The organism is Streptomyces typhae (genome assembly GCF_009755605.1).
GTDB classification, from domain to species: domain Bacteria; phylum Actinomycetota; class Actinomycetes; order Streptomycetales; family Streptomycetaceae; genus Streptomyces; species Streptomyces typhae.
In genome coordinates this window covers 1-57,671 of the sequence record NZ_WPNZ01000038.1, presented here as the reverse complement: position 1 = coordinate 57,671, position 57,671 = coordinate 1, and the positions used below count along the sequence as shown (strand labels likewise).

At 68.0% G+C, this 57,671-nt stretch carries 37 protein-coding genes and 2 pseudogenes (1 of these 39 running past the window's edge); 16 read left to right on the top strand and 23 right to left on the bottom strand.

From position 1 onward, the window contains the following. On the top strand, window positions 1-549 hold the 3' portion of the coding sequence (locus GPA10_RS40140) for a peroxidase family protein (RefSeq protein ID WP_157169723.1). Its footprint begins 2,361 nt before the window's first position; 549 of the gene's 2,910 nt are visible here — the last part of the coding sequence; its start codon lies beyond the left edge, outside the window; its stop codon occupies window positions 547-549. 151 nt (window positions 550-700) lie between these two features. Here GPA10_RS40140 and GPA10_RS40135 read toward each other — a convergent pair whose 3' ends face one another. Beyond that, the gene (locus tag GPA10_RS40135; RefSeq protein WP_157169722.1) at window positions 701-2,317 is read right to left on the bottom strand and encodes an acetolactate synthase large subunit; all 1,617 of its coding nucleotides are present in this window, start codon (window positions 2,315-2,317) and stop codon (window positions 701-703) included. Window positions 2,318-2,402: 85 nt separating this feature from the next. Beyond that, window positions 2,403-2,996: pseudogene (locus tag GPA10_RS40130) on the bottom strand (XRE family transcriptional regulator); the annotation flags it as partial. Window positions 2,997-3,602: 606 nt separating this feature from the next. Between GPA10_RS40130 and GPA10_RS40125 the strand changes: the two are divergent. Then, the gene (locus GPA10_RS40125) at window positions 3,603-3,818 is read left to right on the top strand and encodes a hypothetical protein (RefSeq protein WP_157169721.1); all 216 of its coding nucleotides are present in this window, start codon (window positions 3,603-3,605) and stop codon (window positions 3,816-3,818) included. Window positions 3,819-4,755: 937 nt separating this feature from the next. Here GPA10_RS40125 and GPA10_RS40120 read toward each other — a convergent pair. Continuing rightward, window positions 4,756-6,264, bottom strand: a complete 1,509-nt coding sequence (locus tag GPA10_RS40120; RefSeq protein ID WP_157169720.1) for a serine/threonine-protein kinase — start codon at window positions 6,262-6,264, stop codon at window positions 4,756-4,758. Between the two features lie 134 nt (window positions 6,265-6,398). On the opposite strand from GPA10_RS40120, the gene GPA10_RS40115 reads away from it, so the two are divergent. After that, complete coding sequence (locus GPA10_RS40115) at window positions 6,399-8,552, top strand: AIPR family protein (protein WP_343041860.1); 2,154 nt, start codon at window positions 6,399-6,401, stop codon at window positions 8,550-8,552. A 185-nt stretch (window positions 8,553-8,737) separates the two neighbouring features. Here GPA10_RS40115 and GPA10_RS40110 read toward each other — a convergent pair whose 3' ends face one another. The 4 genes from GPA10_RS40110 to GPA10_RS40095 all read right to left on the bottom strand — a co-directional run bounded on the left by GPA10_RS40110 (window position 8,738) and on the right by GPA10_RS40095 (window position 17,666). After that, window positions 8,738-12,034 carry a type I restriction endonuclease subunit R gene (locus tag GPA10_RS40110; protein WP_343041859.1) on the bottom strand — a complete coding sequence of 1,099 codons (3,297 nt, stop codon included), beginning with the start codon at window positions 12,032-12,034 and terminating at the stop codon, window positions 8,738-8,740. Then, window positions 12,031-13,347 (bottom strand): restriction endonuclease subunit S, encoded by a 1,317-nt coding sequence (locus GPA10_RS40105; protein WP_198351854.1) that lies wholly within the window; start codon window positions 13,345-13,347, stop codon window positions 12,031-12,033. The genes GPA10_RS40110 and GPA10_RS40105 overlap by 4 nt, the downstream gene beginning before the upstream one ends. Further along, window positions 13,344-15,362, bottom strand: a complete 2,019-nt coding sequence (locus tag GPA10_RS40100; protein ID WP_343041858.1) for a type I restriction-modification system subunit M — start codon at window positions 15,360-15,362, stop codon at window positions 13,344-13,346. The genes GPA10_RS40105 and GPA10_RS40100 overlap by 4 nt, the downstream gene beginning before the upstream one ends. A gap of 93 nt (window positions 15,363-15,455) precedes the next feature. After that, window positions 15,456-17,666 carry an N-6 DNA methylase gene (locus GPA10_RS40095; protein ID WP_157169718.1) on the bottom strand — a complete coding sequence of 737 codons (2,211 nt, stop codon included), beginning with the start codon at window positions 17,664-17,666 and terminating at the stop codon, window positions 15,456-15,458. A 228-nt stretch (window positions 17,667-17,894) separates the two neighbouring features. Between GPA10_RS40095 and GPA10_RS43560 the strand changes: the two genes are divergently transcribed. The 9 genes from GPA10_RS43560 to GPA10_RS40050 all read left to right on the top strand — a co-directional run bounded on the left by GPA10_RS43560 (window position 17,895) and on the right by GPA10_RS40050 (window position 32,387). Then, a complete protein-coding gene (locus GPA10_RS43560) occupies window positions 17,895-19,562 on the top strand; it encodes a PD-(D/E)XK nuclease family protein (RefSeq protein WP_157169717.1) in 1,668 nt (555 codons plus the stop codon). Then, entirely contained in the window at window positions 19,549-20,748 is a 1,200-nt protein-coding gene (locus GPA10_RS40085; RefSeq protein WP_198351853.1) for a pPIWI_RE_Y domain-containing protein, read from the top strand. Before GPA10_RS43560 ends, GPA10_RS40085 begins: the two co-directional genes overlap by 14 nt. Continuing rightward, on the top strand, window positions 20,741-24,280 hold the full coding sequence (locus tag GPA10_RS40080; protein ID WP_157169716.1) for a pPIWI_RE_Z domain-containing protein: 3,540 nt from the start codon (window positions 20,741-20,743) through the stop codon (window positions 24,278-24,280). Before GPA10_RS40085 ends, GPA10_RS40080 begins: the two co-directional genes overlap by 8 nt. Window positions 24,281-24,383: 103 nt before the next feature. Continuing rightward, window positions 24,384-27,152, top strand: coding sequence for a pPIWI_RE module domain-containing protein (locus GPA10_RS40075; RefSeq protein WP_157169715.1), 2,769 nt, complete (start codon window positions 24,384-24,386; stop codon window positions 27,150-27,152). A 287-nt stretch (window positions 27,153-27,439) separates the two neighbouring features. Continuing rightward, entirely contained in the window at window positions 27,440-27,766 is a 327-nt protein-coding gene (locus GPA10_RS40070) for a hypothetical protein (protein ID WP_157169714.1), read from the top strand. Continuing rightward, complete coding sequence (locus GPA10_RS40065) at window positions 27,763-29,040, top strand: lanthionine synthetase C family protein (protein WP_157169713.1); 1,278 nt, start codon at window positions 27,763-27,765, stop codon at window positions 29,038-29,040. Before GPA10_RS40070 ends, GPA10_RS40065 begins: the two co-directional genes overlap by 4 nt. 100 nt (window positions 29,041-29,140) lie before the next feature. Continuing rightward, window positions 29,141-30,493, top strand: a complete 1,353-nt coding sequence (locus GPA10_RS42020; protein ID WP_198351852.1) for a methyltransferase, FxLD system — start codon at window positions 29,141-29,143, stop codon at window positions 30,491-30,493. A gap of 120 nt (window positions 30,494-30,613) precedes the next feature. Then, on the top strand, window positions 30,614-31,123 hold the full coding sequence (locus GPA10_RS42015) for a class I SAM-dependent methyltransferase (RefSeq protein WP_198351851.1): 510 nt from the start codon (window positions 30,614-30,616) through the stop codon (window positions 31,121-31,123). 178 nt (window positions 31,124-31,301) lie between these two features. Then, entirely contained in the window at window positions 31,302-32,387 is a 1,086-nt protein-coding gene (locus tag GPA10_RS40050) for a hypothetical protein (protein WP_157169712.1), read from the top strand. 35 nt (window positions 32,388-32,422) lie between these two features. Here GPA10_RS40050 and GPA10_RS40045 read toward each other — a convergent pair whose 3' ends face one another. The 8 genes from GPA10_RS40045 to GPA10_RS40010 form a co-directional block, all read right to left on the bottom strand. Beyond that, on the bottom strand, window positions 32,423-32,791 hold the full coding sequence (locus GPA10_RS40045; RefSeq protein ID WP_343041857.1) for a hypothetical protein: 369 nt from the start codon (window positions 32,789-32,791) through the stop codon (window positions 32,423-32,425). Between the two features lie 169 nt (window positions 32,792-32,960). Next, a complete protein-coding gene (locus tag GPA10_RS40040; protein ID WP_157169711.1) occupies window positions 32,961-34,376 on the bottom strand; it encodes a DUF6177 family protein in 1,416 nt (471 codons plus the stop codon). A 181-nt stretch (window positions 34,377-34,557) separates the two neighbouring features. Further along, a complete protein-coding gene (locus GPA10_RS40035) occupies window positions 34,558-34,890 on the bottom strand; it encodes a YwqJ-related putative deaminase (RefSeq protein ID WP_343041856.1) in 333 nt (110 codons plus the stop codon). A gap of 46 nt (window positions 34,891-34,936) precedes the next feature. Further along, window positions 34,937-35,413, bottom strand: a complete 477-nt coding sequence (locus tag GPA10_RS40030) for an SUKH-3 domain-containing protein (protein WP_343041855.1) — start codon at window positions 35,411-35,413, stop codon at window positions 34,937-34,939. Window positions 35,414-35,436: 23 nt separating this feature from the next. After that, window positions 35,437-37,821, bottom strand: a complete 2,385-nt coding sequence (locus tag GPA10_RS40025) for a YwqJ-related putative deaminase (protein WP_343041854.1) — start codon at window positions 37,819-37,821, stop codon at window positions 35,437-35,439. Next, window positions 37,818-38,216, bottom strand: a complete 399-nt coding sequence (locus GPA10_RS40020) for a DUF6507 family protein (protein ID WP_157169710.1) — start codon at window positions 38,214-38,216, stop codon at window positions 37,818-37,820. The genes GPA10_RS40025 and GPA10_RS40020 overlap by 4 nt, the downstream gene beginning before the upstream one ends. 78 nt (window positions 38,217-38,294) lie before the next feature. After that, window positions 38,295-38,606 carry a pore-forming ESAT-6 family protein gene (locus GPA10_RS40015; protein WP_157169709.1) on the bottom strand — a complete coding sequence of 104 codons (312 nt, stop codon included), beginning with the start codon at window positions 38,604-38,606 and terminating at the stop codon, window positions 38,295-38,297. A gap of 86 nt (window positions 38,607-38,692) precedes the next feature. Beyond that, window positions 38,693-39,022 carry a hypothetical protein gene (locus GPA10_RS40010; protein WP_343041863.1) on the bottom strand — a complete coding sequence of 110 codons (330 nt, stop codon included), beginning with the start codon at window positions 39,020-39,022 and terminating at the stop codon, window positions 38,693-38,695. Between the two features lie 1,275 nt (window positions 39,023-40,297). On the opposite strand from GPA10_RS40010, the gene GPA10_RS40005 reads away from it, so the two are divergent. Then, window positions 40,298-40,795 (top strand): ATP-binding protein, encoded by a 498-nt coding sequence (locus GPA10_RS40005; protein ID WP_157169707.1) that lies wholly within the window; start codon window positions 40,298-40,300, stop codon window positions 40,793-40,795. A gap of 414 nt (window positions 40,796-41,209) precedes the next feature. Here GPA10_RS40005 and GPA10_RS40000 read toward each other — a convergent pair whose 3' ends face one another. From GPA10_RS40000 to GPA10_RS43905, 7 genes are all read right to left on the bottom strand, one after another. Next, the gene (locus GPA10_RS40000; protein ID WP_157169706.1) at window positions 41,210-42,382 is read right to left on the bottom strand and encodes a pentapeptide repeat-containing protein; all 1,173 of its coding nucleotides are present in this window, start codon (window positions 42,380-42,382) and stop codon (window positions 41,210-41,212) included. Between the two features lie 881 nt (window positions 42,383-43,263). After that, window positions 43,264-43,638 (bottom strand): DUF6415 family natural product biosynthesis protein, encoded by a 375-nt coding sequence (locus GPA10_RS39995; RefSeq protein WP_157169705.1) that lies wholly within the window; start codon window positions 43,636-43,638, stop codon window positions 43,264-43,266. Window positions 43,639-44,446: 808 nt separating this feature from the next. Next, the gene (locus tag GPA10_RS39990; RefSeq protein WP_157169704.1) at window positions 44,447-44,914 is read right to left on the bottom strand and encodes a PPC domain-containing DNA-binding protein; all 468 of its coding nucleotides are present in this window, start codon (window positions 44,912-44,914) and stop codon (window positions 44,447-44,449) included. Window positions 44,915-44,949: 35 nt separating this feature from the next. Next, entirely contained in the window at window positions 44,950-45,939 is a 990-nt protein-coding gene (locus GPA10_RS39985; protein ID WP_343041862.1) for an asparaginase, read from the bottom strand. A 108-nt stretch (window positions 45,940-46,047) separates the two neighbouring features. Continuing rightward, complete coding sequence (locus tag GPA10_RS39980; RefSeq protein ID WP_157169703.1) at window positions 46,048-47,580, bottom strand: helix-turn-helix domain-containing protein; 1,533 nt, start codon at window positions 47,578-47,580, stop codon at window positions 46,048-46,050. 391 nt (window positions 47,581-47,971) lie between these two features. Then, complete coding sequence (locus GPA10_RS39975) at window positions 47,972-50,620, bottom strand: hypothetical protein (protein ID WP_157169702.1); 2,649 nt, start codon at window positions 50,618-50,620, stop codon at window positions 47,972-47,974. Window positions 50,621-50,787: 167 nt separating this feature from the next. Continuing rightward, window positions 50,788-54,588: an AAA family ATPase gene (locus GPA10_RS43905; protein ID WP_343041853.1), complete on the bottom strand. Its 3,801-nt coding sequence runs from the start codon at window positions 54,586-54,588 to the stop codon at window positions 50,788-50,790. Between the two features lie 991 nt (window positions 54,589-55,579). On the opposite strand from GPA10_RS43905, the gene GPA10_RS39965 reads away from it, so the two are divergent. From GPA10_RS39965 to GPA10_RS39955, 3 genes are all read left to right on the top strand, one after another. Further along, window positions 55,580-55,999, top strand: coding sequence for a hypothetical protein (locus tag GPA10_RS39965; protein WP_343041852.1), 420 nt, complete (start codon window positions 55,580-55,582; stop codon window positions 55,997-55,999). A 475-nt stretch (window positions 56,000-56,474) separates the two neighbouring features. Further along, window positions 56,475-56,855 (top strand): hypothetical protein, encoded by a 381-nt coding sequence (locus GPA10_RS39960; protein ID WP_246260607.1) that lies wholly within the window; start codon window positions 56,475-56,477, stop codon window positions 56,853-56,855. Window positions 56,856-56,946: 91 nt separating this feature from the next. Beyond that, window positions 56,947-57,612, top strand: a complete 666-nt coding sequence (locus GPA10_RS39955; protein ID WP_157169701.1) for an SAF domain-containing protein — start codon at window positions 56,947-56,949, stop codon at window positions 57,610-57,612. Here GPA10_RS39955 and GPA10_RS39950 read toward each other — a convergent pair. After that, a pseudogene (locus GPA10_RS39950) lies at window positions 57,567-57,671 on the bottom strand (IS5/IS1182 family transposase); the annotation flags it as partial. The gene GPA10_RS39955 and the pseudogene GPA10_RS39950 overlap by 46 nt on opposite strands.

The following is a 57,671-nucleotide window of genomic DNA, read 5'->3' as shown; positions in this document are numbered from 1 at the left end:
TCCTTCGGGATCGCCCACCCCGGCGCGATCACGCTGCACAACTTCCCGCGCGCGCTGCAGAAGTTCGAGCGCGAGGGCGAGATCATCGACCTGTCCGTCGTCGACCTCGTCCGCACCCGCCGCCGCGGCGTGCCCCGCTACAACGACTTCCGCGCGGGCCTGCACAAGGAGCGCATCCGCGACTTCGAGGACCTCACGGAGAACCCCGAGACCCTCGCCCGCCTGAAGGACGTCTACAGCTCGGTCGACGAGATCGACACCATGGTCGGCCTCTTCGCCGAGAACCCGCCCACCGGCTTCGGCTTCAGCGACACCGCGTTCCGCATCTTCATCCTGATGGCGACCCGCCGCCTCCAGAGCGACCGCTTCCTCACCGTCGACTTCCGCCCGGAGATCTACACTCCGCTCGGCATCGACTGGGTCCAGAAGGGCGGCATGAACTCGGTGATCCTGCGCCACTGCCCCGAACTGGCGTCCCTGATCCCGCGCTCGGGCACCGCGTTCGCGCCCTGGCGCCAGGTCCACCCGACGAGCAACGGCAGTACGTGAGGCGGGTACGGCCCCGCGGCCAGGGCCTGTCGTCGAACTCCGCAGGGCCGCCTGCCGGACGACGGGGGGAGATCGCAGGGCCGCCCTCCGGGCGACGGAGGGAGATTGCAGGGCCGTTCTCCAGGCGACGGAGGGAGTTCGACGACTGGCCCTAGGAGTCCGTCCCGGCCGGTCCGCCGCGCGCGGGCCGGCCGATCGCGGGCACCACACACTCCACCAGGAAGGGCCCCGGCTCCCGCAGGCCCCGCCCGACGAGGGCGGAGAACTCCGCCACCGTCGCGGCCCGCCCCGCGTCGACGCCCATGCCGCGCGCCAGGGCGACGAAGTCGAGCGCGGGCCGGTCCAGGTCGAAGAGCTCCCGCCCCGCCGCGCCGACACCCGCCCCGCCGAGCATCATCTGCTCCAGCTCCAGAATGGCGTACGCGCGGTTGCTGAAGACGACGACGGTGACGTCGAGGCCCTCCCGCGCGAGCGTCCACAGCGCCTGCGGCGTGTACATCGCGGCCCCGTCGGCGACCAGGGCGACGACGGGCCGCCCGGGGCAGGCGACGGCCGCCCCCACCGCGAGGGGCAGGCCCTGCCCGAGCGCCCCGCCGGTCAGCGTCAGCCAGTCGTGCGGCGGCGCCCCGGCGGTGGCCCCCGGCAGCCAGATCCCGGAGGTGTTGGCCTCGTCGACGACGACGGCGCCCTCGGGGAGCAGCGCGCCGAGCACGGCGGCGGCGCTCTCACCGGTGAGCGCACCGTCCGGAACGACCGGCCGCACCGCCTCCTGCGCCGGGGGAGCGGACACCGGCCCGCGGCCCCCCACCACGTCGGCCACCGCACTCAGCCCCGCGACCACGTCCCCGCTCCCACCGCCCCCGAGGGCCCGCACCTCGCACCCCCCGGGGACGACGGTGTCGTCCTGCCCCGGATAAGCGAAGAAGGGCACCGGCACCGACGCCCCGGCGAGCACGAGGTGGCGTACGCCGGAGAGCAGGGCGGCCGCGTCGGCGGCACGGTAGCCGAGGCGTTCCACGGGCGGCAGCCCGGCGCCGCGCTCCAGGCGCGCGGGGAACGTCTCGCACAGCAGCCGCGCCCCGGTGGCGGCGGCGACGCGTGCGGCGGCCCGGAGGCCGGGCCCGTGGGTGGCGGCGCCACCGAGGAGCAGCGCGGCGGGCGCACCGGAGCGCAGCGCCGCGGCCACCCCGGCGACCTCGACCTCGGACACGAGCCCCCGAGCCGCGACGCCCCGCGGCATCCCGGGCGCCCCGACCGCGTCCCCCGCGTCCGCCCACGCCACATCGGCGGGAACGATCAGGGTGGCGACGGCGCGGGGCGGCCCGGCGGCCGCGGCGACGGCCTCGGCGGCGTCGCCGACGAGGTCCGCCGCGTCGAAGGCGCGCCGGGTCCAGGCGGACACCGTGCCGGCGAGGGCGCCGATGTCCGACTCCAGCGGCGCGTCGAGACGCTTGTGGCGCAGCGCGTGATCACCGATCACATTGACGATCGGCGTTCCCGCCCGCCGCGCGTTGTGCAGATTGGGCAGCCCGCCGGCGAGCCCGGGACCGAGGTGCAACAGCGTGCAGCCAGGCTCCCCGGCCATCCGCCCGTACCCGTCCGCAGCCCCCGTCGCCACCCCTTCGAAGAGACACAGCACCCGCCGCATCCCCGGCACGTCGTCGAGCGCGGCCACCAGATGCAGCTCGGAGGTCCCCGGGTTGGCGAAGCACACCCGCACCCCCGCCTCGAAAAGGCCGCTGACGACGCGCTGAGCACCATTCGGCATGGCGGCAAGTGTCGTCGGCCCGCCCGTGCGGGGGGCAGGCGCATTCCGGCCACAGGACGAACGCGGAAACCCACGTTGCCAACGTCTACTCAGGAGGGCGGCTGCACCGCTCCAGTGTGGCCTTGCTCGTGGACGGGTCCATCAGGCGCAGCTCCCAGGGACCGGTGTTGACGTCGAAGTCCTTGCCGAACCCGACCCACTTCCCGGCCATGCGACGCCCCGTCGGCTCCACCAGCATCTGAATCGCTCCGTGATAGCGAGCGCCTTGGTAGTAGCCGTCGGAAGCGGTCTGCTCCGTCCACGTGCCCGTCACCACCGACCGATCGAGGGTGAGGTCAAGGGACAGAGGGCTGTCGGGGTTGCCGCTCGCTCCGGGCAGGCTCCGGGCCGTGAGGTGGTTGCCGGTCTGAACGATCACTACGTAGTGCTTGCCGTCATAGGCGCTGTCGCGGCCCGACGAGAAGTACTCGTATCGGGAGAGCCACACCCCGCCGTACTGTCCTGCGGACTCCGTGGCCGTTCCCACGTCTCCCGCCGCGACAGCCACACCTTCGGATGCCGACTCCATGTCGTGTCCCCCTGCTCCGTCGTCGTGCACGCGTGCCATGACAGACAGTGTGAACCCGAGGTCTTCGGCACGTCGTCCCGTGACATGCTCCAGGGCTCGAGGGTGCCCCGGCCCGTACGGGCCGGGGCGCTTCGTTGATTCGTTAGAGCAGCGTCAGGAACGGGTTGCCGGTGTTGAGCGGTTCCGGCCCTTTCATCGGCAGCGGTTCGGGGACGTGCTCGGGGGCCGGGCGGTAGCCGTTCATCGAGACAACAGCGGCCCCATTTCCATTACGGTCCGTTTCTGTCCGCTTCGCCTGCTGGGGCCTCATGGTGGACGGAGCGTCACAGGAACTGTCGTCGTCGAGCGTGAACACGATGGCCGGACGGCCGACCCCGTTCCGTTCCTGCGTGACGACGATGCCGGGCAGTTCCTTGACCTCAGCGGCAGGCCGCGACCCTGGAGCGTCTGCTCTGCGGTCCGCTCGATGAACACGGCCCACCCCTCGGGCAGGGTCTCGCCAAGGATGCGGGCGTACCGACGCACGATCCGCCACAACGGCCGAGCACCTTCCCCGAACGTGATCGCACGCGCCCGAGCGGTCGCCCACCCGTAGGCCTCAGACAGTTCGCGTCCGTCGACCTTGGGCAGACGCGCGCGGTCGTCATCGAGCAAGGGCACAAAGCCGAGCAGGAAGGGCAGGATGCGGCTGCCCGCTGGCGCACAGCCCGTGCGCGGATGAAACTGCCGGACGGCTTCCGGCTGCACGACTGGCGGGCGTCGAAGATCACAAACGATCTCGACAGCCACGAGAACCCGGTGGAGGTCTCCGCCAACGCCCGGCACCACTCGCCGGGCTACACCATGACGCGCTACGGCAGGCGTCGCGCCGAGGGAGCCAAGAAGCTGGCCGCGTCCAGTGCGGCCCGAATCGGCCTGTCATCCCTGGTCTGACCAGGGAACTCTCTGGGCCATTGGTCACATGGTTGGTCACGCCACTGCCCAGAAATGAAGAAAGCCCCTCGTGAGGGGCTGTTCCTGCTGGTTGCTGGTGTCCGAGGGGGGACTTGCACCGGGAGCCCACGGATCACGCCGCTCAGCTCCGAATTGGAGCTGGCTCTGACGTAGCCGCCGACCGGTGTCTGGGCGAGTGGAAATGTTGGTCGTGCGTCCGCGCAGGTGCGAATCCCTGGCGGGGGACCCAGGACATGGGAACCAGGGAAGTCGCCGGTCGGGGGCGGGCACCTGGTGATCCAGATGGTCGTCCAGTTGAATCGGTAGACCGGTGGCGCTTGACCACAGGTTCGAGCCCGGGAGCCACAAAACATGGCCGGTCGTGTCAGGGGCGCTGACCTGCGCATTCATGCCACGGTGAGGGTTGAGGGACGGTCGCGGCTGGTGTCGATCCCGCCGCGGGCGGTCTCGGCAGCTGCTGAACCCTCGCGCATGGTGACGAAGACGACCGTCCCGCGCTGAAGCCTTCGATGAGTCGGCAAGGGGCACGGCAAGAAGCCCTGTTCCAGGGCCCACGGCCTAGCACAGCTCTGGGGCCAAGGGGTATGGACACAGGGAATTCTGAGGGCATGTCACCCCTGCTAGCGTCTATCGCGCAATCACATCAGCGGACTCAAGCTCCTCACCTTCACCAAGGGCCTGGTGGGCAGCAACGCCGGCAGTCGGCGCCGGTACATCTCGGAAGTGCGGTCGAGCGTGCTGATGCCGTCTCGGACACATCGGGTCCTGCCCGGGCGAGCCGAGAGGGAGAACGGCAAACAGCGTGACCGAACTCCCTGGACGACCGCGGCGTCTGGCGGTCCCTGATCAGGAATCTGGGCCCGTAGATGGCGCCCTCGAGGCCCGGTGCACCCTGGTAAGTAGACTCGCCAGCTCCTTATCCGGTGGCTCCTCCCGCGAGTTGGATGCGCTTGAGCAGCTCGCGGGAGCGCACCGCGGAGGGATGTTCCGGAGGAAGTTCGCTGACAAGGCTTCGCAGCAAGTCGGCCGCCTCGTCCGCGCGATGCAGCGCCAACAGAAGATCGGCGATCTTCTGCCGAAGCACGATGGTCTCGGTGTCCGGCGCTTCTGGCAGCAGAGAGCGGTACTCCTCCAGTGCCTGTTCGTGCTCGCCGAGGGTCGCCAGGCACAGCGCGATGTGCTGGCGGTATTCACGGAGGTCTCTGCCGTTCTTCGCTTCGGCTGCCAAATACTTGAACGCGCCGAGAGCACGGCGGAAATCCTCTCCTGCGAGCAGCACGCCCGCGTGGATGCGCCGGGTCTCTGCCAACCGCGGGTCGAGCGGGTCGGCTTGGTCGAGCAACTCGTCCAGCACATGAGCGGCCTGCGTGAAGCGCCCCTCCTCAAACAGCCGTACCGCTTTCTCCTCCCCCTCCTGGACGAGCGCGTCGGACAGAGCGGGCGGTGCGGGACGCGCCGGTCCAGGCTCGGTGCGTAGGCCCAGGCGGCTCTTGGGAGCGAGGGGTGCGCGATAGGGGCGAGTCGGATCTGCCAGGCCAGACGGGCCTCGCGGTGCGGTGCCGGGCGACGGGAGGTGTGGGACGAGTCGGTCGTGGACGGCATGCGCATCAGCGGGGCGGTCGTCGGGGTTCTTCTCCAGGAGGTCCAGTACGAGCCGTTCCAGCTCAACGGGGACGTCGGGCCGCAGGGAGCGCAGTGGTTCGGGGCTGCCGTGGACGTGCCGCAGTGCGGCATCGCCGGTTCCGCACAACACTTTGCGCCCCGCGAGCATCTCGTGTAGGACGCAGCCCAGCCCGTAGAGGTCACTGCGGGGGCTGACGCCGACGCCAAGGAACTGCTCGGGAGCCATGTAGTCGCGGGTGCCGACCGGGCGGCCGGTTTCGGTCAGCTGGGCTGTGTCGGCCCCGAAGACAGAGGCCACACCGAAGTCGAGGACCTTCACGGCCCCGCTGCCGTCGATCATGATGTTGCTCGGTTTCAGATCCCGATGAACAACGGGTACAGCGTGCGCGTACGACAGCACGGAGCAGATCTGCGCGGCTACGGCGACCGCCCACTCGACAGGCAGAGGGCCCTGCTCGGCGACGAGGTCCCGCAAGTCCATGCCCCGGATCAGCTGCATCACTACATACAGTTCGGCGGCGTCATCGGGCGATTCGGCGCTCTGGTCAATGGCCGCGTCGTAGACCGCCGGCACGCCCGGGTGCTCGATCCGTGCCGTTACACGGGCCTCCCGCCGGAACCGGCCCACCAGCACGGCGAGTTCGGCGGGTGTGCGGGCCTTCTCGACGCGGATTTGCTTAATGGCGACGGGCCGGTCGAGGACGATGTCATATCCCTCGCAGACCAGACCCATGCCGCCGGGCATCGGCAGCGCGCTCAGCTCGTAGCGATCGGCGATACGTCTGGTCCGGCCGATGGTCATGTGGTGGCGACCTCCCGATGTATGGGGCATCCCGGTCTTCGAGTGAGCGTACGTCAGGTCCACACGGACAAGGTGCCGGGCTACGCTGGCCCGGCGTGCACAAACGGGGTGGCAATGAGGAGCCGAGGAGAAGCGTGAGCGGTACGGGGCGGGGGCCGTCGAGGACGACGCGTCAGGAACTGCACCAGATCGAGGAGGGACTCAAGCGGGGCTATCGGGGACTCATCGACGAAAGCGGTTTGGAACAGAAGTCGGGTCGCGACCTGGAGCGCGCATGGCTGTCGCGGGCAGTGGCAGCGACAGCGCTGCGCCGCAAGACCGGCCTGGACCACGAGACCTGCGCGAAGGCTGTCATCGACGGGTATGAGGACGGCGGGCTCGACGCGGTCGCGGTCACCGACGGAGCCCAGGTGTGGCTCGTCCAGGCCAAGTGGAACGACAAGGGGAACGCGGGCTTTAACCAGAATGCGGCCCTCGCTCTGGTCGACGGGCTCAGCCTCTTGGAGCAGCGTAGGTTCGAGGTGTTCAACGACAAGCTGCAGCCGTTCACCGCGCAACTGAACTCCGCGTTGGCGGACGCCCGCCTGAAGATCCACCTGGTCATAGCGCTCGTCGGGGACGACCCGCTTAGCAAGCACGCCACGGACGTCCTGGACCGCGCTGTCGAGGACCATCGTGGGCACGGCCCCATGCTCGGCTATGAACTACTGGGCGCGGGTGAGCTGTTGGAGCAGCTCAAGGATGACCGGTCGCCCGCCCCGGTGGACGTCACCGTGCGGATGCAGAAGTGGATCAAGCGCGATACGCCGTTCACCGCCTTCCAGGGCACGGTAGCGGCTGGCGAGGTGGCCGGGTGGTATGACGGGCACGGTCCGCGCCTGTTTTCCCAGAACATCCGGAACTCCCTCGGCCTGACCACGATCAACTCCGGCATCCAGAAGACACTGGCAGAAGAGCCCGACAACTTCTGGTACTTCAACAACGGCATTACGGTGCTGTGCGACAGCATCGAAGAGCGCTGGATCGGCCGCCGTCGCCCCGACGAGCCGGTAGAGCTCATCTTGGGGAACGTCAGCGTCGTCAACGGCGCCCAGACCGTCACCTCGATACACGAGGCACGGAACCTGACACCGGACACCGTCGAAGATGCGGATGTCAGCGTCCGAGTGATCGCCCTGGGCGACCTCGGCGACGAGCGGGTCACCTATGCGAAACGCATCACACAGACCACCAACACCCAGAACGACGTATCGCTACGGGACTTCATCGCCCTGGATGACACCCAGGCGCGCATCCGCGAGGATTTCGACCTGTCCCTCGGTAAGCAGTATGTGTACAAGCGTGGCGAGGCCGATCCGGCCCCGGAGGCGGGCTGCTCGGTGGCGCATGCCGCCGTCGCGCTGGCCTGTGCGCACCGCACGCCGGAACTGGCGGTTCGCGCCAAGAGGTCGACAGACCTGCTCTGGGAGAGTGGTCGGCTGGGCAACTACGCGCGGCTGTTCGGCGAGGAGCCGAGTGCCCTGCGTATCTGGCGCTGTGTCCTGGTCCACCGTGAGGTCGGCGAGGCGCTGGAGCGGCTGCACGAGCAGGTGCGCGGCCGGGCAGCCGACACGACGCTCCGCGGTGATCTGCTCGTCAGCCACCTGGTCTTCCAGCTCCTCGCCCCCGACATGGAGGACGTCGACGACCCACAGTTCGATCTCGTGCCCCTCCTCGCTCGCGTCCCGGACCTGGTCAGACCAGTCGTGGAGTGGCTTATCCACCAGATCGACACGGTCTACGGACCGCAGTCCTTTCTCACCAGCACGTTCACTAACGAGGACCGCTGCAAGGAACTCGTCGGCCTTGTCCTACCGATGGTGCGGGCCGGGCAGTCCGTCCCGGAGGTCCCCGACACTTACCAGCCGCCCACCCCGCAGCCCCGCCGCCCACGCCGCCCGAACGCGGTGCCAACCTTGGTGACCGCCCGGCTTCTGGCAGAGGGCACTCCCGTCCGGTACGTCCCGATGAACACTACGGAAGAGAAGGCGGTACGGGACTGGCTGACCGCCGACCCCCGCAGGGAGCAGGCGAGTTGGACGAACGACCGCTCCAAGCCACTGGTGTGGGCCTACGACGGCACCCCCTACTCGGCGAGCGGCCTCGTCAACCGCATCTGGGAGCTGGCCGGCTGGGATCAGGCGCCGACCGCTGTGCAGGGACCGGCACGATGGATCGTCGGTGACAAGAAGTCCCTGTACGACATGGCCATGGAGTGGCTGGCCACCGAGGAGGAGACGGAGGGCTGACAGCCACCACCATCCTGGGGGAAGCCTGGCACACATCGAGCTCCGCACACCGTCTCGCCGACGGTGTGCGCCGGATACGTGGCCCCGGTTGGGTACCGAAGGGCGCGAACAGTACGGGTGGAAGGGGGCGGCTCCTGGTGGGCGTCATCTGGTAGCCGCCCCTTCGCCATACGCCCGCAGTGGGCTCAGTGGGTGTCGGGGAGGTTGTGGCGGCGCCGGATCAGACGGTACGCGGCCGTACGGGCCTCCTGGAGGAGCTGCCCCTGAAATTCGGCATCGGAGAAGTAGCGTTCGGTGAACTTGGTGTCCGCCTCGGCCCGTTCGATCATGATGTCACGGAACCTCTTGTTGAAGGGGTGCTCGAAGTCTCCCTCGTTGCGGGCGGCGACGGCGGCATCCTCCAGGTCCGGATCTTCCGCGGCGGCGACGATGCGCTCCTCGTACATCACACGGTCAGCTTCGCTCAGCCCAAGGCCGTAGCGGACGTTGAACTCCTCGATGAGCTCGGAAAGGAGGATCTTGTCCGGGTCTCGGTGGCCGCCCACGCCTTCGGCACCGTAGGGGGCGAGGTCCTCGACGTCGTCGTCGGTGAGGCTGATGTCGTAGTCGCCGACCTTGGTAACCCGCATGTGCGTGAGGTCCATCTCCCCTATGTCGAGGGAGGGGTCGTACGGGGGCGGGGGCAGGATGTTGGCGAGGTGTTTGCCGTAGAGGTAGAGGCGTTCGAGGCCGATGTCGACGCGCGGCATGAGCTGGGACAGGAAGCCGTATTGGCGTAGGAAGCCGCGCAGGTCGGCGCGGAATTCCTCGGCGGCGTCCCAGTCCTGTTCCTGGCGCTCCACGAAGCGAGCACGGGCGGCGTCGGTGTGGCGGTAGAGGGCTGCGTGGGCCTTCTCCCAGCGGCGGGCGCCGGGCTCACCGATGGTGGCGGCCCCGTTGGCGGACTGCGCGGTGGCCAGGGCCCGGACGAAGGCGTTCATCTCGTCCTCGTACAGCAACTGGTGGTTCATCACCTTGCGCTGGGAAGCGTAGAGGAGGTTGACGTCGGCGGGTTCGGTGCGGGCCTCCTTGAAGTAGGGGGCGTACTCCTTCTTAATGTCCGCGGGGTCGTTGACGAAGTCCAGGACGAACAGATCCTCCTGGCTCTTGCGCGGGTGGGTGCGGTTGAGGCGGGAGAGGGTCTGGACGGCGGCGACGTCGGTCAGCGGCTTCTCGATGTACATGTGGGTGAGGAGCGGCTGGTCGAAGCCAGTCTGGTACTTCTCCGCGACGACGAGGATGCGGTACTCGGTGCGCAAGGGCGCGCCGCCCGGTTTTCCGGTGCGCAGGGCGGCGTAGCGGTCATCGGCGCGGGTGTAGGCGAAGGCGTCGGGGAGTTCCTTCTCGGAGACACCGTTGAGCTCGGACTCAGTGACCTTGACCCTGGTGACGACTCCGTCGATCTCTTTCTCCACCTCCAGCTCGCCGGAGAACGCGACGAGGACGCCGAGGTCCGCGCAGTCCAGGTCCTTGGTGGCCTGCACCAGATGTTCGTACATCTTGTACGCCGCCTGCCGGGACCGGGTGACGACCATCGCCTTGGCCCGCCCGCCGAGCCTGCGGCGCCCGTGCACGGCGAAGTGCTCGACGATGATCTCGGCATGCTGGGCGAGGGTGGTCGGGTTGAGATAGACGAACTTGGCGAGCTCGCCCTTTGCCTTGCCCTCGTCCACCTCGATCTGCTCGGCACCGTCCTTGGCGACCCGCCAATGGGTCGTGTAACGGGTGTAGTTGCGCAGGGGGTCGAGGATGAAGCCCTCCTCGATGGCCTGCTTCATGGAATAGAGGTGGAACCCGCGCTTGAGCTTGGTGTCCGGGTCGGTGACACCGAAGAGGTTGAGCGTCTTCTTTTTGGGCGTCGCGGTGAAGGCGAAGTACGACAGCATCGGGTGCATCTGGCGTGCGGCAGCGGAGGAGGTCAGGAACTCCTCCTCGTCCTTGCCGGCCTGGTCCTTCGCTCCGAGTCCGCGCAGCACCTTGCGCATCTTGGGCACAGAGCTGCCGGTCTGGCCGGAGTGGGCCTCGTCCACGATGATCGCGATTCGCTTGTCCTGCAGGCCGGTGACGCCTTCGAGGATGTGAGGGAAGGTCTGCGCCGTGACGATTATGATCTTCGTGCCGGTGTCGCCGAGGGCTTGGGCGACCTGCTGAGACTTGGCGCCTTCGGTCCCTTTTACCCGGCGGACCACGCCCGGCGTGTGGTCGAACTGGTAGATGGTGTCCTGGAGCTGGTCGTTCAGGACGGTCCGGTCCGTGACAACCACGATCTTGTGGAAGACAGGCTTGTCGGCCTCGATACGCTCTTCGGCGACCGCCTTCGGATCGAGCGCGCCCGGCTCGGCGGAGCCGTGCAGCACGGAGAGGTGGTGAGCGAGCCAGCCGATGGTGTTGGACTTGCCGGAACCGGCGGAGTGCTCGACGAGGTAGTTCTGGCCCGAGCCGTGGTACGCGGCGTGAATGGTGAGACGGCGGACGGCGTCCCACTGATGGTAGCGGGGGAAGATCAGGGTCCGGTTGTGCACGGACACGCGACGCGGCCGCCCGCTCTTCGCAGCGCCCTTCTTGTTCCTTGGGTCCTCGACATGCAGGAACCGCTTGACGATCGCCATCCAGTTGTCCGGCTGCCAGACCTCCTCCCAGAGGTAGGCGGTGCGGTAGGCCGGTCCGTTCTCACTGTCGGGAAGGGGCGGGTTGCCTGCGCCTCCAGGATTACCGGGTCCCTTCGACCCCTGGTTGAAGGGGAGGAAGAGCGTCTTCTCGCCCTGAAGGCGGGTGGTGAGGAAGACGAGCATCTCGTCGACCGCGAAGTGCACAAGGGCCCGCTTGGCGAAGATCAGGTCTTTCGGGTCACGAGTGGTGCGGTACTGGCGCTTCGCATCCTCGACGTTCTGGGGGTTTTGGGACGCTGAGCTCTTAAGTTCGGCCGTCGCGAGGGGAAGCCCGTTGAGGAACAGGACTAGGTCGAGTTCCCGGGTGTGGTCGGGCGCGTAGCGCAGGCGGGGGGTCACCGTCAGGCGGTTGCTCCGGTAGTTACGGAACGCGTCCTCGGCGATGGCGTGCGCAGGCCGGAAGTAGGCGAGTTCGATGTGCAGGCCGCGGTCCTTGACGCCGTTGCGCAGCACGTCGAGCGTGCCGCGCGCGTCGATTTCGCGGGCGACCAGCTTGCCGAACTCACGCATGGCGATGCCGGCGGCTTCGGGGCTCCCCGCCTCGGCGGTGAACTCCTTGAGTCGCTCCAGGACGGCGGGTTGCGTGGCGCCAAGGAAGATCCACAACTGGGCCGTGTCGAGACCGAGCTCGGGGTTGTAGGCGCCCTCCCCCCGCTCGCCTTCGTGCCAATCGGAGGCAGTGAGGGCTTCGACGATGGTCCGTTCGAAGGCGTACTCGGAGTCCGGGCGGGGTTGTACGGGAGCGGTGGCAGCGGGGGCGTTGTTGCGGGTCACGGGGCCTCCACTCCTCGGGCGGTGGTGACGTCGAGTCGGCCGGTTACTGCTGCGGTGATCAGGGCCTGGCGGCGTTCAGCGAGCACGTCGAGTTGATGCTGGAGAAGGTCTTTAACCTCACGGTCGGTCTGTGCTGCCGCGTCGAGCTTCTCAACGAGCTTTCGCTGAGTGGCTGGGTCAGGGAACGGAAAGCGCTGCGGGCGGAGTTGCTCGCGGGTGAGGTGGGTCATCGTGCTCGCATTGCCTTGCACGGCGAACACGCGGAGCCGTTCGGCAACCAGCAGGCAGTAATACAGCCAGCGTGGAAGATCAGTCCCACGAGGGCGGATCCGGTGCAGTGCCTTCTGGTAGTACATCTCGAGACCCTGACTGTCCCAGACAGCAGCTCGGCCCGGCCAACTACCGCCTTCACACACGAGTACGTCACCCTCGCGCAGACGATAGCGCCGCCTCTCATGCGGGGGGAAATTCATCTGCGCCAATTCCTCCACGTCCACGTGATCCCACTGCACGTTGGCGACACGGAGATAAGGGCGCAGGTGTTGCCCCTTTGCCCGCTCCTCATTGAGCATCTTCCCGAGCTCGACCTCAAAGTGATGCGAGACGGCGGCGACCCGCCATGAGGCGGGGACCGTTCCGATCCAAGAAAGCTTACTGTCCTTGCGGGGACCATCCACGAACTCTCCGCGCACGGCGGCATATGCGCGCGAAATGGCACCTTCATCGACCATGTTCATCTGCTGCTTACGGAGTTCGTGGACCTGGTCGAAACGCGCCGTCTCGGTGTCGAGGAAATCGGCGATGCGCTGTTGTACGTCTAGCGAGGGCAACGGCACTCTCAACTGTTCAACGTCTGGCATATAGATCGTCTTGTGCGTGGAACCGGCTGCGATCCGCTTGAGGTCCGGAGCCATAGCTCGCAGTGCATGCAACAGAAAGCGGGGATCGAGTCGCGGCCCGCAAGTCCAAGTTGCGAAGTCCTGACTTGTGGCCATATCTCGTCCCATTATCGCCGAGAAGCCAACTGACGCGGTACGGGAGAGAATTACCGTGCCCGCAGGATGCCTGACCGCAGCAGAGTTCGCCTCGCCGAGTTTACTGATCTTCTCCTTCGTCTCCGTGATGAAATCAACTTGGTTGCTGCGCAACTGCCAAACGTCAGCCAAGGTAATCCACGGAATGGTGCAGTCTCGCCAGTACTCGGGGTTGCTTCGGCTCGGTGTATGGCCGGATCCCAGTCGCGCGACAAGTCGGATTGGTACCGTAGGCCACTGTGAGTCAGCAAGCCATGGAGCGACCTGAGTTAGGCTCACTCTGCCACCTTCCCCAACAACCCCTGAATCCGCTTCTCCAGTCCCTTCAGCTCCGCGTCGATCTCCGCCAGCGGGCGCGGCGGCTCGTACACGTAGAAGTGGCGGGTGAATGGGATTTCGTAGCCAATCTTCGTCTTCTCGTGGTCGATCCATGCGTCGGGCACGTGCGGCAGCACCTCGTCCTTGAGGTACTGATTCACGTCCTGGTCCAATGGCACGTTCTCGTAGTCGCGCAACTCAGGGTCTGGTTCCGGCTCACCATTCTTCATTTGCACCTCCCCCTCCGGGTCGCGCACGCCGATGACCTCACGCAGCGCCTTCTGGAAGGAGGTGTTGCGGCTCCACGGAATGCGGGCCTCGGCGAGGGCCGCGTTGACCGCCGCCCAAGCGAGCTTCTTCCCCGGCCACGTCTTCCCGAGAAGCGGCTTCAGAGCGTCCGCGAAGTACTCGACGCCCGCCTCCCCGAAGTGCTTGATCATGCCCTTGGACTCGCGGGCCTCCTCCAGCGTCTCCTCGGTCACCTCGAAGCGCAGCTTCAGCGGGCGTTCGACGGTAATGCGCTGGTAGCCGAAGTCGTCGTTGTCGAAGAGCTTGACCTTGCCGTGGAACGCGTGAGACTCGTTCTCAGCGATCTCCAGGCCGTCGGCGTAGAGCTTCATCACATGCGTGATCTGCTCCTCGCTGATCACCTTCCGCTTGTCCCCGAGGGACTTTCGCATCTTGACCCACTGGTCGCGGGCGTCGACCAGCATGACCTTGCCCTTGTGGGCGGAGGCCTTGCGGTTGGTGAGGATCCAGAAGTACGTGGAAATACCGGTGTTGTAGAAGAGCTGGTCGGGGAGCGCGACCACAGCCTCCAGCCAGTCCTTCGTGAGGATCCAGCGGCGAATCTCGGACTCGCCGGACCCCGCCGCTCCGCTGAAGAGCGGCGAGCCGTTGAAGACGATGCCGATGCGACTGCCGCCCTCCTCCACAGGTCGCATCTTGAAGATCATATGTTGGAGGAACAGCAGCGAGCCGTCGCTGATGCGTGGAGTACCCGCGCCGAAGCGGCCTCGGTATCCCAGGTTGTCCCGCTCGTCCTCGACCTCCTTCTGTACCTTCTTCCACGCCACACCGAACGGCGGGTTGGAGAGCATGTAGTCGAAGCGGAGGTCCTCGAACTTGTCATTGCTGAGGGTGTTGCCGAGCTGAATACGCTCGATGTCCTGATTCTTGATCATCATGTCGGAGCGACAGATCGCCCAGGACTCGGGGTTGAGTTCCTGCCCGAACACATACACGTCGGCGTCTGTGTTGTGCTCGTGGATCACATCCTGACCCGCGTTGAGCATGCCGCCCGTGCCAGCCGTCGGGTCGTAGATGGTGCGCGTGGGTCTGCCGACCTTGAGTTCCCCGAGGTCCGGGGTGATGAGGAGGCGGGTGATCAGCTGGATGACCTCGCGCGGTGTGAAGTGCTCACCGGCGGTTTCGTTGGACTCCTCGGAGAACTTCCGGATGAGTTCCTCGAAGGCGTACCCCATGACGTGGTTGGAGATCGCCGTGGGGTGAAGGTTGTAACCTGCGAAAGCGGCCATGACCTTGTGGAGGAGCTTCGTGTCGACAAGGTGCTGGATCTGCTCCTCGAAGCGGAACTTCAGGAACACGTCGTAGGCATCCGGTGAGAATCCCTGGACGTACCGCGGCAGATTGGCTTTCTCCTCCTCATGGCCGCCCACGATAGAGGCGAGCGTGAGGCGCGTCGTGTTGTAGAAGGAATGGCCGGACTTGGCCGGCAGGAACGGGTGAGGGTTCCTCCCCAGACCCGTCAGACGCCTGAACTCGGCGGCCACCTCGTTTCGCGTCGGCGCCAGCACGCATTCAAGGCGCCGCAGCACAGTGAACGGCAGGATCACCTTGCCGTAGTCCGAGCGCTTGTACTCGCCCCGCAACAAGTCCGCCACCTCCCAGATGAGGTTCGCGAGCTTCGTCGCCTGTGCGTACTCCGCGGCGGCTTGGGCCTTCGGATCGGTCACCACGTCCGTACGTCCTTACACTTCTTGGGAGTTGGGGTCAGGGGAACTCGGGGGCACCGGGAAAGCCGGGCCGGTGGCGGCAAGAGCGGGGATTCACCGAGCAACGTCGGCCCGTGCACCCGCCGGCGCGTCGTGGGCCTCCGCACCGCCCCGGCCGCGCAGTGCCCCCGCCACTGCCTCCGTGGCATCCCTGGCCAGATCCTGCCCCATGTCGTGCACCGTGCGCAGGAGGCGGCTGAAGTCGGCCACGGCGCGGAACGCCGCCCCGTACGCGCGCTGCCGGTCAATGGGGAACAGTGGGACACGGACACGGCGCGGGTCCAGGCGGGTGTGGGAACCGAGACTGCTGGCGGTGGAGGCGGCCTGGTGCGCGCCTTCCACGCTGGAGAGGAAGCCGGCCAGGTACCAGGGATCCAGGATGTCGGTGTTGGCCACGCGGATGTGGTGCAGGGTGGCCGCCGGGTAGGCGTCCGCATCCTCGGCGGTGGCGACGCGGGCTACGACGCTGCGGGCGGTTACGGGCAGCAAGACGTCACCGACGCGCACCGGCTGGTGCTGGACGATGTCGTCGGGGGCTGGACCGACCTCGGACGGCCGCCGACCGGTCACAACGTCTCGCGCGGTGAGAAAGAGAGCCTCCCCGGGGCCAGGGGTGGGGGGCGGAGCAGAGCCGGTCTGCCCACGGTGGGCATCGGCAGCCGGACGTTGGCGCTCCGTGTGGGCGGGGCGGCGCAGCACCACAACGCCGCTCTTGGCCAGCTCGGCGAGGGTGGCGATGCGGACGCCCGCGCGCGCTGCCTCCGTCAGGTCCGGCAGGTCAGGGAGCGCGCCGACGGTGGGCAGCGCGGACCTGAGCACGCGCAGGGTCTCGTCCACGGCGGTGCGGCCCGCGTCCAGAGTTTCGGCACTCACGCCGAGTGTGGCGGACTGGGGCAGATGGCGGCGAGGGGTCAGGTCCACGTCGTCGTCGAGGAGATCCATCACGGGGACCAGTCGAGCCACGCCGGGGCGTTCCGGGAACGAGAAGGCATCGCCATCGGCCGCCGCCACGTACCGAGCCCAGAGATCCTGGATCAGCATGCGCGGGTCCTGCTCCTCCCCGCTGTCTGCCAACAGGACGCGGGCAGGAGGAAGTTCACCCGGTTCAGGGCGGCGCAGAACCCAGATCTGCAAGGCGAGTGCGTAATGGGCCGCGTACCCGGCGGGAAGGGAAATCACCGCGCGTAGCGCTCCACGGCGCAGAAGTTCCTGGCGGATGCGGCGACCGGACGTACGGAAGGCGACCGCCGGGGGCAAGAGGAGGACCACGGGCGCACCCGGAGCAGCATGGGCCAGGGCCTGCTGGATCCAGGCCAGTTCCGACTCGCCGCGCGGTGGGATGCCGTACTCCCAGCCCACATGGTCGACGAGTTCTTCGTGGCCCCAGTTGCGGTCGGCGAACGGTGGGTGACCGACGACGGCCGTCGCGCGCCCGGGGCGGAACGCGGGGCGACGCAGGAAATCGCCGGTGTGCACGTCGAAGGAGACGGCCGTCGCTGCCGGATCGGTGTTGCGGAAGGCCAGCCGGAGGGCGGCGAGGAGGGCGAGGGAGTGGCTGAGCTCCTGGCCCCGAACGGGGGTTGCACCCAGTTCAGCGGCGGCGAGGAGGAACGTTCCGCTACCGCAGGAGGCGTCGAGAACCGGACCCTCAGTGGGCGGCCCGGCGAGGGTAACCATTAGGTCGGCGAGCCCACGGGGGGTGGCGGCGAGGCCGGAGCGGGGGCCCTGGTGCAGGAAGCGGGCGCACAGGTCGTCGAAAGTGGCGCGCGCGCCGTCGGCTGCCGCGGCCTCGGCGGCGGTGGCCAGGAGGGCCAGCAGCCGAGTGCCGAGCTCGTACTGAAGGGAGCTGAGGAGTTCACCGAGACTACCGACCGTGCCGCCGGGAGCCTCGGCGAAGGTGTGCTCGGCGCGCTCCATCATCCGGACCAGGTCCGCCTTGTCCCGCGGGCTCTGTGCACCGGGGTAGCGGTGGAGATGGAACAAAAGCAGGCCGGTGAGGGCCAGGGCGTCCTCGGCAGCACTGCCGGCCCTTGCGGACTCGAAGCTCTGCCACAGCCGCTCGGCCACCGCGATACGCCGGGCCTTGCCCTGGCGCCCGAGCCACTCCTCGACCTCGGCGAGGTCGAATCGGGGGCTGCGGTCGGTGCCGCCCACGGGCTGGGGGAAGTCGTCGTGCCGCTTGCGCCAGTTGCTGACGGCAGTCGGTTTCACCTCGGCGAACCGGGCGATGTCCGCCGCGGTCACCTCCACTCGGCCTGTCGTCATACTCCTCGGCTCCTCGTCTTCCGGCAGCTCGGGGGGGTGGTGCGCGGTCGACCCTACGTGAATTCGAGTGCGATGGCCAGGATCACAATAGAAGGGACTCTAGATCACATGTCTTGGTTGGCTATGTTCACGCTCTCGGATGGTACGGTCTCACCACGGTCGCCTCAGGGGGCCGCAGCGACGGGTGGGGTGTGCCGTAGGCACCGCAGTTGCCAAGGGAGACGGACCGTGCAGGACAGTGGCAGGGGCGGGGCGGCGGTGCCGGAGTGGCCGCCCCCGGAGGGGATGACCGGCAGCGGCGCGCTGATTCGGGTGCAGGCTTCGCACGCGACGGACGGCCAGTACACCTGCCTGCGCTTCGCGGAGGGCAAAACGCGGCCGAACGCCTGGCCTGGCCGCCGCATCGAGCGGCCGAAGCCGTATCTGGAGAACTTCGTCCTCGGCCTCGTCCTGGCCGCTGTGCGACGCGTCGAGTGCGAGGGCATGGCCCCACAAGACGCCGTGCGGCAGGCCGAAGACTCTGCCGGGCGTTCCCTCCACCGGGCCCAGCACCGCTTCCTACGGCACGCCGTAGAGCGATGGCTCGAACGCGACCGGCCCAAGGAGGCGCCTCCTGTGATTCCCGCTGCCGGCCCGTGGGTGCGGATGCGGGAGGTAGACGGGCGGACGTGGGAGCTGACCGGCTGGGGGGCCTGCCACCACAACCCGGGACGGCGGCTTCGCGAGTTCTCCTTCCTCTGCTACGGCAGCGCCGACCCCCGATCCGTCCCGAAGGACCGCATCGCGATCGCCGCCCTCGCCGCCGCCCTCGGGGAACCCGCACGGCAGGGCGCCAAGCCCTGGCACCCGTATCGGCTGCTCGGTGCCGAGCCCGTCGACCACGTGCGTGTGGCCCTCACCGGGCTGCACGACGGCTCGTACCGGCTCCTCTTCGAGGGCGGGCCCGACCAGGTCCGCGCCTACTACAAACAGCATGCCGAAGCGCGCGTCAAGGAGATCGTGGGCGGCGGCCCCGCAACGCCCGGCGGCAGCTGCGCGGGCTGCCGCCGGCTGGAGACCTGTGACGCTCCGGTTCGTTTGCCCGGCCTGCTCGGCATCCCCGCCGGCCGAGGCCCCTTCCCGCTGCGGGAGCTGTCCGCCAGCCACCTGCGCTACTACCGCAAGTGTCCGCAGATGTACTTCTCCTACGCTCAGCACCTCCCCCGCACCCGCGAGTACTCCCCGGAGAACCAGCTCGGCAAGGCCATCCACGCCCATCTGGAGGCCAACCACAGCAGCGGTCTCCTGACGCCGTGTGGGGGCGCGGACATGCCCTGGAGCGACACCGCCTGGGGTGACGGGGAGCTGCGCATGACCGGCGAGTGGGCTCGCATCGGGTCCAGGATGCTCGCCCAGCACATCGACATGTGCCCGTTCCTCAACGACGGCGTCACGACCGTGCTACCCGAGCCCCGCCGCGCCTTCTACGATCCGCACGCCCATGCCGTCCTGATCGTGAAACCGGACCTGCTCTACCTGGAGCATGGCTCATGGGTGTGGCGCGAGACCAAGACGACTCAGAGCCCGGATGCTTGGATGAGCCGGGACCCCTTCACCACCGACCCGCAACTCGCCCTCGCCGCCGTCCTTCTTGCCGACGGGGCCTTCGGCGGCACCCCAACGGGCTCACGAGTCGAGCTGGAGGTGCTGCGGCCGGACAGTGGCGACCCTTCGTACATCGAGCCGTGCAACGAGCCCAAGCGCGTCGAAGCTGCCCGTCGGCTTGTGCGGGAGTACGTCGATGCGTGGCGCGGTGACGAGGTCTTCACGCCCAGGCCCGGCGCCCACTGCCGCACCTGCCCCGTTACCGAGTGGTGCGCGAGCGCCCCCGAGGAGGTGCGTCGTGGCCGCCGTTGAACCCTCGGATGTCGCAGGTGCCGAGTCCGAGCGACTACTGAGGCTGGTCGCCACCGCCTTGGTACGCCTGTCCCAGTTGCGCACGCCCGCCGATCCCGTCTACCCCGATGTCGTGCAGGCCGCCTACAACCATCTCGTACTCGTCTGTCTGCGCACCGGGCGTCCGGCCCCCGGCAGTGTGCCGCAGCTCGCCCGGTGGGCGGCTGCGCGCCCACTGGCAGACTGGTGGCCGTATCTCCTCGAAGACCAGCACATCGGTGACCTGCGGCTGGTCGACGCGGACACCGGTGCACCCGCCCAGGAGTGCCTGGAGTGGGCCGTCTTCGCACCCGATCCGGCTGCCGAGCAGATCGAGAACGCACTGCTCAAGGAGGCACTCACCCTGTGCCGGGCGGCCAAAGCCCCCGACTCCTACACCGCCTTCCGTAGGCTGCTCATCGAGCGCCCCGTCCTGACCGGTGTCGAACTCGCCCTGCTCAGCGCCTACTTAGACCTGTCACCGCTGCTCGACACCGTGAAGCGGTGCTACGAGCCGGTCACCGCCGCCTATGTCAGCCATGGGCAGTGCACGCTGTGCGACGGTTGCGGATGTCTGCTGGTGCCCTTGCGGGACGACGGATACGCCTGCACGCTCGACCGTTGCCGCAGGAGGCCCGTAGCCGTCGGAGAACGCCTCAAACCCGGGGCCGACGGCGGTCTGTACCTCCTCACCAGGCCGCTTCGCGTCTTTATCACCGGCCCCGGACTGGCCGAGACCGACCTGGAACGACGGCTTGTCGCACTCGGCCTTGACGTCTCGATGTGGCCCAACTTCGACGCGTACGACCTCCGTGTCGTCTTTCCTGACGGCCGGGCATGGGGCATCGACGTCAAGGACCGAGCCAACCCCGCGCTGCTGGGCGGGACCACCACCGCCCTGCGCGGCGAACCGCCCTACGACCGGGGACTGCTCGTCGTGCCCTCCTACAGGTTCAACGAGAGGGACGGCTACCGCGAAGTCTTCCACCACCATCTGCCCGAGGGAGTCGAAGGCCACGTCAGCCTACTCACGGACGAGGAGGTCGTGCGGCAGGCGAAAAGCACCCTGGCCCGCAGCGTGCGGCGCACCGAGCCCGAAACCGCCCGGCCGGCGCGGAGGATACATCGAACGACACCGAAACCCCAGGAAGGAGAGCTCGATGCGTGACCGCAGCGGTTGGCACCGCGGGCTGACCGCCCCCTTGAAAGACGCATGGAAGGACGGACCCCGCTCCTTCAACCCCGGCGATCTCCTCGATGTGGAACTCGGCCTGTACCTCCTGGAGTCGGTCATGCCGGGCCGAGCCGCCGTCGACACGTGGACACTCGTCAGTGGCTACCCGTTCGGGGAGGCGTTCGGCGACATCACCACCGACGCGCAGCGACTGCGCGTCCGGCGAGCTCGGCACTACCTGCTGCCCCTGCGCAGGCGCCGGGAATGGCTGCTCGCTCTCGAGTCCTACCTCGCCGTTCCCCAGGAACTGCGCGGATACGATCTCGCATCCGCGGAGTCCGTGCCCGTGCGTCGCTCGCCCGCGCGGGCCGCACGCCGCTTCGAGCGCTACGAGAAGGTGCTCGGCGAGCCACCCCCGTACGCGCGCCACCGACTGCCGCACGCTCAGGCCGGAGACTACGTCTTCCCCGTCCGCGACCGCCGGTACGCCGTCACCTTCACCGAGGACCTGCTTCCGGACGGACCGACGGCCGCACATGACCTCGATGCGCCGCTGCCCGGCAAGGGTGAGCCGATCACCGTCGAGTGGCGTGAGCTGGAGGCCGCCGCACGCCGCATGGACGCGATCGAGTCACAGGCCCCGGACACCGCGCGTGGCCACTGGCTGCAGCGCCTGAGGCGCGTCGAGCTGTTTGTACGCGACGAAGGACGGGGCAAGTTCGAGCAGAGCGACACCCTGCGTATCGACCGGCTTCTCCACCTCGTCGGCATGGTCGGCGCCGGCAAGAGCACCCTGCGCGACATCCTCACCTTCTGGGCCGTCACCGAACGCGGGCTGCGGATCACCGTCGTCGTCGGCGATGTCGCCGAAGCTCTGTCCCTCACCGGACTCCTGGACCGCCTAGGCGTGCCGACCGCACCCGTACTCGGCCACTCCACGCGTGAGCGCCATATCCAGCGACTCCACCGACGCATCGCGTCGAGCGGCGCCCCGAGCCTCCTCACCCACTGGCACGACGGCTTCGACCACGTCAATAGCGCCTGCCCACTCGACGCCCTGCGCGGCATGGAGGCGGAGCGACCGCTGCGCGTCGGTGAAGCGCCATGCGGAAACCTCTATGAGGTGCGCCGGACACCCACGGAGGCGGCGGACCCGCGAGAAGGGCTGTTCGCCAGGGAGGGTTCCGAGACAGACCCTGATGACGATGGTGAGGCTCTCGACGGGGCAGCGGCCGCCGAACCCGCTGCGAGTGCCGCGTCCACGGACGACGAACGCCCGCAGCGTCACGGCTGCCCCCTGTGGTCCCGCTGCCCTCGCCATCACTCGGCCCGTCAACTCGTCGACGCCCGGGTATGGGTGGCCACTCCCGCGAGTCTCGTCCACACTGCTGTGCCCGAACAGCTTCAGCAGCAGCGGCTACGTTACCTCGAACTCGCCTGCCGGATGAGCGACTTGGTCATCGTGGACGAGGCGGACCGGGTGCAGATGCAGCTCGACACAGCGTTCGCTCCCGCCACCACTCTCGCCGGACGCGCCCCGAACTCGTGGATCGACGAGGTCGCTGCCCACGCCCTTGCCGAACTCGCCGGTCAGGCGCGACTCCAGCTCTCGGCGCGGGACATCGACGACTGGACGAACGCTACTCACACCGTGCGCCACGCCACCGACCGGCTGTACTCGCGCCTCATCCAGAACCGTGCGCTGCGCCACTGGATCACCCAGGACTACTTCAGCGCGGTCACCCTCCACCAGTGGCTCATCAACGCCTGGTTCCCCGACCTCAAGGATGTGGACGAAAGCACCGTGTCCGAGGGGATGCCCGAGGCCCAGCGCCTTGCGCAGCGCGAGCGGATCGACGGCGTACTCAACCGTTTCCGTGACGACCCGCTCCAGCCCCGTACCTCCGATACCGAACCCGAGGGGGACCCGGCGGGGACCGCGCTCGTCAACGAGCTCGTCCATCTCACCCTCGGTCTGCTGCACGCCCCTCACGGCTCAGACACCCGCACCCAGGTGCGGCCCGTGCTGGAGCGGCTCCTCAACGGTGCCGTACGACTCGACGACGGACCCGACCCCCACGTGCCCCGGTTCGAACTCACCTTGGTCCTCGCCGCCCTGCACCACCGGCTCAACTTCATGACCGGGCTCTGGCAACGCGTCGAGGCGGCCCTCAATCTGGAGTCCGCCTCCAACGTGCTCTCCCGTCGCCCGCCCCGCGACTACGAGCCCGTAATGCCCGAGTCCCCCATGGGCAACGTCCTCGGCTTCCAGTTCCAGCTGGACGAGAGGAGAAGAGAGGGCGAGCAGAGCGGCGAATTGCGCTTCTTCCGCTGCAACGGTGTGGGACGCGAACTCCTGCTCGGCCTGCCCGACCTGCCGACGGTTGACGGCCGGCCTGGCCCGCACCTGATGCTGATGTCCGCCACCAGCTGGGCCGGCACCTCCAGCCGCTACCACGTGCACGCCGACGTCGGCGCGGTGCTTCGCCCGCGTAAGGAGGAGGTGCGCGCCATCCTCAACACAGAGTTCCGCAAGGAGTTTCTGTACTGGCCCGGAAGTACAAGACCGCTGCGGCTGTCCGGCTGTGACCCGGAGGAACGTCCGGCCGCCCTCGTCCAGATGCTGCACCAGCTCGCCGAGCCCGACCGCGGCCTCACCGGCTCGGTCAGCGCCCTCCAGCAAGAACTCGACGACATCGAAGACCCCGAGAGGCGCCGCTTGCTGCTCCTCGTCGGCAGCTACGAGGAGGCCCGCAGGGCCGCCGAGTACCTCAACTCGAACCCCGAATGGGCCGGTCGGGTCTCCCGGCTCGTCTCCGACGACGCCGACCTCGACACGGCCTGGAGCGCCTTGCCGCGTACCGCCGAGGCGAAGGCTCTGCGACGCGGCGACGTGGCGGGCTGGGCGCGCGGCGGCCAGGCCGACGGGGAACTCCTCGTCGCCCCGCTCCTCGCCGTAGAACGCGGCCACAACATTGTCGTTTCCGGAGGCAAGGCAGCCATCGGCACCGTCTACTTCCTGGCTCGCCCCCACCCCCGCCCCGACGACATCGCGCTCGCCGTGCAGGCCGTCAACGACTGGGCGGTGCGGCAGATCCGTGGCCCGGGCGAGGGCCTGCGGCACCTCGCCCGCCGGGAAGGCACCCCCGACCGGGCGGGGCTCGCCTTCCGGCGCGACGCCCGACACGCCTGGAACCGCTTCCTGACTCGCCGACTGTCGTGGACCAGCCTCCCCAAGGCCGAGAAGGAGGCGTTCACCTGGGACCAGCTGGTCGTGATGTGGCAGGTCATCGGCCGCCTTGTGCGGGGCGGAGTGCCCGCTCGCGTCGTATTCGTCGACGCCGCCTTCTCACCGCGCGAGGCAGGCCTCGCAGCCACCGACACCCCCGCCACCAGCCTGCTGGCGAGCATGCGCGCACTCCTCGCCCCCTACTTCAGTGCCGAATCCGCCGTGCCCGAAATCAACAAGTCCCTGGTCGAGGCCTTGTACGAGCCGCTGTACAAGGCACTGGCGGACATGGACTGACGCCCCCGCCGGCACTCCCGCGCCAGCGCATCGATGCACTTTCGCGCATCGGAATGACACTCACTGACGCTTCTCCCCGATTCGAACGGAGACCCACCCCGCCATGGCCTACGACCACATCCAGCCCGCCGCTTTCGTCCCCACACCAGGCGGCGATCCCTTCCTCATGCCCCACTACGCACTCGCCTTCCCTCGTGCCTGGCGAGACCCTCTCAAGGACCACTGGCAGCACGGCAAGCCCGAGCGGCGCGACCGCGGCAAGGTGTCGGTGCCCATCAAGCGGCTCAATCAGGTGATCGCCGCCGTCGCCCCCGACTTGGTGTCCGTGGCCAAGAGGGCCCCACTCGACGACGGCCGACCCTGGCTGTACGCGAACGGTCCCTATCCCAAGGCGGTGATGAGCACCTTCATCCACGCCTGGCTGCGCGATCTGCAGCCGGGCCCCGAGGGCCACGCCAAAGTCAAGGAGACCGCTTCCCTGCTGGACATCGACGGCCTGGAGTGGGATCTCCTCAGCGTCGACATGCTGGAGCAGACTGTTGGTGACGGCGGCACCGCCGTGCCCGCCGACCACCTGTGGCGGCTTCTGCCCGAGGTCCTCGCCGCCCGCATCGCACGCCAGGAACCGGCCTACGAGCACTTCGGCGAGCGGCTCTCGTTCCGGCAGGTCGCGATGGACGCAGGAGCTCCCGGGGCCGAGCTCGTCTCCTGGCCGCCGTTGGAGCACCCCACCGGACGTGGTGCGAAAGCCAAGGTGTGGAACTACTCCGCGTACATCCGGATCTGTCTGCGCACCGTGCCCTTCGACCCGACTCCCCGCATCCACCTCTCCACCGGTGTACGACGATGGGTACGTGGTCCCGTCTGGCTGCCGCAGCGGGGACGCGCCTCCGTCTACCTGCTGGCAGACCAGAGCCTTGTGCCCGACGGACCTGCCCCGGAACGGTTCGCGGTCGGTGGCCTGCGCTGGGTGCCCCAGACCGGGGGCTACGCGTGGGTTCAGGGCGGGCCGGAGGGGATGCTGGACCAGATCTCTGCCGTCCCCCGCTTCCCCTCACCCGATCTCATGGCCAAGGAGCCGGAGACCTGGCTCACCGGCCGGTACGGCGTCACCGCCGCAGTGGTGCACCACACGATGATGGGACGACACGGAGTACAGGCCGGAATCGCGCCGCAGGAGCGACGGCGCCTGACGGAGTGGGCCACGGCGGCGCTGTCCCCCGAGTTCATGTGCGTCAGCACATCCCGGCGCAGCGGGATCCGGCGCCAGACTCCGCACAACGTGCTCGAGTCCACCGCCTCCGTGCCGAAGAAGGCCACCGACGAGGACAAGGCGAGGATCGACCGGGAGAATGCCGAGCGGCAGGCGCGCAACGCCGCCCGACGGCGCCCCCTTCTCGCGCGCGCCGTCGGCCCTGCGGGGCTCACCGCCGTACTGCTGCACCAGACCGACACCATGCGCGACCACCTGGTCGCGGCTGCCGAGGAGAACCTCGGCCTCGCACAGCACCGCACGGCCGGTGGCCCCGACCTGTGGCAGTGGGACCATCCCGACCTGACCGTGCGTCTCCACGTCCGGCGGGCCGGGGAACTCGTGGCCCCGCTGGGTGAGGGCAGCACTCTGCGGCGCGGCGACGAGTGGGACGCCGCCATGGATGCGCGACGGCGTGCGGTGCGTGACGCAATGCGCGCGTGGGCGACCGATCTGGGCAAGCATTCCCAGCTGGCATTCGTCGAGTTGGAGGGCAAGGACGGCTTCCGGCGCCGCACCAGGGACCCCAAGTCCGCGCTACGTGTGGGGCTTGCTGACGCCGGCCTGGTCAGCCAGTTCTTGGACCTCCCGGACCCGGACGGCACCAGGCCAGAGGCTGTTTCGGACCCGCACCGGGCCAAGGCTGCCTGGAGCGATGGCCTGCGACAGCTCGGCACGCGGTTCCTGCCCGAGCATTCACTCGGTGCGGCCATCCCGGAGGACCTGAACCAGCTCGCATTCTGGCTCGTCAAGCGCAACGTCAGCCGTGGCAACAAGTACCCGCAGTTCACCCCGATCGCCGTACTCATCCGTCCTGGCCAGGACTGTGTGCTCGGCCGTACGGCGGAAACGTCGGACTGGGTGACATACCCCGAGCTGCTACGCAGCCTCACCGGAAAGATCCGCAGCACAGATCTCAGGACGCGGAAGCAGCAGGAGGACGCAACCGCCCTGTTCGTCAAGCAGACGCTGTACAAGTTGCGTGGCGAGCCGACCCTCGTCCTCACCCACGCACAGAACACCCGCCAGCGCTGGCCGTGGCTAACCAACCCCGGGCTGGCCGTCGACCGCCTGAGCCTGGGTGCCGGACCACTTCAGCGGCTCGCCGCGCACGGCCGCCGCCTGCGGGTAGTCCGCATCGCTAGCCACGACCGGGAGGAGACACCGCAGTGGTGGGCACCCGACGGGGACGTGGGCGCCGGGGTTGCCAAGGGCCTGTGGGTGCCCGCTGACGCGCAGCCGGACAATCGTCTCTTCCAAAGCACCTCAGACAAGGCCAGCCAGCACGGACACCCCCGTGACATCAGCAAGTTCACCGAGCACCGGAACGCAGCCGGACGGTCTCTACGCATGCCAGGTACGCCAGCGTGGAATCCCGAAATCTTGGACCTCTGCATGGCGGCACTCCAAGCAGGCGACGTTCCGGAGCAGTGGGCCATGTACGTCCACCAGCAGCGCTTCCCGGACGACTATGCCAACGCGCTCCAGCTTCCACTAGCCCTGCACCTCGCCCGGCTCGCCGCGAAGTACGCCGAGCCTATGGAGGACACGGAACAGGCCGATCCGGGGACGGCCTCGATCGGGGCCACGCCCGAGGACGGGTCTGAGGGCGAGGCGTAAGCAGTGGCCGACAGCTTGTTCCGTGCGGCTGGCGCCCGCTGAGTCAGCCCTCCTCAGCGGTGTCGCCGCCCGGTTCCGCGATCGGAGGAGGCTTGGGAGGGGCCTGTGTCGGCTCGGGTCTCCTGCCGATGGGCCTGTAGCCCCGTTTCCCGTCAGGGTCGAACTGTGGTCGGGAGTTAGAGGGCGTCTGAAAGGCCGTCAGCGGGCTGGCCTTGCGAGGCGGCGCCGGCGGACGCGCAGCAGGCACGCGGCGGCTGCTGCGCCGCCGCCCTCGCCGATCGACCGGAATGCTGGTGCGCGAAGATGTCCGCCAAGCCGTCCACCTGGCCGACCCCGCTGACAACCACGCTGCCCTGCGGGCCCTGGAAGGCGGAGACCTGATCGCCCAAGCGTGGCAAGCCCGGCGTCGCGTCGCCGCCTCGTACAGCGTCCGGCTGGAACAGAACCCAAACGTGCCATCGCCGGAATCGGTACTGGCGTCGCTGCTGCACTTGCATCACATCCGCAGCATCGGCATCGACCCCGACTCCGAGCAGCGCGCCGAGCGGACGGCGCGCGCCGTGGCACTGGCCTGGTCGGCTCGCACGGCGCCCGCGGACGGAGCCTCGCGATGACCACAGCCACCGCTGTCGTACTGCCAGCACAGCTCCGCCACGAGGCCGCCGCAGTATCCGCACGGCTGGCCGACGCACTGCGCGAGCCCCCACCTTCCGACACCGATGGCGACCTCAGCCCGTCCAGCCCGCGCTGGCGCGGCCAGTCGCTGTCCAAAGGCGCAGCCGGGGTCGCCGTCCTGCACGGACTGCGCGCCCGCGCCGGACTCGGCGGTACCGAAACGGTGCACGCCTGGCTTCAGGCCGCCACTCGCGAACCGCTCAGCGCCGGCGGCGGGGCCGGACTGTGGTACGGAGCGACCGCCGTCGCCTTCGGCATGCTCGAAGCCGCCCCCGGCCGCTACGAGCGAGAACTGCAGCAGCTTGACCTGGCCGTCGCCAGGCTTGTACGCGCCCGGCTACAGGTCGCCCACACACGCATCGACGCGGGCGCGCAGCCCCCGCTGAGCGAATTCGACCTCGTACGCGGCATGGCTGGACTGGGCGCCTACCTGCTGCGCCGGAAGGTGAATGGTTCGCTGCTCCGGCAGGTCCTGGAGTACATGGTGCGGCTGACCGAACCGGTCCCGGCGCGCGACGACGCCGAGGGCAGCGTGCCTGGCTGGTGGACCGGGGATGTTCCGTCCGGATGGGATCGAGTGGCCGTCGAGGGCGGCCATGCCGACCTTGGCATGGCTCACGGGATCGCCGGCCCGCTCGCGCTGGTGGCCCTCGCGGCACGCGCGGGCATCACGGTGGACGGCCATGCTGAGGCGATCGAGAAGATCACCGCATGGCTAGAGGCATGGCGTCAGGACAGCCCAGCCGGACCGTGGTGGCCCGAGCGCGTCACCTCAGTCGACGTACGTGCGGGCCGCTCCGCCCAGGAGGGTGCCCGGCGACCGTCGTGGTGCTACGGCACCCCGGGCATCGCGCGCGCCCTGCAACTGGCCACCATCGCCACCGACGACCACTGCCGCCAGGAACGAGCCGAAGACGCGCTGGCGCGCTGCCTGGCCGCCCCCGTGCAACTTGCCCGGCTCAGCGATCCGGCGGTGTGCCACGGGTGGGCCGGGGTGTTCGCGACGGCCCGCCACGCCGCTGCCGACGCGCGCTCCGGCGCCCTCGCCGACCACCTGCCGCACCTGCTGACGGCGCTGTTGGAAAGCGCCGAGGGCGGGCGGCTCGCGGATGACCAGATCGGGCTGATCGAGGGCCGCGCCGGGATCGCGGCTGTGCTGCACAGTGCGGCGACCGGGACGGGCGGGTGGGAGACCTGCCTGCTGATCAACTGAAGGGCAGCTGAAAATGACCGCGTTGCCCCCTCCGCAGCGTCCCGAGCACGGCTGGCAGCAGATGAGCCTTTGGTGCCCCGACTGACCGGCCGCCGAGCAGATGGCCGTCCACCATCTCGGGCCGCAGCTCGCTCAGGCCGAGCGCGCCGGGCTTCTCGCTGGCTGGTGGTTCATCCGCAAGGACACCTGCTGGCGCATCCGCTACCAGCCCCGCCTTGGCCAGGACGAGACCGCGCGGTCAACCATCGGCGAGATCACGCACAAGTTGTTCGCCGACGATGTCATCGAGGGCTGGGCGGCAACCCTGTACGAACCTGAAACCCATGCCTTCGGCGGGCCCCACGGCATGGACGCCGCCCACCGCCTGTTCCGTGCAGACAGTCATCATCTTCTGCACCACCTGCGGAAGTTCGGTGACCGACACCGTAGTGAGAAGGGTGTGCTGCTGACCTGCGCCCTGCTGCGCGGCGCCGACCAGGACTGGTACGAGCAGGGTGACATCTTCGCCCAGGTCGCCGCCCACCGAACGACCGACCGGCCACCCACGGACACCGAGACCGACGGCGTGCGGTGGCTGCTGACCACCCGCGCTCACCGCATCGACTGGACGCTCGCATGGCCGGAGGCCTTCCGCGCGACGGGAACGGCTCTGGCCGAGCTGGCGCACACCGGGCACCTCACCCGCGGCTTGCGCGCAGTGCTTGCCCATCACCTCCTGTTCGCGTGGAACCGGGCGGGCATACCCGCACGTCAACAGGCGCTCATCGCTGGCGCAGCCGTGGAGGCCGTCTTCCACCGAGAACCTGCCTCGGCACACGGCCGAAGCCGCAAACCAGCGCAAGATCACATCACTAAGGTGACCGAAGTGAACACCACCGACACCACTCAGGACCACGAAGCTGCCCGGCTGCGGGCAGGCCTGGTCGACTACCTCCGCGGCCGCGGCACGTTCAGTACCCCGGCGGTCGAAGCCGCCTTCAACACCGTCCCGCGGCACCTGTTCCTGCCCGGCACGGACCTGGTCACCGCCTACGCGCCCCAGGTGGTGGTGACCAAGCGCGCCGAGGACGGCAGCGCACTGTCCTCCGCGTCGCACCCGAACATGGTCGCCTCCATGCTGGAACAGCTCGACGTACGCCCCGGACAGCGGGTCCTGGAGATCGGCGCGGCCACCGGCATCAATGCCGCCCTGCTTGCCGAACTCGTCGGCCCCACCGGCGCGGTCGTCACCATCGAGATCGACGAAGACCTCGCCGCAGGCGCCCGCACCGCGCTCAACACAGCCGGATACGAACGCGTCGAGGTGGTGTGCGCCGACGGTGCCTTCGGCCACCCGGACCGGGCTCCGTACGACCGGATCATCGTCACCGCTGGAGCCTGGGACATCCCCGTCGCCTGGTGGCAGCAACTCGCCCCCACCGGCCGCATGGTGGTACCGCTGCGCCTGCACTAATCCGGACTGACCCGCTCCGTCGCCTTCGACCGCCAGGCCCCGGACCACCTGACCAGCGCATCCGCGAAGGTGTGTGGCTTCGTCCCCCTCCGCGGAGCCTCCGACTCCGCCGGACGCTCCATGCAATTGGCCGACGATGTCACCCTCAACCTCGCCTCCGATGAGGAACCCGACGTCAGCCGACTGAGCCAGGCGCTCACTCACCCCTCACACGAGGTATGGACCGGCATCACGGTCGGCGACACCGACCCAGTCGAACACCTCGACCTGTGGCTGGCGACCACCACCCACCACTTCGGCCGACTCTCCGTCGGTGCCCAAGCCCACCAGCGCGGGCTGGTCCCACCGGCCATGCGCTGGTCGGGTGCCACCCTGCACAACGGCTCCAGCACCCTCGCCTACCTCGCCCTGCGTTCCGCTGGCGACCAGTCCGAGGAGCTGGGTGTGATCGCGTACGGAACCGAGGCCGCCACATTTGCCGCCCACACCGTCGAGTTGCTGCACCGCTGGAACAAGCAACGCCCCACCCAGCCCGCCATCACCGCTCACCCCGCCGACACCCCGACCGAGAAGCTGCCGGAGGGGACCCGGATCCACAAACCGGACACCACACTGACCGTCGCCTGGTGATGCCGAGCGACCGCCGCCGGTGATCGATCGGCACCGGGCAGCCCCGAACGGGAGGCAGACCGTGACCGTGAGCACACCCCACCTTCCGTACGGCGCGCCACCACCGGACTCCTGCGAGACGGCCGCCCGGCGCTTCCCCTTGATCCCGCGCAGCAGGCCGCCCTGCCCTCCCCTGGAAGTGCGCCTGGAACAGATCCGCACTCGGGCCCACGCCACCCACCGCGACGGCTCCGATCAGTCGCTCCTACGCGCCGCCCAGGCTCACAACCTGGCAGCTCTGACCGCCAGCGACTGTGGCTTGCCCACACTCGCACAGGAACTGTGCACGCGGCAGGCCACACTCTTCCTCAAGGCCCGGCCCTTCGACGCGGCCACCGCGAAACTCGCACTACAGCCGCTGATCAACATCGGGCGGCTGCTGATACGCGACGGTCGAGGGGCTGTCGCCCACCGGCTCTTCGAGCAGCTGTACACCGCGGCGAAGTCCCAGACCGACAGGGTCGTCGACGGCTTCACGGTCACCTTCCAGGACCTCACCGCCAGCGCGGAGGACCACCGCGAGATCACGAAGTGGCTGTGGTCGGTCCTGCTCGCGGACGGCACCCGGGCTCTCGCCCAAGCCGGCCGCTGGCCCGAAGCCCTCCACCACGCCCGTCAGCACAAGGCCATCGGCCAACGGCTCCTGGACGGACGCCAGATCACGGTCCTCGCCCACAGCACGGCGGGCGAACACGACCAGGCCCTGACCCTGCTGGCGGCCTCCGACACCCCAACACCGTGGGAAGAAGCGGTCGCCGCCACCTTGACTCTGCTCTGCCGGTCCCGAGCCGGGCAGGCCATCGGTCCGGGCCTCACCGACTTGGTGGACCGGTATCTCACCGGGAACGACGACTCCGAGCACGAACACGCTGCCTTCCGCGCCCGGCTCGGCCTGTGCGCCGTAGACCTCGCGGGCGACACAAAGGCATGTCAACGCGTCGTCAGCATGCTCGCGAACGAGGCCAGAGAGCACGCCGACGCGTATGTCGCCCGCGACCTTCTCGCTCACCGCTCATGCGCCGGCCATCTGGATGCGAATACGGCATGGCCGCTTCGCACCATTGCCTACGATGCCGGGCTCGGCAGAGGATCACTCCCGCCCAATTTCCACGACGACCTCATGGAATCGATTCAGCTCAGCGAAGCAGCACTGAGGTTTGCGCTTCAGAAGCCATCCACTTCCCTGGGCGACTACCACGGAATCGCGACCGAGCCTGGTCCCTGATGCTCCAATAGGTGCGGCTCGTTCTGAGTGAGGGGTCAGTCCTGCCAGTCCAGCTGCGGCTCGGGGATGCCGATGGATCGTCCGTGGGTCTCGGCTGACCGACGGCCCTCGGCTTGGCCGCGCGGGTATCGGAAGATCTTGCCGGGGAAGATCACAAACGCCTCGGTGGCCGTGTTGTAGTTGACGTACCAGCCTCCCGTCGGAGCGAGAGGGGCTGCCATCTGCTCGGCAAGCGACTCGGCGTCGGCTTCCGCGGCGGCGAAGTCCAGGAGGGTCCACTGCCGGGGCTGGCCGGGCGCCGTGGTGGCCACTTCGATCCGCGCAATCTTGGTGACCTGCAGCGAAATCCTGTTCATCTCGGTCCCAACACGCAGGCTTTCGGCGATGAGCACGCCCTCAAGCACCTGGTCCTCCTCGGTCTCGGTGTAGCGAGAGTATTGGGGTGGCGATCACTGTGGCAGCTGGCCGTAGACGGCGGGACCGACCAGCAGGCTCGGCATCAGCGGCCCCATGGGAGTGCTGCGGCGATCTGTCGGTGCCCGGGTACGGCCACGGCCCCGATCGTCGGCCGAGCTACGCGCTTTTGAGGTGTCGGGTGAGCGTCTGGAGGGTGTTCCAGGCGTCGGGATCCGTGCCGTCGCCCAAGCGGTAGTGCAGAGCCGGGCTGGTGGCGGGGCCGAGTGCCTCGGGGCGCTGGGGCAGGGGCGGCCGACGGGCGTGGTCCAGGCCGACGGCTCGTACGTCGGCGGCGCCCAGCGTGAAGGCGACGGGGATGGGGGCGCCTTCGAGGTGGGCCGGAACCGTGAGGTCGCGGCGGGCGCGGCGCAGGGTCACAAGCATGGCGCTCAGGCCGGGCCCGGCCGCAAGGGCTTCGGCCAGCGCCTTCAGGGCGTCCAAGGGAGGGTGCTCGTCGTTCGCGTACCCGAGGGTGAGCGAGGCTTCCTCCGCGACGCCGGTCTTTGTGCGGGTCACTCTGAGGCTGGCGATCGCGGGGCGTTCGGGGTGACCGACGGCGAGGAGGTGACTCGGGGCAGGTGCGCGGTCGCGGGCCAGAGCAGTCAACTGACGGGGCGACCAGGGCAGGTTGACAGGTTCGGCGGTACCCCAGCCCGCCGGGGCCGCACCGGTGAGATGGTGCCAGGCGGTCTCAAGGGAACGGCCCAGGAGGAGGTCGGCGTCGGGGGCGTGGAGCGTGCGCAGGGAGACGGTGAGCTGCTGTTCGGCCGGAGGCTCGGGCAGGGCGAAGCCCTCAGCCGCAATGGTCTCGCCGTCGTCGCCGGGGGCGGGCGTGAAGGTGCCCTCCCGCCAGTGCAGCACAGCGCCGGACAGGCCGTCGAAGTAGCCGCCTTCGGGAGCCTGCACCACCCACCGGTTCGGCGGGCCGGTCAGGGCGGTGTGCAGCGGCAGGCTCAGGCGGGCGTGGGGTGGGGTGACGATGTGCAGTGCTCTGCCCGAGTCCGCCGACACGCGCAGGACTTCCGAGAGCCATGCGGTCAGGGCGACGACCGGACGGTCGGCGAGGACGACGGCGGTGGAGTCGCTGAGGATGTCGACGGCAGGCAGGTCACCGTCGAGCGCCGGGACGGCCTCCTCGCCGGTCGGGCCGTCGGCCGTGTGGACGACGCGGACGGTGGCGGCCTCCGGAGGCCAGGTGGTGCCGCCGAGAAGCAGCGTGAGGCGACCGCAGAATGATCCGGCGAGGTCCGCCGCCTCGGCGACGGCGGTGGAGGCACGGGCCTCCGTCCACCAGAACGGCACGTCGGGCGCCGCGGCTTGGGAGCCGAGCAGGCGCTGGGCCTCTCCGTGGGTGTGGACGAGCACGGGCGCCTCGACGGAGACCAGAGGCCGGCCGTCCGGCGTACGCAACTGGACGACGGCCCCATCGGACAGGGAGTGGACGCTCAGGTCGGGCCCGCCCGCGTGCAGACCGGCGAGCAGTGCCATGGCGTCGGGCATCGCAGGGGTGAGGGCGATGACGTCCTTGGTCATGGGTGCTTCGTCGCTTCCGGATGGTCGAGGGCTTCGGTGTCGTGAGCGAGGGCGGTCTGGATGGCCTGGTTGCGGTGGCCTCGGCGGATGAGGGTGCCTCGGTCAGGCGGTTGAGGGGGGCAAGCAGGCCGGGAAGAGCTGGCAGTCCTGGGCTGCCAGCTCTTCCTCCCGAGTCGCGTAGTCAGCCGACGAACTGCACATACAAGGCGTCAAGAAGTGCTGCACAAACGGCGCACGGCTGAGCAGGCTTCCCGTGATTGGGGTCACCTTCAGGGCGGATCAAACGCGACGTCATGACTGCGCCTTCGAAGTGTCCGATGGCGTCACGCATGGTCGTCGCGCGCCCGTCGTCCCGTTCTGCGTCGAGTCGCCACAGCTGATCGGAAACTAGAATCGATTCAGCGCAGCGACCGTCGAACCCGTCTCGCTGCTCGCTTGGAAGCAGGCCTACGAACTCCTGCACAGCCGGATGAAGATTAGAGCTTTCATCACCCAGCAGACTCGTATGACTCACGACAATGTCACCCAAAAGCAACGATGACGAAATCTCCGGGAACTGCCTAGACAAAGAAATCCTCCGCATCCAAAGCGTCCTCACGCCCCAGGAAGAAAGCAAAGGCCTCGTATTCGCCAGAGCCCCAGAAATATGCCCCTGTGTGATGCAGGTGGAAAAATCTGCCGATCTCATCGACCAAGATCAGGCCATACTCGCGGGATTCATAACCGACGGGGAAGAGCTGCTTACCGAGGTTCGCAGTCAATTCCAAAATTGCCGCCGCATCCCCGTCGTAGCCGCCTGTCGGATCCATCTCCATCACAAGATCAGTCACTCGGGGGTGAGCGAGCCGCAGCCCGCCGTACTCACGAATGATGCGCACAGCTGCATCGACTGGCGTCAGCCGCTCACCCTGCCGTTCTGCATCACGCAACCTTATGCGTACGAGTTCCTCAGCCTCCGCACCAATATCTCGACCGGAAGACCAACCGTTCCGGCTCAACCACTCGCGCACTTCCGGTGATGGGGTAATGGTGGTCACGGATCATCCCTTTCACGAAGAGCTCACTCGTACGCCCGAATCCCAAGCTGTGGAAGCACATGCTTACAGGTGTCACAGGGGCGCATGTAATCACCATGCCTGCCTACCACTTCACCGGTCTTCCCACGGACAAAATCTCCGATTCGCCGAGTGTGCATCACGGCGCCGTCCAGCGCCCGCCGGGCGTCCGCCACAGTACGTATCTTAGTACCTGTTGGATCCAACTGATGCAGGCGGTCACTGATCAGGGATATCTCGGCACATTTGCCGTGCCCAGATCCCTTGCTATCCAGCCGCCCAGCATTATAGTCATCACTGATCCGCTGCAATATCTCTTTCAGCACTTCGTGCGTATGCGGAAGCTTCTGTCCATGCATCTTCGTAGTGCTGGAGTGCACTGTGACCACGTTGTCGTGGAGAAGACTTCCTGCACACCCGGTATCCAGCTGGTGCCTGCCAGGGTTGTCTCCTCTGACAGCTGCTCTCGCCTTCTCGGCGAGGCGGAGGGCTTCCCTCTTGAGAACGGCAAGCTTCCCTTCCGGGGAGAGACGGCTGACATCCACCGCTGGAAGCCTGTGATGCCTCATACGGTCGGCGCTGGCACCGTGCCAATCAGGCTGGGGCTCCAGCCGAACGCCTTCATCAGCTCTGCCGGCAGAACCTGACTCGTGCATCCCAGAGCCAGAGCCGCCATCCCCGCCAGGTCCATCCCCGTGCGGGGCGGTGCCTGCCTCAGGCCCATCCGTCGCATGATGGCCCGTGACGCCACCATGGTCGGTACGGGGCGGAGCGTCACCGTGGTGCGCTGAGGAGGTATGCGACGGGCCGCCCGGCGGCTCATGACTTGCGGAGGCACCCCGACCCATGTCATCAGCGGCACCGCTGCCAGGAACGTGTGCCGCAGTGCCACCGGGCATATGGGCTGGGCCACCACCGGGCACGTCTTCCCCGAGACGACCAACAGCACTACTCGCCCCGTCGCCCGCACGTGCTCCAGCCAGCACAGGAGGCTGTTCCGGAGCCCGCACGCCGGGAGGCACCGCACCGTCGGTTTCGGCAGCCCGCTGCCGCGCCAAGCGCTCTGCCGGAGCGTCCTCCGCCTTCTGCAGCATCTTGCCGTGCTCGTCGAGCAGATCTCCCTTGTTCGTCAGGTAGACCGTGTTGCCCTTGTCATCGGCGTACCGCAGCGCGTCGTCTGGCACAGTCGCAGGTCGCACAGGCGCGCCCGCGCCCTCGTCCACCAGGCGGTAGGGGCCGTCCGCCATCCCCGCGTACGTACCCGCCCGGCCACCATTCCGCAGCGGCGCCACCAGATCCCCGACCTTGACCGCCGCGAACTTGACGCCCTTCGCCGCATACGTGAACGGGTCGACCCCGCGGCCGACCTTGCTGACGACCGCCATCGTCTTGGCGGCTGCACCGCCCTTCGCCGCGGCCCCCGCACCCCGCGTCGCCACGATCGTGAGGGCGTTGAAGCCCACCAGCCCGGCCGCCCGCGCCGGATTCTTGCCCCACTGGTCGTAGGCGATCAGCCCCTTGCCGGTCTCGACCACCGCCCGCCGGGAATCCCGCAGCCAGCCCGGGAGCTGCTCGTCCTTGGCCATCCAAAAGGCCCCGCCGAGCGGGGTCATGGTGAGTGTCAGGCCGGTGCCCAACTTGGCCAGGTTGGTCCACGCCTCCCCGGCCGCACCCCAACCGTCCTTGCCTCCCAGCGTGCCGAACGCCTTGACCGTGCCGACGATGCCGTCCACGACGAAGCCCTTGCCGAAGTCCACTGCCTTGCGGGCAAGCCATTCGATGCCGTCGTAGTCCCGCTCAGCCTTGGCACCCCAGGGAAGCACTTCGGCCTGGTCGAGGACTTCCTCGGTGTAGCCATACGTGCCGCAACTGGTCTCGCCGTCGCTGCTCGGCTTCAGCTGGATGCCGTCGACCAACGCGGTGATCTTGTTGTGGCATTCGATCTCAGCGGCCTGGAAAGCCAGGGCGGCGGCCTTGACCTCGTCCACCAGCCGGTTGTTGTGGTCGACCTTGTCCTGGTCCTTGCGCCAGTCGTCATCGGTCGAGACGTCATCGATGACAAAAGCACTGGCCTCGATCTGCAGCTGCTTGAGCTTCTTGGCCAGCGGACGCACTTCGGTCGCGTAGTCACTCAACGCCTGCGCGACCTTCTCCAACTGGTCGGCGAACGCGTCCGACCGCGTGGCCACCGGCTTGGTCGTCGCGAACAGGTCCTCCGCCTCAGGAGCCTCGTAGAACGCCGACAGTCCCTGGAAGATGGAGTGCACCTGACCGCCGCTGGTGCGGAACAGCGATGCCTCCATGCTGAGGTCCGTGGCGTCCCGCTCAAGCTGTTCCAGGTTGCCCGTGAACTGCGGTATGCCATTGGGGTCAATGAGCTCGCTGCTCACTTGCCACCGCCCCGCGCGCCACCACCGACACCGGGCATGTCGGGCATCGGCATCTCCGCGAGCGCCGTGCCCTGCTTCTTGGCCGCCATATCCAGGTCACCCTTGACGTACTCCAGGGTGGCCCGGTTGGCGCCGTTCAACGAACTCCCCGTCCGCTTCGCGATGTACGTGAGGTTCTTCGACCACTGATTGAAGAACACGCCCAGGGCGGACCCCACCGGTCCCGGAGTTCCCTGCCCCTCGTGCCCACCCTCAGCGATGGTCCCCGCATGCTTGGCCGCCTGCGGCAGTGTCTTCTGCATCTGCTTGCCGGCGGTCGCCATGGTCTCGGCCGCCGTCCCGGCCCGCTGGAGTACTCCCCGGACGCCACCGGGTTCGATGTCCCACGCCGTCATCACACGCCCCCCTTGATCTCTCTGTTCCCGACCGCACGCCTGCCGTCCAGGACCTCAACGCGCTTACGCTGAGCCTGTTCAGCCGATGTTGTTGACCGCGGCCCGCGCCCGCGACAGCGTCGTCTGCGCCGTCCCGTCGTTCTCCTCCAGCGTCGAACGCACCAGCCGGATGATCTCCCGCACCTCATTCGCCGCCTTGTTCCAGCGCACTTCCTTGCCGTGGTACTCATCCGACACACCGTCGGCCTGGTAGTCGGCCATGGCCGCCTTCACGGCCCGGTCCCGGTCACCGAGCACGCGTTCCAGGTTCCCGATGATGAGATGCAAGCTGCCCTGTACGTCCGCGGAGGCGCCGGTGTCGTACGAACGCCGATCCTGATTACCAGCCATGCCAAACCACTCCCCGTGCCGAGTCGAAGCGAAGTTGATGTACGGGACCGCTCACAGGCCCCGTTGAACAGCTTGATCAGCGGCGGTCAGCCGGAGAAGCGCGCCGCCTGGAAGTTGGCCGCGCCCATGTTCTTGTGCGCGTTGTCCGACTGCTCCTGCACACCCGTACCAAACGCCTCGTCCATCCCCACCTGACCACCCAGAATCGACGACAACGCACCGTTCAACGCCGCCGTGATCTCATCCGCCCGCAACTTGAACGAGTCGAACGTCGCCTTCCCCGCACCGTTGAACTTCCCCTCCAACGGCTCCGCCGCCGACACCAACGCCCGGATCAGCGCGCCCAGATCGTCGCTCGACCCCGACGTCTGCTTCCCCAGCACAGCAAGTGTCGACTCACCCATGTCGAACTTCACAAGCCACCCCCACAACTCGAACAGCATCCGGACCTGTCTCAACACACGCACCGCAGTTGAGCGCACGACTACATCACCGTCGGCACAACATCCGCTCACGCCACGTCAAGCATCGAACATGCTCTCCCATTTCGAGTTGCAGACGCAACGCGGCTCGGCGCAGCAGTGCTGCGATTCAGCCAACAGGAATGAGGGCCCCCGACGTCCGCCGGGAGTCTCGTCGCCTCCTGCGCCCGGACGTTACGCCCCCGCGCCACTGAGCGGCCGGGCACACTCACTTGAGGATGATGCCGCAGTACGCGGACGGGACATCGCCGCGTGCCGCCGCATCACGTCGAGCCGCTACGTTTCGCTTTCGGCGACGTCCCAGTTCGCGCCAGCAGCACTGACGCGGCTTGCGATAGAGCTGGGCGGCACCCTGGTCCACACCCGGGCCGCACCGGAAGCGAGTACCGCAAGCACTACAGCGGGAAATGCAAGGCCCACGGCCTGCCCTTCCTCGCCGACGAAAAGGGCAACCTGATCTGGATCTCCTCGGCTCTCCTCGGCCGAACCAGTAAGATCACCGACGCCCGGCACGACCACATCGCCGTCCACCTGCGTGCGGCCGGGCTCGGCGCCCTGGCCGACCTCGGCTTCGTCGGACTGGACGACACCCCAAGGACAACCCCGTCATCATCACGGGCCACAAAGCGCCCCGCTCCCACCGCCTCACCGATGCCGAGAAGGAGGCGAACCGGCTGGTCATCCTCGAACACGCCGCCGTCGAGCACGGTTTCGCGAAACTGAAGGCCTGGCCCGCCCTGACCAAGGTCCGTATGAATACCCGTCACTCCACCACCCTGCTGACGGCTCTGCTTATCCTGTCGAACTCCGAAGTCCAGCGATGACCAATAGTCTCCCGCCGACAATCACGTCCCCGGCCAGCACGAGCACCCCGTCACGAAACACACCCGTACCGCGACCTGCAATTTCAGGATGAAACGATCTCGCTCGGCGATGCCCTGCCTCTTGCAACGAAGAGTTCTTGAAAGACCGGGTGAGAGCGGTATTCCGCTCTTCGTAGGACCCACGGTGTGGTGGTCGCGTCCCAGTTGCGATCACCGGGGAGGTCCCTGTCGTGGCGCCGATTCTGTTCACCGCTGCGCTGTTGCTGCCGTTCGTGACGGCAGCTGGCCCGTTCGCGCTGCGTGAAGCGCGCGATTGCGTACGCCCCGGACGCGGCCGCCATCGCCGCGTCGTGCGGGGCCGTCACGCGGCCCGGGGAGGGCTGCGATGACCGCGAACCGAGCCCTGAGTGCCGCCCCCTGTGTCGTGTGGCGATGGACTAGCTGCACTCCGGACGCACCGGCCCAGGCCCGTGCCGCCTTGCGCTGTGCCCTCGACCAGCTCGGCTTCGACGGCGAGGTGATCAGCGATGCGGTGCTGGCCGTCTCCGAGTTCGTCGCCAACGCCACCGAGCACGCGGTGGGGCCGTACGAGATGCGGCTCCGGCGCACCGCTGCGGAAGTCATCTGCGAGGTGGAGGATCATGATCCACGCATCCCGGCGATTCCCACGTTCCCAGCAGAGCCGCCGTTCTCCCCGGCGGACGAGAACCGCGGTGGTGGCCTGGAGGCGCTGTGCGCGCTGTTGACCGAGCGCGGGCGCGGCCTGCACATCGTCCACGAACTGACCAAGGGTGCATGGGGATTCAGAAGCCGCAGAGAGATGAAGACGGCTTGGCTGGCCATCCCGGCCAACTGCCCTGTGAAGCGGCACATCGTCAAGTAGCAGGGTGAGCACGGGGCGGAATTCACGCTTCCTGTCGTGATTGACCGGCGCGGCGTTGGGTAACTCCAGTCGCACGCCGATCGGGCCGAGACCTGCCGGTCGGGGGCGGGGCACAGGGTTCTTTCGGGCGGCAACCTTGAGACAGACGTCGTGGCGCAGGCTCTAGAGAGGCCGGGCCTCGCTGGCGACAGGTCGTAGTCCCAGAGGGGTTGGTGATGGCGAAGGCAGGCTGAGGGCATCCCCGGCATCCGCGCTGCGGGGAGGGCGCCGGACTGTCGGGGCGTGGGCCTCAGCAACCGCCAGCACGGCGGCACGCCGGGCCTGCATCGCGGCCACCGCGCGACTCCAGCGGGCCCTCGGGTCGAGGGCCGATCGAAGTGCTGCGTAAACGTTGCGGATTAGCCTGCGGCTTCGTTACTCACCGGAGACCGCGATACCGACGCGGCGCGCGATTTCGTTAAAGCCTATGCGTCTCGATTCGCCCATGCCTTGCTCTGCTTCGACTTCCAGGATCCGCTTGATAACACGTGGATTTCGCCCTATGGCTTGGGGAAGCATTGTCCATGACGTCGGGCGCGCGGCGACAACCTGTTCAAGGGTGAGCCCCTTCGCACAGTACAAATCCGCTTTGTGGAGGTCGGCGTTGTCCAGATCTGCGCCATCGAGTCGTGCGCCACGAAACCGAGTACCGCGCAGCTTTGCGTCGGCGAGGCGCGCGCCACGAAGGTCAGCGTCATCGAACAGGGCGTGCTCGGCCTTGGCGTTTCCAAGGAAGGCTTTGACAATTCGAGCCCGCTCAAAATGGGCCCACTGGAGATACACGTCGCCCATGAATGCCCCGGCGAGATCAGCATCTCTGAACCGGGACTTGCTGAGATCGGCGCCGTCCAAGACTGCGCCTTCGAGGTCAGCTTGGTCGAAGACTGCACCTTCGCACTGGACCCGCGTCAGGTCAGCCTCGGCAAGGCGCGCAAAGTAGAAATTCGCGGAAGTGAGACGGCACTCACACAGCCGCACCCCGGACAAGTCCGCTCGATGGAAGTCAGCCCCAGGCAGCGACAGCCCAGATAGATCGAGTGGCCATGTCGAGCGGATGTTGATCCGGGTCATGGTGGTGAGGGCGATCTGAACATCGTCGGGTGTGGACCGGTCATCCAGACGAATATCGTCATCGTCCGTAACCGTGCTGCGCTCCCGAACGAAGGACGCGAGTACCTGGGCGGCTGGCCCCGCCTGATCTGGTGCGTCGTACAAAATCTGTTCCAAGGCGTGTACGGCGCCGACCCGAATGTACGGCTCCTGGGCTCCCAACCGTTCCAGCGCTTTGCTAAACCTGTCAGTGACCTGGCCGCGATAAGACAGGCGGTACGTGCGTGCCGTATAGGCGAGAGCGAGAGCCGCACCTCCAGCCCCCAGGGCCTGCACGACCGCGAGCCTGAACTGCCCCTCTGCGGTAGCCTTGACCGAGTCCGAGAGACCACTCCATTCAGCCCGCGCCATGGGGATGACAGCGGGAACAACCTTGGGAATGGCGTGGATTGCGTCCGGAAGCCATCCCCACTGAAGCTGGGCGATCAGCAAAATCATTGCGACGCCGAGTAGTCGGCCTCGGTACCGTCGGATCAGACCAATCTTGTACGTTGCTCGTGCAGGATGCCACGATTTCTTGTGGCGGCGACGCCGATAACCCGCGATGCACTCGCGGGGCTTTGCCGTCGCATGCTGGCGCCACTGACGCCTGCGGTCTGCGTAGTCGTCCCGCCTGTTGAGTTCTGCCATTCTGCAAGGACAGCAGACCGCGGAGCACGTAGCTCATACACTTGTCGAGTTCAGAGGTTTCTTTGAGGTTGGCCGGTACCCTTTCAAGCAGGGTCGATCGGGCATGAGTGGCAGCCCCGGGGCGCCGGTGCCGCTGCTCGCCCTCGCTGCTAACTAAGAACTGCGATTCGATCGCTCGTACGGACTTGCTCCAGGGGTGGCCTGGCACTCCCCATCCGTGATCGACCTGGAGAGACGAGATGACGCAGCGACCACCACAGGTATGGGCCGGGATCGACGTAGACATAAGGACACCACTGGATCACGGTGGTTGACAGCGGCGGCGACCCGCTGTCGATCCGCAAGGTGATCAACTCCGAGTCATGTACCGTGGGGCGAATTCCGCGCCACCGACAGCACGGCTCCCGATACCAATCGAAGCAGCGGTACGCGCCGCCAGCTTGGGCCCTTCGGGGAGGCGAACAGCACGGTTCAGGCACCCGGCCGACCCGCACGCCGGGCGTGGACGCGCGCGAGCCTCGCGAGCACAGTAGATAGCGGCAACGCCGGCTGCAGGAGGGGCGCGTGTTGCCGATGTGTGTACACAAGCCATCCAGGACCGCTGATGCTCGGATGGTACGCGACCAACTCGACGTCGTCTGGGTCGGTGATCAGCTCGTCGCAGTAGCGGCAGTAGTGCTGGATCTCGGTCACGAGTGCTCGCCGTCCCTGTCCTCGTAGTGGTCGCACAGGGCCTCCACGCAGCGGGCGAGTCGCTGCGCGTGCACGATCGCTGCGGACAGCCCTGGGCATGTCTCGACGCCGAGTCGCATGCGGGCCTCGCCGACGCAGGCCAGTGCACAGGCGCGTGGCGCACCTTTCAGTGGAAGGTCGTCTGTTCGCGCCTCGACTGCCGGGATCAAAACCACTAGGTAGTCCCGGAGTTGAGCGGCCAGGGTGTCCACCTCGCTGGGAACGGACTGCGCGCCGCCCGGAGCCATCAGATGACATACCGCGGAGCGCATCACGGGCAGGTCGAGCAGCGGCGCGTCGGCGACCGCTCCGGTGTGGGTTTGGATGGTCACCGTACGACCCTCTGCCCGCGGCAGCTCGAGCAGGCGCAGAGCGGGCAGGTGAGATCAGCCGCGATCGGCTGCGGCTTCGATCCCACGTCGAAGTGCCGGATACCGCTGTCTCTCGTGATCACACCATCCCGGGACACGGTGTAGACCCGCAGGGACGTCGAGGTGCCACAGAGCGCGTCCTCGCGGCTATCGATGCGGTCCATGCGATCGGACACGTCGGCTCCTTCACAGTCGGCCATCCCCGGGACCCTGCCCGCGGTCGCCGGGCTCTCTTCCTGGCCACGGCTGATTCACGGACCGACCAGTCGCCGCATCAGACGCGCACGAGGCTTCGCGCTGCGTGCGGCAACGGGATCAGCACCGGACGCACGGTGCCCGGGGCGTCGTCGCGGACGGCGTGACGGCGATTACCGAGGTCATGGTCTGACCCTCACCAAACGTGGCTCCTTGGCCCGGCACGGCGTCACCTCCATCGGAAGCCACAGTGGCCACGAGCACGCGCGGTCGGCCCGCACTCCACGATGACGGCGAACTACGCCCTTGCTTATGAGCGTTTATGAGAGCGCTGCCACCGCCCCGCCGACGTGACTGTACGAGGGCTCGGCGTCGCGGATCACCCCAGTCGGCACCCGCCGCTATCGCACCAGCACCGGTGCATCGTCTCCTGACGGAACGCGCAGTCAGGCGGCGTGCGACCCTCGTCGCCCAGGCATCCGCCGCGGTGAGGTCGAGCCCTACGCAGGTGGGCGTGCGGTCACGCGGAAGGAGACGGTCACAAGCTCAGCTCTGCCCCGCGGGCGCGTGTGCCCTACTCCGGTGTACCGAAAGTGAGCAGCGGCACGTGGTACAGCGCCGGGTTTCGCGGGCGGCTCATGGTCGGGGCGGCGACTTCGACGATGAAGAGCTCGCTGAGGAACTGGACCTTGGCTCCCAGGAGGTGACTGGTGCGGCCGTCGGCAGAGTGCGTCTTCAACCCGGCGGAGACGTGGACGTGCGGCAGGATGTCGCCCGTCTCCGGATCGTGGGCGATCGTTCCGGCGCCGAAGGCTTCGACGTTGGTCACATAGGTCTTGGCCCAAACCGGGGCGTCCGGGTCTTCAAGCTTCTCGCAGGCACCCACGATGTCGACTTCGGCGAACGCGCCGATGAATGAGGGGATATAACCTTGCCGCACACCGTGTTCACGGCAGAACGCGGAGAGTGCGTCGAAGAAGTCCTCGCCGTGATCGAAGGTAACGCCGAAGGTCCGACCCATGGTCAGTTCGTGGGCGCGCATGTGGTTGTCCTCCCGGGCGGGGCCGACGTACGTGGTCAGGGTGCGAGGACCGCGAACCTCGCTGCGACCGACTCGCGGTCAGCTCCCTGGGCGAGCAGCGCGTGGAGCAGAAGGCGCGCCTGGTAGGGGCCCAAGTCGCCGGCGGCGATGAGCCCGCGGCTGATCAGATCCTTCTCTGAGCCGGGGAACCCGTATGTTCCTGTCAGGACGGGCCCGTTGCCGATGCGCGAGGCGAGCACCACGGGAACGCGCGCGGCGAGTCGTTCAAGGGCCTCGACGAGTCGCTGAGGGACGTGTCCAACGCCGAAGGCAGCGATGACGAGGCTGTCGCATCGGCCGTCCCACGCATCGAGCAGCGTTCCGTCGTCGTCAAGGCTGACCGTGTACAGGCCCACGCGCGCGTCCCAGCTCGGCGCCAGCAGGGGGCCGTGTCGGCGAGGCGGCGGGGCAACCAGCCGTACGCGGCCCTCGGCCACCTGGCCGAGGTGCCCGGCACCGGGCGACGTGAAGGCGGCGGGGCTGGTGGTGTGAGACTTGCGGACATGCCGGGCTGCGTGGATCTCGTCGTTCAGAACGACCAGCACTCCGGCGCCGCGCAGCTGCGGGTCGGCCGCAGCGAGGACGGCCGCCTGCAGGTTGGCGGGTCCGTCGGGACCAGCCATGGTGGGGTTGCGCATCGCGCCGGTGACGATGACCGGCTGCTCGTGACCGTGATACAGGTCGAGGAAGAACGCGGTCTCCTCGATGGTGTCCGTCCCCTGCGTGATCACGATCCCGTGGACGTCGCCGCCCGCGAGGGTCTTGTCGATCGCCGCGCCGAGCTCCCTGAGGTCGGCGAAGGTGAGCGAGGCACCGGGCACCCTGCGGAAGTCGTGCACGCGAATCTCGATGCCGTGACCGTCCAGGCCAGGAACGGCCTCAAGGAGGTCGCGGGCGGAAAGAGCCGGTACGACCCCACCGGTGGCCGGATCCGTGGTCATGGCGATGGTCCCGCCCAGTGAGTAGACCACCACCGACTTTGCCACGCCCACGATCGCCCCACTTCATGTCGATTCGGCCCGAGCGGACTTCGCACACAGCGAGATCGTTCCGTGCAGGCTAGCCGGTCATCCCGGCAACGGCACAGCCTCAGTTCAAGGGCACCAGCCGCAGTGGTCGGACCTCAGCTCCGTGGCAACGTACGTGCAGGCGATGCCCAGCGCGTCCAGGCTGAGGTGGCGGCTGCGGGGCCGGGCGAGACCGGTGACGCCTTCGGCAGCGAGCTGTCCGCAGCGGCGCACGAGCCACCTACGGTCCAGGTCCAGGTAGTCCGCGGTCGCTGCCAGACGCTGTACCGACATGGTCCCGGCGATGACGGTGTGCGTCTGGGCGTAGCCGACAACGTCTGCGAAGGCGCGGAGCGTACGAGTCTTCGCCGTCAGCGTGGTCTGCGGGCAAGAGTCCGTGCGTACCCAGTTCGCGATGGCCGCCCGGCGGCCGCGTGCCAGGACGAATCCCTCCGTCCGTTGGAGGTCCGGTTCATCGGTCAGCCAGGTCGTGACGCCGTAGGACTCCATCAGCGAGATCGCGAGAAACAGCAGCACGCGCTCGTACGTGGGCGACGCGGCGACCTCCTGGCGGGGGACGCAGAAGGCGCGACCGACTCCGTCGTGGGCTTGGCGGGGAGCTGTCTCCTGGAGATAGCGGTGCTTGTGCTTGAAGATCAGCCACGTGGCCGCATCCTCCCCGCGCTGCTCACGGGTCCAGAAGACCGGTGCGTCGGCCAGTTCGGCTCGCCGGTCGAGGATGAACTCGGCGCACGCCCGCGATCCCAGGAGCATCCGAGACGCGTCGGTCAGGCCTCCTGAAGCGGCCCAGATGTCTCCTCCGGTCGAGTGCTGCGGTGGGAGACGCGGTACATCCTGGAGCGCGGTGTCGTCGCCGAGTACACCGGCTTCGAATCCCGCGACGGCCCACAGGATTCCGTAGGTGAGCTCGTCGAGTTCGTATGCCGCCGGGATGGTCACGGGACCCTCCTCAGAACCGCGGCCTCCTTCACGTGCGTCCATGACGAAATGCCGTCGCTGCCCGTCAACGGTGGCGTATGCGGCGAGCAGAGCCCTGAGGGGCATCTGGCTCCATGCCGAAGCGCTCCTGCTCGGCGAAAGGCGCAAAGCGTTGTCATGAAAAGGCACGGCAGGTTCGGCGAGCGCGGGGATTACCGTCGGAGGAAGACTTCGGCCAGCGGGCAGAAGGAGCTGACCCGGTCCGTCCTGAAGCATCAGATGGCCAGCCGTGCCGCTCTCGCTCGGCATGGGCAGCTGATCGACGTCGGGCAACGGACACATCAGTTCCGTGGGCATGCCCAACGCCTCACTCCACTGAGCGAATTGGCGTCGGTCGCGGATCTTCTTCCGGCCGCGTTCCAGCCTGCTTACTTCAGCCTGATCGATGTTGGCCAGCCGCGCCACTGCCACCTGTGAGAGCCCCGTGTGCTGCCGGAAGAGCTGCACGACCACGCCGAGGTTCCAGGCCCGGACCGCTGTTTTGACCGCGGGCGATGCCCAGAACTCCGGCGCGACCTTGGGGACCGCACCGCGCTGACAAGGACCGCACCGCGACGCGGTGTTGAAGCGGCTGAGCACCGCGCGGCACGACGAGCACCGCTGCTCCGCCTTGCCAGCCATCCCTACCTCACCAGTGCGTGATCAGGCGATTTCTCAGCGTGCCCAGAGTGCCACAGCAGCGCCGGACCGCGTGCGCGAACGCGAGGTCGTCCACCGGCTCTTCCTCGGTGCACAACCAAAAACAGGGATCACGAAGGCGCCCGCGCATCCCCGCCGTCAGGCTTCCGTACGTCTGTCCATCGAGGCGATCGCATCGAGGATGTCGCTACGGCTGATGTCCCACTCCACTCTGCCGTCCGCTGCTCTCGCGACGGCGCTGGCAACGGCCCGTTGCGCCCGCCCCAGATCCGGATGCGTGCACAGGCCGCGACAGGTCTGGCACCAGCCGGGCATCCAGTCCGGCGCCGACCCGCCGTGACAGGCGGGGCAGAGGGCGAAAGGGCCCAGTGCGTCAGCGGTGAGCCGGCTGGCGAGGATGGCTTCGCCAGTTCCGCCGTACACGAGGGAGAAGGGTTCCCGTCCCGTTGCCACCCCACAGAGGATCCGACCGACTGCTGCCGTCCGGCTCGGTGACGACAATGCGCTCCGCACCGGATGTCCTGGCGTGGTAAATGCGGTCTGCGCGTGGCTCGTCCCCACCGTACCGACCCCGTTCCCATTCCGAGCGGAATCGGTTCAGCCGGTAAGTGATGTCCTGCGGGCGCAACCATTCGGGCTTGCCCCAGGGATCACTCGGGCACCCCTCGGGTGGTGGCCATGATCCCCAGAGCAGCCCCACGCCGCCCATCTCAGCCTCGGACAGCTCGCTGAACTCGGAGTCCGCTTGCTGCTGTTGCCGTGCCGCACGGTGACGTCGCACCAGGGCCCCGAGTCCGGTGGCCGATTCATCGGTTGCCTCGGGTATGAACACGAGCTCGTCCCCGCCAGGGACTCGCGGCTCCGGGCTCATGATGCGCGTGGTGCACCACGGTGCTTCGGCCCACGCCTCGATGCGTCGGCCGAAGGCAGCGGCTTGCCGCGAGAACCGGACCTCAAGGGACATGCTCCGGCCCGCCAGGTCGGCCAGCATGCCGTACGAGCTGTCGTTGCCCTCGACTCCTGCGCCTGCCGCCTCCAGGGCGGCACGCCAGCGCACGCCTGCCCGGAACACCTCAAGTCCCGCTTCCGTACCCTCACTCGGCCACATGGCGCGGATCAACGCGATAGGCAGATCCGAGTCGAGCTCGTAGGCGCGCCCGCGGGCGAAGGTGTGCGCCTCTCTCCAGAGAGTCATGGCGTCCGCGTCCGACAGCTCGCCTGTGCCACGGGAGCGGCGCATCGGGAAGGATGGGGTGGGGCAGCGAACGCTCTGCGCGGTGCGAGCTATCGCCAGGGCCAACTGCCCGTATCCGGCACAGCTCTCGTAGAGGGGGCGCAGTGCCCACCGCAGCACTTCCCGCATGGCCCGGTCACGGCCGGCGCCATGACGGAGTGCGTCGGAGCCGGAGGTCTCGCCCTCCGCTTTGGAGAAGGCGAGGGCAGTGGCCAGCAGTCGGTGGTTCTCCTCCTGGAGCGAGGTACAGAGATCGACGGCGCGAGCGTGTGCGGCCAGGCCGCGGACGTCTGTGCCTCCACGCCCGAAGAGTTCGGAGTGGGCCCGGGCCAAAGAACGGGCTGCCAGGACGAACGCGACGGCATCGCGCGTGAGCGCCCGCTCGGCATGGCGCACCAGCGTCTCCAAAGCGGAGCGTGCCACATGGTCGAAGCCTGTGTTGTACGCGGAAACCGCAATGTCCGCCATGGCGTCGGCGGCGGCCTGCAGTTCGACCGCGTACGGGAAGGGCTGGATGTCCGTTCCGGTCTCGGTCAGGTCGTCGACGCGGCCGGAACCGTCGCCGAGTCGGTGGTTGAGCCATCCCGCGAGGCATTCGATGATCTTGTCGTAGTCGACCCAGAGATGTTTGTCCTGTAGTTCCTGACTGAGCTCTGCGAGGAGGCGGCATCCCGCGGCGAACGTGTTCGCCTCGATGTGGGCGAGGCGGCTGTCGTCCAGCATCCGGTTCGGCGGACCCACAAGCTCCCGGATGGTCGCGACTCCGCTTTGTAGAACCCGCCACGCCACGATGTCGTCGCTGTGGCGGTCGAACGGGGTGAGTGCTCGCTCCGGACGTCCGGCGTCGGAGGAACGAGATACACGGTACCTGGTGTCGTGTGGTCGGGTGGACGGCGCGATCGCAGCGAGGCAGGAAACCGTCACGCGCTGGGCGGCTTGGGCGAACTCCTCCCGCTTCGCCGGGGTCACGTCACTCCCTTCCCCCAACGCGCGGAACGCGGTGAGCACTCCTTCAACGATGTACCCGCACGTACCTGGCCGCGCCGACCTCGCAGTGGACTCCAGGACGTACGCGACGTCCCGGCGCACCGAGGCACTGCGTCGGCCCGAGCCCAGCCTTGTGAAAGCGAGGATCTCTTCGGTGACGAACCGGCGCGCGGCCAGGGTGTCGACCGTCACCGCAGCTCGCAGGAGCCGTACGGCGCTGCCACGGGCTGCCACCTGGTCGTCCCAGGAGTCGCCCGCGTGCTTCATGACCAGCCGAATATCCCACGCCGCCGAAGCACACGCGTCGAGCGCTTCCCGCTCACGGTGAAAGGAGCGGAGGTTCGACTGCCGATCTTTCAGCAGCGCCTCAGCTCGCGCGACTCGGCGTCGCAGCAACCAGTCCGATCGCAGCCTCGCAGCGAAGAAGAGGACGGCCGGAACGAGCGAGCCCAGGACGGGCATCACGCCGGCGATGACGGCCAGCGTGCCCGTGCGAGACGGCGCGGCGGCCGCGAGGACGGGCAGCAAGGTGCTTGAGATGAAGAACGCGCCGTACGCGATCGCCGCGCGATCGAGCACGGTTGCCGCCAAACGCGCTGTGTGGCGGAAGTGCATCTGCACCATCAACGGGGCCAGCGTGACCACGAAGACCAGCAGCGTGGCCAGCATCGCGGCCACCCCGAGGGAGATCGTGCCCCACATGCTGGGGTCCCGCGCCAGACCGTCCCAGCGCACGACCATGCCGATCCAGCCCGCGCTCAGCACCGTCCACGCGACTACCGCCCGCCGAGCCGCTGCCATCGATTACCTCCTGTCGTTCCCTGCCTCGCTGGATATTTCCTAACGCATGGCGCTGACAGGCGCGAAGAGCTGAGCCTGGCGGTCCAGACGGGAGAGCCGAGGCAGCGCAGGTAGACGGTGGCGCGATGGACGAACCGGCCTACTGGGTTGGTAACTCGGGGGTTAGGTCATGGGCGCCCGGGATTACTGGGTCGTGCGGCTGTCCGCTTTACGGCTGTGGGTCGTGCGCGGCGGATGGCTGCGGCACCGATGACGCGCTGGGCGAGGGCTCGCCACTCCGGTTCGTTCACCCCGTGCTCATCGCTTGTCCAGACCAGGATGCCGTTGGGCCCGCCGCCGTCTTCTTCGGGGAGCACACCCTGCTCCGCGTACCACTTCAGGCGCCGCTGCCACTTGGCGGCGTATCGAGGATTGTCGAGCATGCCGAGGTGTTCCCAGAAGATCACAGGCCCCGACAGAGGCGTGATGGTGAAGTCCGGCAGCACCGTGCGGCCGTCGGTTCCCTTGAACGGTTGCTCGTACGCCCAGGCTCCAGGGGCCAGTTGTTCGAGGATGCCGACGAGGATGACTTCGTTCTTGCTGCGCACCATGACGCCGTTGACCGCTACGTGGACGAGCCGGGCGTCGATACGCCCGCAGTCGACGCCGCTGGGGGTCAGCACTGTGCGCGGGTCCGGGGTGACGACGAGATCGGTGAAACGACGGGCTGTGTCGGAGCCGGTGGCCCGGGTCAGTTCGATGAGGTCGTCCAGCGGCCCTTCGTGGCAAATGACCACTCTCTTGGTCTGACGAGTCAGCGCGGTGTACAGCAGCTCACGCGACACGCTGCGGGCCGCGGCGGGCAGGACCACGATGACGGTATCGAACTCGCTGCCCTGACTCTTGTGCACGGTGAGAGCCCAGGCCAGCTCCAGGGACACGTCGTCCTCGCCGCCTCCTAGCCCGTACTTATAGCGTCGTCCGGGCTGGGAAGAGAACTCGACCTCGGTGCTCCGCGGCGCCTTCTTCATACGCGGGCTCTTCAGCTGACCAGTGACCACACCGAGTTCCCCGTTGGCGACATAGCCGTTCACCATACGCCCCGCGGTCTGGTCCCACGCGGAAAGCGTTCCGTTGCGGGTGTGGACGACCTTGTCGCCGAACACGATCTGCTCCGCCCCCAGCGGCTTGGGTACCTTGCGTTCCCAAGCCACCTTGAGGGCGTTCTCGAGGGAGGCACGACGGTAGCGCCGCTTGAGGTGGCGATTGAGCTCTACGGTCCCGTGCGCCGTCCCGCGGACAGGGCTCAGGATCTGCCAAGCGCCGCACCGAGCAGGGGCCTTGAAGAAGTCCGGATAGGTGCTGGCCCCGCGCTGGGTGCGTCCCGCGCCGTACGAGACGGCAAAGCTCAGGCCGTAGGCATCCTCCACCACGCCGAACTCATCGCGCAGCACGTCGTCGACTACCTGCGCCGCCGTCCGGCCGTTCCAAGGAACCGCGCGGAGAGTCGGCATGTTCTCGCCCTGACGCAGCCGCTGCCAGATCTCGTCACTGCCAGGTCCGCGCTCATCGCCGCTGTACCAGCGGGCCAGCATCAGGTCATGACGCGAATCGCCCATTGCTCGCTGGCGGCGCAGCACCGTCAGTTCGGCCCAGCCCGGGGCGACCCGCGGCCATGAGCCGCTGTGCCCCTGCCGGGCTGAGCGCTCAAGGTCGACGAAGGGCCGGCCCGCGCCGATGGGCGGCAGCTGGCGGGGGTCGCCCACGAGGATCAGCCGCTGCCGAGGCTCCAGGGCGTCGAGCAGCGCGGCGAGCATGTCCTCGGTGAGCATCGAAGCCTCGTCGACAACCACCGTGCCGTACTGCCATTCGCGGGGCGGACGGCCTGTGATCAGATACCGGGCGGTGCCTCCCTCGTAACGACCCGACTTGCTCAGGAACTGGGCGAGCGTCTGCGCTTGATGGCCCACTTTGTTCTGCAGCTGGACGCGTGCCTTGCCCGTCGGAGCGAGCAGCAGCACACCCTCCGACATCACCTCGGGTCGCCGCACCAGCGCTTTGACCAGCATAGTCTTGCCGGTGCCCGCTGGGCCGTTGAGCACGGTGAACCGGCTCTCGTACATCTCCCGCAACGCCGCCGCCTTCTCCTGCCGCGCCCGGAACTCATCAGCGCGGTCGGCCTCGGCGATCTCACCCTGCTCGTCGAGGACGGCATCCAGGGTGGCCGCGAGATCCTTCGGCGCCGTGTGCCGGGCGGCGGCGCGCAACTGATCGACGACCTCCCGGATGGCGTGGTTGCGCCACAAGGCGGAGCGCAGCTTGTAGGCGGCTGTACCGTCAGCGATCTGCGTCTTACACAACTGCGGCCAGTTGGCGTCCAAGTCGTCGTCCAGGTCCTCGGCGCGCAGCTCGTGAGCTGCCAGGACCGCATGACTGGGCCGCAGTGGCCTGACGGAGCTCAGCCCTTCCAGACCCTCCAGCATCTCCTCGAGCGGCAGCAAGGTGTGTCCCTCGCTCTGAGCACGGAGCAGCACAGTCGCCATGGCGGCTTCGAGACGCCGCTTGTCGTCGGAGTCCGTGAGCGGTTCCGACACCGGCAGCGGATGCCGGTCCGTCAGTTGCAGATCGGGGAAACAGCCCCGGTCGACGGCCTCGAAAGGAATCGGATCCGCGTCGTCCACCGTGCAGGTCACCATCGCGTACGGGTCTGCGAGCAGCTCCGCCACGGACAGGGGCATCACGGTCTCTTGCTGACACACCCGACGCACCTGGTCGGGAGTCAGGTCAAAACGGGCCAGCAGCCGCAGGCTCTGTCGGCGATCGCGGTCGAGCGCCGCCCACACCTTCCGGCGGGTGGGTGTCACCACCGCGGTGGCCGCGGCCGGACCCCCGCGGCCGTCCAGCGCCCGTTCCAGTGCCGGCCAGGGATCCTCGCCCTCACCGACGGCAGCCGTCACCTCACGGGCCGCGAACGTGGGATGGGGCACGTCGAGCAGGCTCAGCACGGCAGGTAGACCAGGGGCGGTCCCACGCCGGAGCCAGGCACGGTGCAACTGCTCGTCGAGCCATCCGAAGGAGCGCTCGGGCAGCCCGCAGCCGAGGTCGACGGCGGCCTCGGCAGCGCGCTTCAGCTCCAGCAGCGCGGCCACCGCCGTGTCCGACGGCACGTGCTCGGTCCCGTAGGAGAACTCGCAATTCGTCTCCGGGGCGTGCGCCAGAGCGCGCGAGACATCGGTCCCATCTGCTGCGAGTCGTGCCAGCGCCTGCATCGGCAGCAGGATGCCTCCGCTGCCGTCGGGGCGCAGCGTATGGCGTACCACCGTCTCCCACATGTGATTGGGAAACGGGGTCGGGCCCGCGGTCGGCCACCGGCTCGGCGGCGTGACCGAGGCCACCAGCGCGGCTCCGACCAGGATCCGACGAGGATGGTCCTCGAACGGAGCGTGCTTGAGATAGAAGAAGACCAGCGACTGGCCGTCGACGACGTCCTGGAAGAACGTATCGATGACGGCCTTCTGGTTGTCCCCGTGCAGCACCCACGCGGGTTCGAAGCCGAGCGCGTCGATCGCACGCTGCTCCGCCTCCGTGCTGTAGCCGTCCACCGGCTGCTGCTCCATGACGTCGTCTAGGAGCTGCGCCCGGTTGAGCCAACGGAACGGGATGCCGTGGACCGACCACGCGGGCAAGGGTACGGACGCGCCCTTGAGCGCCTTGAGCACCTGGTTGTGGCGGTAGGGGTGGGACGTGCGCAGGACGTGGTCCCTGCTGCTCAGAAAACCGCCGCGCTCACCGGCACACGCGGGCGGACCGTCCGGCAGCGCGTCGAAGGTCTGACCCGCGAGCCGGACCTCCAGCTCGTCATCCCGTCGGCGCCCGATGTTCTCCAACAGCACACATGAGGCGTTGCCCAGCGGATCATCGCAGATGCGACCGTCCCAGGCCGTGTCATGCCAAGGCACCCGGACCGAAAGGTGCTGCACGTACGCCACCGCGATTCCCTCCACCACTCCCGGCACTTGCTCCACACCCTACGGTGAGGCACTGACACCCGTTCGGGGGAGCAGTGATTCGCGGCTGCAGCCGTTCCTGCTCTACGGGGCCGCTGCTGGCCGCAGCACGCTGACGCGTCCGGTTCCCTGAATCCCTGACAGTGGCTACGGCACCGGAAGGACCTGGCGAGAGGGGCATTCCGCTCTTCGGAGATCCACGGTGTGGTGGTCGCGCCCTAGACGCAACCACCGGTGAGGCCCCTGCCGTGGCGCTCTGTTTGTTCACCATTGCACTGCTACTGCCGTTCGTGACGACGGTCAGTGCGTCCGCATTGTGCGAAGGACGCGATTCCGTACGTGCCGGGCGGGAACGTCACCGTCGGACGGTCCGGGGGCGTCGCACAGCTCAGGGGGCGACAGTGACCGCACACTGTGCACTGAGTGCCGCCCCGTGCGTCGGTGGCGCTGGACCAGCCGCACCCCCGATGCCCCAGCCCAAGCGCGCATCGCCCTTCGCTGCACCCTCGACCAGCTCGGCTTCGACGGCGGGGTGATCAGCGATGCGGTGCTGGCGACCTGGACGCGTTGTGCGCGCTGTCGACCGAACGCGGCCGTGGGCTGCACATCGTCCACGAACTGACCAAGGGTGCATGGGGATTCCGAAGCCGCAGGGAATGAATACGGCTTGGGTGGCCATCCCGGCCAGCTACCCCGTGAAGCGGCACATCATTGTGTGTAACAGGGTGGAAACAGGACGGAATTCACCCCTCTATTTGTGATTGACAGGCGCGATGCCGGGTAACTCCAGTCGCATCTGATCACGTAGAGTGTTCAAACATGCGAGATGAGTGACTGAGTGTGGGGGCTGATGAAGGCGCGACGGCGAGTCAACCTGCTCCTGGCAGGCACGAGTGCTGCGGTTACAGGGCTGCTTCTGGCGGGATGTGCGGACAGTTCGTCTCGTACTAAGCCGCTGCCCGAGAGGACGGTCGTGACGACGTCGTCCCGTACGCCCGATGCCAAGTATGCGCAGGCGCTCACGGCCTACCGGTCGTGGTGGAGGGATCTGGCTGCGGTCTCCGCCACGCCTGCGCCCAACTCTCCGAGACTGGACGATCATGCGGTGGGCGGTGCTCTTGAGCTCCTGAAGCACGGCCTCACGACGGCTCAGAAGCAACAGGTTGTCACCAGAGGTGCACCGCGTCCGGATCCGGGAATTGCCTCCGCCAGCCCTGACAAGGTGGTGATCCGAGACTGCGTGGACGGCACGGACTGGCTGCAGTACAAGCGGAACGGCGAGCTGAAGAACGATGTCCCCGGCAGTCACTTCAAGGCAGATGCAACCGTGCGGCGCGTTGACGGCATGTGGAAGGTCTCGGACCTCTATATGCACGAGGCCGGGTCGTGTTGAGTGCGCGTGCCGCTCCGTGCCCGGGGGTGTGCGCGGTGATGTTGCTTGTTGCCGGCCTGACGGTCTCCACCGCCGCGTGGCCCGCGCGTGCGGATGAAGGCAGGGATCTCTACGGCGGACTCACCTGCGTTCCCGGTGCCTGTGATGCAGAGGCGAAGAGCGTTAGGAGAGGGTCAGCCAGTTCGGGGAAGAGCAGGCCGGTTCGTGCTGGGCGACCGGTGAAGCCTCATGGCGGGGGTCAGAGCGGTGGCGTGCCAGTGCAGACGATCACGTCGACTGGTTGGGCGGTCGCCTTGGCTGAAGGTGGCGGGATTGTTCCTCCCTTCGATGTACAGGGGCCTGTGAAGCGGCCGAAGCCGGGTGATGGCCCGAAGGTTCCTGTGGAGGTGGTCGTCCAACGGGCGGTGAAGCGGCTGGAGTTGCCGAAGCCGTGATCCGTACGAGTCCGGATGAGGACTTCGTGCAGGTGGTTCACGTGCCGACGTGGATGTGGGTTGAGCGCGGATCGTGGGAGCCGGTGTCGACTTCGGCGGCGGTCGAGGGTGTGAAGGTGACGGCGACGGCCCGGCCGCGAAAGGCGGTGTGGTCGATGGGTGAGGGCGGCTCGGTGGTGTGCCGAGGGCCGGGGACGCCGTACTCGGACGCCTTCAGCCCCAAGGCGTCGTCGCCGGACTGTGGTTACACCTATCGGCGGGCGTCGCTGTCCCCGCCGGGCGGGGCGTACAGGGTGTCGGTGCAGGTGACCTGGGATGTCGAGTGGCATGGGGGCGGGCAGGCCGGGGTGGTGCCCGGGCTGGCGATGACCGCGCAGCGGCAGTTGGTGGTGGACGAAGTGCAGGCGGTCGTCACGCGCTGACGGCTCGTGTGACGGCGTGGTCCGCGAGGGCGGTCCGGGTCGGCGGAATGTCGGAATTCTCTTGATCGCGAGGTGAATTGTGGGTGCCTCCATGTCTTCTTCGACCCCGGTTGGCGGCCGGTTGCAGGTGCCGGGAGCACGCCGGTCGGGCCCGGAGCAGCCGCCGGCGGTGACAGGTGCTCGGCGGTGCAGGCTGGGCTGGGTGTGGGCCGGGGTGGGGGCCGTGACGGTCTCAGCGGTCGGCTTCACGTTGGTCGCCCAGGCAGTGGGTGAGCGCGAGCAGGTTCTGGTGCTGGCCCGTGACGTGCCGACCGGTCGGGTACTGGAGCCGGGCGATGTGCGGGTGGTGGAGGTGGCGGCGGACGCGGGGGTGGTGCCCCTCACGGACCGGGGCACGGTGCTGGGGCGGCAGGCACGCGTGCCGCTGGTGGCCGGGGCGCTGCTGGCGCCCGGGCAGGTGGGCACGCACGCCGTCTTCCCGCCGAAGGGGTTCTCCCAGGTGGCGCTCGCGGTGGAGCCGGGCGGTGCGCCGCCGGACCTTGCTCGTGGGGAACGTGTCGCGGTTCTTCCGGGCCCGGCCGGAGCCGAAGCGGTGAACGACGGGAAGGAGACGGTGGCTTCGGCGGTGGCGGGGACGGTTACAGACGTGCGGGCACCTGAGTCGGCGGGCGGACCGCAGGTGGTGACGGTGCTAGGAGTTGTCTTCAAATGTCACGCCCACATCAGGAGCGAGGCGAGAGTGACGGCTGCCTGGTAGGACTCGGCGGTCTTGTCGTAGCGGGTCGCGATGCCGCGCCACTGCTTGAGGCGGTTGAA

Coding starts and splice junctions, on each gene's coding strand:
- GPA10_RS40135 (WP_157169722.1), bottom strand. CDS start 2,317: ATGCCGAATGGTGCTCAGCGCGTCGTCAGCGGCCTTTTCGAGGCGGGG.
- GPA10_RS40125 (WP_157169721.1), top strand. CDS start 3,603: ATGAAACTGCCGGACGGCTTCCGGCTGCACGACTGGCGGGCGTCGAAG.
- GPA10_RS40120 (WP_157169720.1), bottom strand. CDS start 6,264: ATGACCATCGGCCGGACCAGACGTATCGCCGATCGCTACGAGCTGAGC.
- GPA10_RS40095 (WP_157169718.1), bottom strand. CDS start 17,666: ATGACGACAGGCCGAGTGGAGGTGACCGCGGCGGACATCGCCCGGTTC.
- GPA10_RS40080 (WP_157169716.1), top strand. CDS start 20,741: ATGCGTGACCGCAGCGGTTGGCACCGCGGGCTGACCGCCCCCTTGAAA.
- GPA10_RS40075 (WP_157169715.1), top strand. CDS start 24,384: ATGGCCTACGACCACATCCAGCCCGCCGCTTTCGTCCCCACACCAGGC.
- GPA10_RS40070 (WP_157169714.1), top strand. CDS start 27,440: ATGCTGGTGCGCGAAGATGTCCGCCAAGCCGTCCACCTGGCCGACCCC.
- GPA10_RS40065 (WP_157169713.1), top strand. CDS start 27,763: ATGACCACAGCCACCGCTGTCGTACTGCCAGCACAGCTCCGCCACGAG.
- GPA10_RS42020 (WP_198351852.1), top strand. CDS start 29,141: ATGGCCGTCCACCATCTCGGGCCGCAGCTCGCTCAGGCCGAGCGCGCC.
- GPA10_RS42015 (WP_198351851.1), top strand. CDS start 30,614: ATGCAATTGGCCGACGATGTCACCCTCAACCTCGCCTCCGATGAGGAA.
- GPA10_RS40040 (WP_157169711.1), bottom strand. CDS start 34,376: ATGACCAAGGACGTCATCGCCCTCACCCCTGCGATGCCCGACGCCATG.
- GPA10_RS40020 (WP_157169710.1), bottom strand. CDS start 38,216: ATGACGGCGTGGGACATCGAACCCGGTGGCGTCCGGGGAGTACTCCAG.
- GPA10_RS40015 (WP_157169709.1), bottom strand. CDS start 38,606: ATGGCTGGTAATCAGGATCGGCGTTCGTACGACACCGGCGCCTCCGCG.
- GPA10_RS40005 (WP_157169707.1), top strand. CDS start 40,298: ATGACCGCGAACCGAGCCCTGAGTGCCGCCCCCTGTGTCGTGTGGCGA.
- GPA10_RS40000 (WP_157169706.1), bottom strand. CDS start 42,382: ATGATTTTGCTGATCGCCCAGCTTCAGTGGGGATGGCTTCCGGACGCA.
- GPA10_RS39990 (WP_157169704.1), bottom strand. CDS start 44,914: ATGCGCGCCCACGAACTGACCATGGGTCGGACCTTCGGCGTTACCTTC.
- GPA10_RS39980 (WP_157169703.1), bottom strand. CDS start 47,580: ATGGCTGGCAAGGCGGAGCAGCGGTGCTCGTCGTGCCGCGCGGTGCTC.
- GPA10_RS39975 (WP_157169702.1), bottom strand. CDS start 50,620: ATGGCAGCGGCTCGGCGGGCGGTAGTCGCGTGGACGGTGCTGAGCGCG.
- GPA10_RS39955 (WP_157169701.1), top strand. CDS start 56,947: ATGTCTTCTTCGACCCCGGTTGGCGGCCGGTTGCAGGTGCCGGGAGCA.